Raw genomic sequence first — 56,602 nt, 5'->3', positions numbered from 1 at the left:
CCACGCGATTCGCGCCGATGCCCAGCTCGTACACCCTCAGCTTCTTGGCGCCGATTGAGAGCGGCTCGCCCGCGACCGTCCACCACGGCCCGGCGTCGGAGAGGTCGAAGACGGGCGCTTCGTAGTAACCCCAGTCGACGACTCCATCGATCTGATGCTCGCGCGTGAGCTCGCGCAGGGTGTGCTCGCGCGCGAGCTTCCACTTCGCAGGGTCCGGCTTGCCGGTGATCGGGTCGTAGATCCCCCCTAACAGCGCCGCCGCCTCGATCCAGGCGCGCGCGCAAATGCCGAGGCCCACGACGCGCACGTTCGCGCGTTCGAACTCGCTCGCGAGCTTGGTCGCGTGCCGGCCGGTGACCGGCGTCGGTAGCTCGTGCGGCGAGCTGTTGCGGGGCGGGCAGATTGCAACGCTGCGGATGCGCGACGTCACCTGCGCAGCGGGCACCGTGAACGGATCGTGGGGAGCCGCAGCCGCGGCGACGGGCAGCACGAGGGTGAGCGCAGCAGCAAGCGCCGTTCGCATGCCCAATCTTGTATTCGGCGAGGCAAGCTGGTCAAGCTCCGCTTACGCTCGCTTCATGCGGCTCAGCCCCATGACAGTGTTCCTCGGCCTCGCGCTCGCTGTCGTGACGGCTGGCAGCGCGGAGGCGGAGCCCGATCTCTCGCGCGAAGGGTTCCGCGTTGGACCGAGCGATCTCATCGACACCGTGAGTCGCATCTGCCTCACGCCGCTGGAGAGCGACCTCGAGATCCTCGAGTGGGAGAGCCGCGCGGCCTGGATCGAGCAGTTCCTGGCTCACAAGCTCGCTCACGCCGGCTTCGAGACCGTGCCGAGCGCGCGTGTCGCAGAGGCACGCGCAGCGGCGGAGCGGGAGGCCGGCGGCATCTACGACACGCTCACGGGGCGCGCGATGCCGGCCAAACGAGCGGGAGTCGAGAGCGCGCAGCGCGCTGCGCTCGCGCGCCTCGGCTGCAAGGCCGTGCTGCACGCCGAGATTCATCTCGTGCGGCTGCGCTGGGAAACCGGCGTCGCGTCGTGGGACTACGTGCGCCACTCCATGGGCGGCGGTGAGCTGTATCTCGGTACCGCCGACGGTCTCTCGCTGTGGCTCGCTCTGCGCACCCTCGACGGCACGGAGCTACTCGTGCGCGCCGGCGGGATCGAGCCGCTCTGGAAGCTCGAAGGCGGCGGCTTCTGGTCCGATCCTGAGTGGCAAGACGCGCACCCGCAGGCGCTGCTGCAGACCCCGCACCTGAACGCTCGCGCCGTGATCGCGGCGCTGGGCGCGCTCGCGGAGCCGGCCGCGCCCGAGATCGTCGCGTGCGTCGACGCCGCCGCCAAGACGACGCGCAAGCTCGACCGCGTGGCCCAGCGCGCGGCGTGTGAGGTCGAGCGCTTCACGTTCGTGGCGCCGCCGAAGAAATCCCCAGAGGAAGCGGTCGCGGAGTAGTGGTGCAGGAGACGGCATGCGCGTCGTAAGGTTTTTGCTCGCCCTAATCACTCTGCTCGCCGTCGGCGTCTACGTGTATTGGGCGAAGCGCGCGCCCGCTCAGCCGTCCTCGGTCAGCGCCAGCGCGGCGCGCCTCGCGCCCGGGCCGTACGAAGTGGCGACATCGGATCGCACGCTCGTCGACGACACGCGCCCGACGCCCGCGCACGGCGACTTCCCGGGCGCTGCGACCCGCACGCTCGAAACGACGCTCTACTACCCGCTGAACGCGCCCGGCGCTCGCCCGCTCGTCGTCTACAGCCACGGCTTCATGTCGATGCGCGCCGAAGCGGAGCGATACGCGCGCGATCTCGCGAGCGACGGCACCCTCGTGATCGCGGCGGACTATCCCGCCACGAACTTCCGGGCGCCCGGCGGACCGAACATCTCCGACGCCGCGAACCAACCGGGCGACGTCGCGTTCTTGATCGACGCGGCGAGCGAGTGGGCCGCGAGCGAGCCGGGCTTCGGCGGCTCGGTCGACGTGCGCCGCATCGGCGCCGCGGGCCTCTCGCTCGGCGGATTCACCTCGACCGCCGCTGCGTTCCATCCCACGCTGCGCGATCCGCGCATCGTCGCCGCGGTCTCGATCGCGGGGCCGAGCGCGCAGTTCACGCCGCGCTCCTTCGAGAGTGCGCGCATTCCCTTCCTGATGATCGCGGGCGACGCCGACGTGATCGTCGACTACTCCGCGAACGCCGCGCCGCTCCCCGAAAAGCTCGTGCACGGCGGCGCGCTGCTCACGCTCGCGGGCGGCTCGCACGCCGGCTTCGCGTCGATGGCAGACGGCGCGATGCGCCTGCTCGACAACCCCGATCGCCTCGGCTGCTGGGCGCTTTCGCGCAACCTGAAGCTGCGGCGCGGCGAGAATCCGTTCGCGGGGCTTGGCGGCGCAGAGCAAGGCATCGCCGCTGCGAGCGATGTCGCGCTCCCGTGCGCGCGTGACGCCCCGGCGAAGGCGCTCGCTCCCGGGCGCCAGATCATGATCACGACGCTCGCGCTGCGCGCGTTCTTTGCGAGCGCGTGGGGCGACGCGCCGGAGCAGCGCTCCGAGAGTGCGCGCTTTCTCAGCGAGATCCTGCCGCGCGACTTCGAAGAGGCGCGCTACCAGGCGATCGCGCCGAAGCCGCCGAGCCTCGAGCCCGAGCTCGAAGCCGCGCCCCTTCACCCGGGCGTGCCTCAGGCCGACGCGGTCCCAGCGCCGAGCTTCGCGCCGTAGAACCCATCTCGGAATTACGGACCGAGCCCGGCGCGCGAGATGGGTTCTAGTCACTCCGCAGCGGGCTTGCGCGGCTCCATTCCTGCGGCGCGATACACGGCGTCGATCACCGCCATGTTCCTGACCGCGTCATCCGCTGTCGTCGGGAACGGCGCGCCCTCGCGCACCGCGCTCACGAAGGCGGCGAGCTGGTGGCCGTAGCTCGTGCCGTCCTTCACCTGCTCACGCCGCTTCTTGCCGTCGCTCGTCACCGTCACGCGATGAAAGAGCTGCGGCGCGATCGGGTTCGTGACGTGCAGCGTTCCGCGCGTGCCAGTCACCCGCGCCGAGACGCCTAACAAGCGCCACGACAGCATCGAGCACACGACGTGGCCCGTCGCTCCGCTCGGAAACGCGAGCTCCGCCTCCATCGCGCGGTCGACTCGCTGCGACGAGCGCTTCGCGCGCGCGGAGACGACGCGCGGCTCCTCGCCCGCGAGCGCGCGCACGACCGACACCGTGTAACAGCCCATGTCCATCATCGCGCCGCCGGCGAGGTCCGCGCGGTAGCGGATGTCGCCCGGCCTGATGAGCGGCGCGCACAGCGAAGCCCGGGCGCGCGTCACCTCACCCAGCTCGCCGCTGCGCACGATCTCGAGGAGCCGCGCCGCGAGCGGGTGGTAGCGCCAGTGAAACGCCTCCATCACGACGCGGCCCGAAGTGCGCGCGGCGTCGGCCACGCGCTGCGCCTCCTCCGCATTTGCCGCGAACGGCTTCTCGCACAGCACGTGCTTCCCGGCCGCGAGCGCGCGCAGCGTCCAGAGGCCGTGATGCGAGTTCGGCAACGGGTTGTAGACCGCGTCGACGTCGGGATCCGCGAGCAGCGCGGCGTAGCTCTTGTGCACGCGCGAGATGCCGTGGCGCGCGGCGAAGCGGCGCGCCCGCTCGGCGTCGCGCGCGGCGACCGCGAGCACCTCGGCGCCGGCGACCTCGCGCGCCGGCGCGATGAGTGCGAGCGGCGCGATGTTCGCCGCGCCGAGGATGCCGATGCGAAGCGGGGCTACCGAGGCGGCCACGCCGCGAATGCTACGACGGCGAGAAACCGCGCTGGGAGGAAATCTCGCGCGCTCAGCTGTTAGGTCGCGCGCGACGTCGCCAAGTCGCGGGCGAGACCACGCCAAGGCACGAGCAGGAGGCCGGCACAGAGCGCTCCCGCGAGCCAGAACGGAAGCGCGGTGTTCGCGGCGTAGAGCGCGCCCGCGGCGGTGGGCCCGACCACGCGCGCCAGCGACGCCATCGACTGGAACGTGCCCATCACCTGACCGCGCGACTCCGGCGTCGCCGCGACCGAGACGAGCCCGAGCATGCTCGGCTGCGCAAGGGCGCGGCCGATCGCCGAGAGTGCGAGCGGCAGCAAGAGCACGCCGACGGTCGGCATCATCGGAATCGCCGCGAACACGAGCGCCAACGCGGCGCACCCGAGCAGCGCGAGTCGCGCTTCGCCAACGCGGGGCACGATGCGGCGCATGCCGCCCTGCACGACGCCCATCACGAGGGCCATCGCGAGCAGGAGCGGAACGAACTCGCGCTCGGTGTACGCGAACTCGTCCTTCATGAAGAGCGGGAACATCGACTCGAGCTGCGTCACCGCGAGCGAGAACGCGAGGTTCGCGAGCGCGAGCGTGCGCACGCGCGGGTCCGCGAGCGCACCGAAGCGAAGCGACTCGCCGCTCGCCGCGGCGGCCTCGGCGCGCGGCGGCTCGCGCAGGAACGCGAACGCCGCGATCCAGTTGAGCGCCGCGAGCCCTGCCGCGAACCAGAGCGGCGCGTGCGGGCCGAGCGACGCGAGCGGCCAGGCGAGCGCAGGCCCGATCGAGAAACCTACTGCGAAGCACAGCCCGATCAGCGCGAGCTTCCCCGTGCGCTGCTCGGGAGGTGTCAGGTCCGTGATGTAGGCGGACGCGACGCCGATGTTGCCGGCGAAGGCGCCCGCGAGGATGCGCGCCGCGAACACGAGCCAGATCGCTTCGGCGAAGGCCAGCAGCGCGAGCGCTCCCGCAGTGCCCGCGACGGTCATCAGCAGCACGCGGCGGCGCCCGATGCGATCCGAGAGCGCGCCCCAGAGCGGCGAGCAGACGAACTGCGCTGCGGCGTACGACGAGAGGATGAGCCCGTAGGTCGTCGAGCTCGCGCCGAGCTCGCTCGCCCAGAACGGTAGGATCGGCATCACGATGCCGAAGCCGATCAGATCGACGATCACGACCGCGAAGAGGCTCGCGAGCGAAGCCTGGCTCTGCGTCTGCGAAATGGCGCGCTCCTCATCGCGGGGCGCGCGAGGCTATCGCGTTTGCTTCGCTCGGCTTCGCGTCGCTGCTCTCGCATTCACTTCGCTCGGAAAAGCCCGCAAGCGAAGCGCGCAGCGAGGCAAGGCCGAGCGAAGTGAACGCGGAAGCGGGATACGCTGCGCTCGATGTCGCTCCAGCAGATCTCGCCTGCGCTGATTGCTGCGCTCGAAGAGCAGCTTGCGCGGGCGCTCGGCGAGCGCGTCTCGCTCGCGGCGTTCGCGGAGCACAAGGGCGTCGCGGATGAAACGCTGAAGCTTGCGGCGCGTGGGGCGCGAGGTGAGGCGATCGGCGTTGTGCTGTACGCGCCCGAGATCGCGCCGCGGCTGATCGCGCGCGGCTGCGAGCGCGGGCGTGCGGCGCGCGCGGCGCTCGGCGAGGAGCTCGGGCGCGTCGTCGTGACTGCGCGCGCCGAGGGCGAGCACGCGGGTCGAACCTGGGCGCTGATGCCGCAGGCGCGCGTGCTGGGCCACGGCCTTGCTGCGCGCGCCGAGCGGCGCTGGCTTGCGGGTGCGCTACTCGCGTGGCTGCGCGAGGTGGCGCGGCGCGCGGCGGGCGCGGCCGATGAATCAGCGCGGAGCTGCTACGGAGAGGCGCTTGCCTACGCGGAGAGCGAGCCTGCGCTAGGCGACGAGATTCGTGCGGGCGCGCGCGCCGCGCGAGCGCGCATCGCGGCCGCCGCCTGGCGCCCGCGCCACGTCGTCATGCACGGCGACCTGTGGGCCGGCAACGTGTTGGGCGCGCCTTCCGCTGCGCCCTTCTCGCGCCGCTTCGTGCTGATCGATTGGGATACGTCGCGTGTCTCGGGCTTCCCGATCCTCGACCTCGTGCGCGCCGCGCGCTCCTTCGGCGTCTCGCGCTCGCGGCTCGGGCGCGAGATCGCTGCGCACAGTTCGGCCCTCGGCTGGAACCGGGATGTCGCGCGCGGCGCTCTGATCGCCGCGCTCGGGCACACCGGCCTCGCGCGCGAGAACTTTCCGCTGGCGCGCTACGCGGAGATGGCGCGCGGTGCGCTCGCGAGCTTCGACGCAGCGGCGACCGGGAGCTAGGCGTCCCGCGCGCCAGGGCGGCGCCGGCCCGGGCGCGACGGATGTGCCTCCGGGGCCTCCGCGCGTGCTGACCGAGACGAGCCGCTCAAGATCGTCCGCCCGGCGACCGATTGGGCTGCGCATGGTGGGTGCCCTGCTCGCGGTAGCGTTTCAAACGCTCGTGGGATGGATCGTCGCGATCCGACTGCTCACGCTCGCTCGCCGCACCCGCGAGCTGCCGGAGCGGCTGCTCGGTTTCTCGTTGTTGCTGGCCGTCGCCATCGGATACCCGCTGCGGATCGTCGGCCCGCTCAGCGGCAGCCCCGCGCTCGACTGGCTCGGCAACGCGTGCGTGAGCGCCGGCTTCGCGCTGTTCGCGGTGTTCGTTCAGCGCGTGTTCCGCCCCGAGGCCGCGTGGGCAAAGACGCTCGCGCTCGTTCTCGTCGCCGCATTCGTGGCGCAGTCCGCGCTGTGCACGCCGGAGCGTGGCCAGGCGCCGACCTTCTGGCAGATGACGCTCGCCGCGATCGCTTACGGATGGGGCGCGCTCGAGGCCGGCCTCACCGCGCGCAGGCTTCACCGCCAACTCGCCCTCGGGCTCGGCGATCGCATCGTCCACAACCGCTTTCAGCTCTTCACGGGAATCGGCTGCGCGGTCGTCGCCGGCGCGCTCGCGAACGCCGCGGCGATCGCCTCGGACCTGACGCCGCTGCAAGAACCGCTCGTGCTCATCGCGACGACGGTCTCGGGAACGACCATGGCGTCGTGCACGCTGCTCGCGTTCGCACCGCCGCGCTTCTACCGCGAGCGCCTCACCCGCACCGCTGCCTAACAGAACGACCGCGCCCGACGCGCTCGCGTAGGCTCCGCGCATGCGCCTCGCGCCTGCGCTTCCGCCCGGCTGCCCGTGGAGCGGCTTCACGCCGCCGAACGTGGACTGGTGCGAGCGGGAGGCGTGCGCGTGGATCGTGAACCCGGCCGAAGCCTGGTCCAACGTCGCGTACTTGTTGGGCGCGCTCGCGATGTGGCGCCTCGCACGAACGAGCTCGAGCGGCGACCTCGCGCACTTCGCACCGGCGAGTCTCGCGGTGGGCGCGTTCTCGTTCGCCTACCACGCCTCCTACACGTGGCTGCTGCAGTTCTTCGACTTCGTCGGGATGTTCGTGTTCTGCTTCCTCGTGCTCGCGCGCAATGCCGTGCGGCTCGGCTGGATCGCGCCGCAGCGCGAACGCGCGGCGTGGCTCGCGGGCACGGTCGCCGCCAGCGCGTGCGTGCCGCCGCTCTTCTACGCGGGCGTGCCGATTCAGGCGACGGTGTTCGTGCTGATCCTCGGCTCGGTCGCGCAGGAGCTCGCGCTGTTCCGGAGGCGTGACGCGTCCGCTTCGTATGCAAGTTATTGGGCCGCTCTCGCGCTCCTCGCCGCTGCGAGCGCGTTCTCGCTCGCCGACGTGACGCGCGCTTGGTGCGATCCCGAGAGCTGGCTCCAGGGCCACGCGCTGTGGCACGTGCTCTCGGCCGCTGCGCTCGTCTCGCTGCAGCGCTTCTACGCAGCGCAGCCGCGACCGTGAGCGACTCGGCGCGGCTCATCTTCGCGCGCGGGCTGCGCGGCCTCGCCGACGGCGCTCTGGTGATCCTCGTCTCGCGCTGGCTCGTCGACGCCGGCCGCGCTGGCGAGCTCGGCACGCTCACCTTCGCCGCGCTGCTCGGCTCCGCGCTCGCGACGCTCGCGGCCGGGCTCGTCGCGCACCGCTTAGCCGCGCGCAGCTTGCTCGTCGCCTCGTGCGCCCTGCTCGCCCTGACAGGCGTGGGCATGGCGTTCGCACCGAGCCCGCTCTGGCTGCTCGCGATCGTCTTCGTCGGCACGTTCAATCCCGGCGATTCGGACCTCTCGCTGTTTCTGCCGATCGAGCAGGCGCTGCTCGCCGAGACCGGCGACGCCGAGGGCCGCGCCTCGCGTTTCGCCTACTACAACGTCGCGGGCGCTCTGGGCATGATGCTCGGCAGCCAGGCAGCCGGGCTCCTCGCGCAAGCTGGCGCCGGCGCGCATGGCGACGCGCAGCTCGCGCTCATTGCGTACGCCGCGTGCGGCGCGCTACTCGCTGCGCTCTACGCGCCACTGCGTGTGGGACGCGCGCGCGCCGGTGAGCGCACCCCCGCGCAGCCCCTGCGCGAGTCGCGCGGCGTCGTGCTCAAGCTCTCCGCGCTGTTCACGCTCGACTCGTTCGGCGGTGGCTTCAGCGTGCGCACGCTCGTGATCGCATGGCTGATCGCGCGCCACGACGCGAGCGTGGCGCAGGTGGCCCTCGCGATGAGCGTCGCCTCGGGCCTGAGCGCGGCTTCGCAGCTCGCCGCTCCCCTCGTCGCGCGCCGCATCGGGCTGATTCGCACGATGGTCTACACGCACATCCCGGCCAACTGCTTCATGATCGCGCTCGGCTTCATGCCGACGCTCCCGCTCGCGATCGCGTGTTTGTGGCTGCGCGCGAGCCTCTCGCAGATGGACGTGCCGGCGCGGCAGGCCTACGTGATGTCGGTCGTGCCCGAGGGCGAACGCGCTGCGGCTGCGAGCGTGACCAACGTGCCGCGCGCGTTCGGCGGCGCGCCGAGCGCGCTGATTGCCGGCCCCATGCTCGCGGCGGGCGCGTTCCAGTGGGCGCTCGCGACCGGCGGCGTGCTCAAGATTGCCTACGACTTGCTGCTACTCGCCGGCTTCGGCCACCGCCCAGCGCCCCACGAGACGCGCGACGCTTAGGGCCTCGCTCGCGCGCGCCGATGAGTGCGCAATGCCGAGTGTGCTTTCTGCCGCGGACCTCGAGCGCGATGCGCTGCGAGTCGCCGTGCGCGCGCTCGGCGAGCTCGCGGCTGGGCCCGCGCGCGCGAAGCACGAGGCGGTCGGGAGCGTGCTCGAGGAAGTGGTCGCGCTCGCGCAGTGCAGCGGCGGCGTCGTCGCGGAGCGCGTTCCGACAGCACGCGGCGGAGGCGCCCTGCGCGTGCTCGCGGCCTGCGGCGGCGCGAGCGAGCTCCAGGTTCGCGGTGAAGAGCTCGCGCGCGAGCCCGCGCTCGACGGCGGCATCGTGCTCGCGCTCGAAGCGCTTGGCGAGTCACTCGGCGAGATCGTGCTGCTCGCGCCTGCTGGCGCCGACGCGCCGAGCCTGCGCGCGGCGCTCGAGCCGTTCGCCGAAGCGTGCGCCGTGCTGCTGCTCGGCTATGAGCGGGCGGCGATCAGAGCGCGGGCAGAGGACGATCTGGTGCGCTCGCAGCGTCACCTGCGCCGCGGCGCGCAGCTCGACGGGCTCACGGGCCTCGCCACCCGCGCGGCCTCGCAGCGTGCGCTCGAGGACGCCGTGACCCGCTCCCACTCCGCGGGGCTGCCGCTCGCGCTGATCCTCGTCGATGTGGATCACGCGAAGCTCCTCGCCGGGCGCGTCGGCCCCGCCGCTTTCGATGAAGCGCTCGCGCGTGTGGCGCGCATGGTGCACGACACCGTGCGGCCGGCGGACTGGACCGGACGCTGGGGAGTCGACGCGTTCGTCGTGGCGCTGCTCGGCTGCCACGCCGAAGCGGCGAGCGTCGTCGCGGAGCGCATCCGCCTGCGCGTCGAAGGTGCGAGCTTCCCGGTCTGGGGCGGCTCGGAGGTCACGCTCAGCGTGAGCGCGGGCGTCGCGAGTACGGGGCCTCTGCTCGAGGCGAGCGAAGTGCTCGTAGCGCGCGCGCTGCGCGCCACGGAAGAGGCGAAGAGCGCGGGCCGCAACCGCGTGTGCGTGTCGCGGCCCGCGCGGGCCTAACAGCTGGCCGAATCGCCCGGTCTAGTAGCGGTCGCGGTCGCGGTCCCGGCCACCGCCGTAACCACCGCCGCCGCCGCCGTAACCGCCGCGGCCACCACCACCGCCGCCGCCGTAGCCGCCGCCACCGCCGCCGCCGTAGCCACCGCGGCCGCCGCCGCCGCCGTAGCCGCCGCGGCCTCCGCCACCGCCACCGCCGCCTTCGCGGCGATCCTGCGCTTCGTTCACGCGCAGGCTGCGGCCACCCATTTGGGAGCCGTCGAGCGCGCGAATCGCGTTCTGCGCCGCAGTCGCGTCGTCCATCTCGACGAACGCGAAGCCGCGCGAGCGGCCCGTCTCACGATCCGTAATGACTTTCACGGACGTGACGGCTCCGTGCGTCTCGAACATCGCGCGGAGATCTGCCTCGGTGGTGGTGAAGGGGATGTTTCCTACGTAGAGCTTCTTTGCCAAGAACTCGTTTCCTCTGCCGCGCCACCCTAATAGGTGGGAGCGACCTGCGTGGGCTCGGAGCCGGACAATCCGGGCAGGCGAAACCCCTCGCTTGGTTTGACCGCGTGCTGCGCGACTGCGCTCGCGCGGGAAAGGCGCGTTCGAGGGGAACTAGACGCGGGCTGACTGGGCCAGTTGCGAAGAACCAATCGGAAGGCCTTTCGGCCGGGCACCCTAGCAGCGGCCTTCTCGGAGCCGCCAGCAAGGGGGCAGCCCCTTGGCGTTTCCCGGAGTTTCGGCCGAGCCGCAGACCACTCGCTCAGCGCGATTGCGCGCGCTCAACCGGGAGTGCCAGCGTGGGCGAGCACGCCTGGAGGCCCACATGTCCGACCGCATCGAGCCCTTCCGCATCGCCGCGACCGACGAACAGCTGGATGACCTACGCCGCCGCCTGCGGGCGACGCGCTTTCCCGAGCGCGAGTGCGTCGACGATTGGTCGCAGGGCATCCCGCTCGCGTACGTGCAGGATCTCTGCGCCTATTGGGCCGAGAAGTACGACTGGCGGGCGCGCGAGGCGCGGCTGAACCGCTTCCCACAGTTCAAGACCCAGATCGACGGCGTCGACATCCACTTCCTGCACGTGCGCTCGCCCCACGCGAACGCCATGCCGCTCGTGATCACCCACGGCTGGCCAGGCTCGATCGTCGAGTTCCACAAAGTGATCGAGCCGCTCACGAACCCGACCGCATTCGGCGGCGACGCGCGCGACGCCTTCCACGTCGTGGCGCCGTCGCTGCCCGGCTACGGCTTCTCGGGCAAGCCCGCGAGGAACGGCTGGAACGTGCAGCGCATCGCGCGCGCCTGGTCCGTGCTGATGCCGCGGCTCGGCTACGCGCGCTACGCGGCGCAGGGCGGCGACTGGGGTGCGATGGTGACGACTTGCATCGGCATCCAGGACCCGCAGAACTGCCTCGGCATCCACCTCAACATGCCGATCGCGCCGCCGGACCCCGCGACGATGGCGGACCTCACGGACAAGGAGAAGTCCGCGCTCGCCGGCATGCAGCACTACAACGACTGGGACTCGGGCTACTCGAAGGAGCAGAGCACGCGCCCGCAAACCGTGGGCTACGGCCTAACAGATTCGCCCGCGGGTCAAGCCGCGTGGATCGTCGAGAAGTTCTGGTCGTGGACCGACTGCGACGGGCACCCGGAGAACGTGCTCACGCGCGACGAGTTGCTCGACAACGTGATGCTCTACTGGCTGCCCGCGAACGCTGCTTCTTCGGCGCGCCTGTACTGGGAGAGCTTCCGCACGCCGCCGATGGACCCCGTCACGATCCCGGTGGGCTGCTCGATCTTCCCGAAGGAGATCTTCCGCACCTCACGCCGCTGGGCGGAGAAGCGCTTCCCGAAGCTCGTGCACTTCAACGAGCTGGAGAAGGGCGGGCACTTCGCGGCGTTCGAGCAGCCGGAGGCGTTCGTGAGGGAGGTGCGGGGGTGTTTTGGGAAGCTGCGTTGAGCCCTAACAGCTCGCCAGCGCCACCCGCACGTCGCGCTGCCCGCCCTCGGCCTCGCTGCACTGCAGCTCGGCGCCGAGCCGCGTGAGCACGTCGCGCGCGAGCAGCACGTCGAGCGCGTTCTCGGGCAGCGCGCTCGCGCCGCTCGCGCGCAGCAGCACCTCGACGCTGCCCTCGCGCGCGCTCGCGGCGAGGTAGAGGCTCGCGCGATCTGGCGTGGCTTCGAGCAGCGCGTCGAACAGCGCGCCGAGCGCGAAGCGCAGCGCGGCTTCGCTCCCGCGTGCGGGCGGCAGCGCGTCTTCGAGGCCGCGCAGTGCGAGGATCCGCTTCGCGCGCAGCTCGCGCTGACGCTCTTCGAGCAGCGTGCCGAGCAGCGGCGCGACCGCGCTGCGGTCGCTGGGCACGGCCTCGAGCTGCGCGAACTCCTCGAGCCGCGCGAGCCGGCGGGCCAGGCGCGCCGCGCTCGGCTCGTCGCGCGCGCGCAACACCGGGAGCGCTGCCGCGAGCTCGAGCGCTGCAGCGCGCGCGAGCACACGCAGCGCCTCGCTGCGCGCGGCGCGCTCGATCTCGACGCGCTCCGCGGCGACGGGCTCGCGTGATGCGAGCGGGTCGGGCCCCGCTGGAGGTGAATCGGGCTCGAGAGAGATCGGGCTAGCGCTCTCCTCTGGGCTCGACTTCTCAGGGGTTGACCCCGCGCCTGCGCTCGCGTCCTCGATCCCATGCGCGTCGAACACCGCTCCGAGCCCACGGCGCGCAGCCGACTCCGCGCGCGCGTTCGCCTCGGAGCCGCGCGCGGCCTCGAGCTCGTCGCTCACGCTCGTGAACTCGCGCACGTGGGAGGCGATCTCGGCCGCCGCTGCGACGTCGTCGCCCGGCGCTGGGGCGCCTGCGCTCGGGAGCCCGAACGCGTCGGCCTCGAGCGGCTCGCTGCCTGGCGCGAGCACGGCGCGGCGCAGCGCGGCTTCGAGCTCGCGCACATTGCCGGGCCACGGGTCGCGTGCGATCGCGGCACGCGCGCTCTCGGCGAGCGCGCGCGGCGCGGCGCCCGACTCCCGCAACCACTCCTCCGCGATGCGCACAGCGGCTCCCGCGCGCTCGCGCAGCGGCGGAATGCGCAGCGCGGGCGCTTCGCACGCGTCCGCGAGCGCGCCGTCGAGGGGCGCCAGTGCGCCGAGCGCTTCCGTGCGCACGAAGATCCACAACAGGTCGAGTGGCGAGAGCGCGGCACTCGGCGGACCGAGCTCGACCCAGCTCGCGAGCTCGCGCTGCAGCGGCGACGCGAACGCGGCCGGCTCGGCGACGCAGATCGCGAGGCGCCCCGCGCGCGAGGCAGCTTCGGCGAGCTGCGCTTCGAGCTGAGCGGATGTCGCGGTCGCGTCGCCGGCGAGCAGCACGAAGCCGGCGCGGGTGTCGTCGGCCTCGTTCCACACCGCATGCAGCGTGCGCGCGAGCAGTAGCTTCCCCGTGCCGCGCTCACCGGTGATCGTGAGGTGCCCCGAGGCGGCGCGATCGAGCTCGGGCAGCGCGAGGTCGCCGAGCGTGCGCGTCATGCGCGCGACGAGCACGTCGCGCTGGCGCCGCGCGGCCGAGCTCGCCGCGGCGCCGGCGAGCGCGCGCCGCAGCGCAGCTTGCAGTGCGTGAGCATCGGGAGGCCACGCGAGACGAGTCGCGCGCAGGCCAGCGAATGCAGTGCTCAGCCAGATCGGATCGAGCTCGGGATCGGCGGCGAGCAGCAGCTGCGCGCGCGGATGCTGAGCGCCCGCAAGCTGCGCGAAGTGCACGGCGGCGCGCGCCTCCGCGGCCGGCACGTGCAGCACGACGGCCGCTGGCGCCGGCGACGACGGGAACGCCTCGAGCTGGGGCGGCCCCGCGTGCGCGGGCGCAGGGAGCATGCGCGCGAGGGTCGCCCGCGCCTGCTCGTCGCTCGCCGCCACCCAGATCTCGTGCACCACCGCCGCCACTCCCGAGCCGCTACCTGCTGGGCGCTCGCGCCCGGCACCCGCTTTGCGCAAGCGGCATGCCGGTCGCACGCGCGTGCGCAACTCGCAGCGCTAGCGCCTCGGTGCGGCGCGATTCTCGCGCGCTCACGTTGCCAGGTGCAGCCGAAACGCAACTGGGTGTCGCGATTCAGCGAGTGGCGAATGCGAGCGCCCATTTCGGGCCTGGCACGAAACGACGCTCTTCGACGATCCGCGCGCGGTCCCGAACGTCGATCTCCGCGCGCCTAGCTCTGCGCCGGCGGCTTCGGCTGCTGCCCGATCAGCGACATCGCGGTCGTGATCATCGAGGCCACGTCGGAGAGGTTTGCGGGCAGGATGATCGTGTTCGCCTGGTTGATCACCTTGCCGAACTCCCCGATGTACTGCTCTGCAACGCGCAGCTGGATCGCCTCGCGCCCGCCCGCAGCTTGGCTCGCTTCGGCGACACTGCGAATTCCCGCCGCCGTCGCGGTTGCCACCGCGAGAATCGCCGACGCCTCGCCTTCGGCCTCGTTGATCTGCTGCTGCTTGCGCGCTTCGGAGGCCTTGATCGTCTGCTGCTTCTCGCCCTCGGCGTTGTTGATCGCGGCGTCGCGCTGGCCTTCGGAGGTGAGAATCACCGCGCGCTTCTCGCGCTCGGCGCGCATCTGCTTCTCCATCGCGGCGAGCACGTCCGAGGGCGGCGTGATGTTCTTGATCTCGTAGCGCAGCACCTTCACGCCCCACGGCTCGCTCGCCTTGTCGAGCTCGGTCACCAGCGCGGTGTTGATGTTGGTGCGCTCCTCGAACGTGCGGTCGAGATCGATCTTGCCGACCTCCGAGCGCAGGGTCGTCTGCGCCAGCTGCGCGATCGCGAACAGGTAGTCCTGAATTCCGTACGACGCGCGCTCAGGGTTCAGCACCTTCAGATAGAGCACGCCGTCGACGCCGACCTGGACGTTGTCGCGCGTGATGCAGACCTGCGCGGGAATGTCGACGGCGTTTTCCTTCAGCGAGTGCCGATAGCGGATCACGTCGACGAAGGGCAGCAGGATGTGGAAGCCCGCGTCGAGGATTCCGCTGAAACGGCCGAGGCGCTCGACGACGTAAGCGCTCTGCTGCGGCACCACGACCGCAGACTTCGCGATCACGATCAGCGCGATGATCGCGAACAGCACGACGATCACGAATCCGCCTTCCATGCACTCTCCTTCTGCCACGCGGGCCGAAGGGCGCGCGCCGCGGGAACCGGAAATCAGAAGTCAGGACTCGGGGACGACGCCGAGCTGAAGACCCGACACGCGCACCACGCGGCAGCGTTGGTTCGCCGCGAGGGGCGCATCGCTCTCGTTGCGGGCTTCCCAGGACGTGCCGCGCAGCGAGACGCGACCGACGGCGCGCGGCGCGATGTCCTCGAGAGTTCGCCCGATCTCCCCCACCATCGTGTCGACCTGCGGCCCTGGGCCCGTCGGCGACATCCGCGCGAGTAGCTTGCCGCGGAACAGCAGCAGGCCCGCGATCGACGACACGGTGAAGAGCAGCCACTGGGCGGAGACGCCGGTCACGAGGCCGCTCGCCGCGGCGGCGCCCGTCACAATCGCGCCGAAGCCGAAGAACATGATGAAGAAGCCGCCCGGCGTGAGCGCCTCGGCCCCGAGTAGAAGGAGACCACCCGCGACCCAGATCCAGCCTGCCATGGCCCCAGCTTACTCGCCGCGCGTGAACGTGCGGAGCATTTCGCGATGGTGCGGCGGGCGAGCCGGTGCGAAGTTTCGCCCGCTCAGGGGGAAGCCGTGGCGGCAGGGGCGCACAGCACGCAGGACGCGGTGCTCGATGGCGGCGCACAGGTGCGCCTGCGCAACTGGTTCGACGCGCCCTACGACGACGCGATCGCCGCGGCGCGCACTTGTTACTCCCCCCGCGTGATCGGCGCCGACGAGATCACGCCCGAGCAGCGCGGGCGCATCGGCGCGCTCACTTATCAGGGCGGGCACCACACCGTCTTCCAGCACGCGACGTTCGAGTTCGGGCTCGAGGGCGTGTCGCGCCAGCTGGTGTGGTCGCTGCTGCACTCCTTCCCGTTCTACAACAGCGAGCAGCAGAGCCAGCGCTACGTGCGCCTCGACGAGATCCGCGCGCACGTTCCGCCGGCGCTCGCGGGCGAGGCGCGCGCGATCTACGAGCGCAGCGTCGCGGATGCTTGGCGCGCTTACCGCGAGCTGACGGAGCGCCTGAAGCCCGTCGTGATGGAGATCCTCACCGAGCTTTGGCGGCTGAAGCAGCGCCAGAACAAGGCGTTCGGGCGCAGCGTGCGGCGCGAGGCCGAGAAGAAGTCGATCGAGACGGCGCGCTACGTGATCCCGCTCGCCTGCCACACCGCGCTCGTCTACACGGTCTCGGGCATCACGCTGCATCGCCTGCAGCGCATGGCCCTCGCGAGCGACGTGCCCGAGGAAGCGCGGGACGTCGTCGGCAAGATGGTCGCCGCCGTGCGCGCGTTCGATCCGGGCTTCTTCGACGAGATCGGCGAGGGTGAGCTCGCGGAAGCCGAGCTGCCCGAGAGCCGCGTCGAGACGCGGCCGGTCGACCCCGTCTGGATCGAGGCGTTCGACAAATCGCTGAACGGCCGCAGCGCGCGGCTCGTCGACTACGGCGTGAACGGGCCGGCGTCCGTCGCGAGCGCGGTGCGCAACGTGCTCGGCCGGCCCGATCTCGCCGACGCGGAAGCGCTCGCGCTGGTGCTCGATCCCGCCCGTAACAAGTATCGCCTCGACACGCTGAACGTGGGCGTGCACAGCCCGCTGATGCGCGCGCTGAATCACGCGCACTACACGTTCCGCAAGAAGCTCTCGCACACGGCGGACTCGCAGGACCAGCGCCACCGCATGGTGCCCGGCTCGCGTCCACTGCTCTCGCGCGTCGTGTCCGCGCGAGTCGACGTGATCGAGCCGGGCCTGATCGCGAGCGATCCCGCCTCGCGTGCCGTCTTCCGCGAGACGGTCGAGGCGCAGTGGCACGCGCGCGCGCAGCTCGTCGCGCTCGGCGTCTCGCCGCAGCTCGCGCTCTACGTGCTGCCGAACGCGCTCGCGGTGCGCTTCGAAGAGAGCGGCTCGCTGCTGCACCTGCTGCACAAGTGGACGATGCGCACGTGCTTCAACGCGCAGCGCGAGATCTTCGACGCCTCGATGGACGAGATCGCGCAGGTGGCCGCGGTGCATCCCGAGCTGACGCGTCACGTCGGCCCGCCGTGCAGCGTGCGCAGCGGTCTCGTCTCGCCGCGCTGCACCGAGGGCGACCACTTCTGCGGCGTGCCCGTGTGGAAGACCTTCCCGGACGTGGTGCGGAAGATCTGAGACGCCCTACTTCGGCAGCGTGCACTCGCCTAACAGCTTCCCGCTCAGCTGGATCTTCATCGCGCCGTACTCCGAGTCCATCGTGATCGCGCCCGCGTAGCTGTTCGGCGTGCGTGTGATCTCGCCGCGCCCGCTCATCGCGTCGGGGCCGGTGCAGGCCATGTTCCACGAGGTGACCTCCCACGACTCGCCCGTGGCGGGCGCCTGACTCGATGCCGGCGCCCCCAGCGACGTGAACAGCAAGAAAGCGAGCACGGGAAACAGGCATCGCGGCGTCATTGGGTCTCCTCGAGCTCGGACGCATCGTCTCAAATGTACCCGCGCAGTGCGCGAGATAGGCAGTAGGGGTTTCTTGCGCGATCGCCAAAAATTATCGTGCCACCACGAGCCTCGCGCGACCACTACCGAGGGCGCTGGAGGATCGGCTCAATGCGGTGTCGAGCAAGCCTCGTGACCCTGGCGACCGCGGCGCTGCTCGCCTCGGCGGCGGGCGCCACGCCTTTGTTTCTGGCCGGCGTCGGATGCAACGGTCCGACCGTGCAGGACACGTCGAACTTCTCCGCCACGTCGAGCTGCAGCCCGCCCAGCTCCTCCGTCGGCGAGCTGGAGGTCCAGGAGGCCGCGTCGGCGAGTTCCGGGCCCGGCGTGATGCGGCTGGACGCCCAGAGCTCGACCTTCGGCTTTTTTGTTAAACAGCCGACAACGGTCGTTCGTAGTGCGCAGGCGTTTGCCGAGTGGACCTATGACGACTTCGTCGTGCTCGGGCCGGCGGGTTCCACGGCACCGGTGCTGGCGGCGCTCAACCTTCAAATCTCGGGCCTGTTATCGACGCTCACGTCGTTCTTCGACCTGAACGGTCCGCTCACTTCGAGTTCGAGCTCGAACGCCGATTTCTTCTTTCAGATCGAGATCAACGGGATCGATGTGGGGTACGGCGAGATCATCCGCCGCCAGCAGAACGGTGTCGTAACCGAGACCGTGGACGGCCTTTTCCTCAGTCTCTACCAGGGGGGCGCGCAGGTTCACGCGGCGGTGAAGAGCCAGTTCCTGATGCTCCCCGTCAACCAGGCGCTCAGCGTTCACGTCTTCGCGATCGCCGGGGCAAGGTCGGCGGCGTCGGTCGGCGGCACGCCAGCCGATGCGAACGACCGTACGGATGTGGCTTCGCTCGGCGACGCGGACTTCAGCGCGACCGTCCAGTTCCCCACGACGGGCCCCGTGTTCGACCTCCCCGCCGGCTACACGCTGCACTCCGTGAGCGCGAACATCGTCGACAACCAGTTCGTGCCTGAGCCGTCGACGTTCGCTCTGGGAGCCGCGGCTTCCCTCGCCGGACTCTGGGCGCGCCGCCGCGCACACTGATCCCTGAGAGACCGTGCGGGGCTGACACAGTTCTCGCGCGCAGACCTCGCGCAGCCGATCGGCAGCGAGCACTTCGGCGCGGCGTCGCAGCCGCGCTTGCCAGAATCGCTCGGCTAGCTTGCGCCGCCGTTTTCCTCTCGCCACGAAAGGCCCGTCATGTCCGCTCCTGCGAACGAAGTGCTGAACCCGCTGGCCAAGGAGCTGAACGAGAAGATCGGCGCCGCCGCGCCCGAGATCCTCGCGATGCTCTCGCCGCTCGGCCGCCGCCTCTACTTCCCGAAAGGCATCCTCACGCAGGGCGCCGAGGCGAAGGTGAAGGGCACGCGCTTCAACGCGACGATCGGCATCGCGACCGAGGGCAAGGCGCCCATGTACTTGCCGTCGATGCAGAAGCACCTGACCGGTGTGTCGCCCGACGAGGCCTACAACTACGCGCCGGCCTCGGGCAAGCAGGCGCTGCGCGAGCGCTGGCGCGAGAAGCAGCTCGCGGAGAATCCGTCGCAGCGCGGGAAGAACGTGGGCCTGCCGATCGTGACGAGCGCCCTAACACATGGCCTCGCGCTCGTGGGCGACCTGTTCGTCGCGCCGGGCGACCTGATCCTTCTGCCGGACCAGCTCTGGGGCAACTACCGCCTCACCTACGAAGTCCGGCTCGGCGCGAAGTGCGTGACGTTCCCGTTCTACGAGGGCGGCGGCTTCAACTCCGCCGGCTTCGCCGAGGCGCTCGCGAAGCACGCCGATGGCCGCGAGAAGCTGCTCGTGATCCTGAACTTCCCTAACAATCCGACCGGCTACATGCCCACGCCCGCGGAGGGTGACGCCATCGCGAGAGCGCTCGTCGCGCAGGCGCAGCGCGGCACGAAGCTCGTGGTCGTCACCGACGACGCGTACTTCGGCCTGTTCTTCCACCTCGGCGGCGAGTCGATGACCGAGTCGCTGTTCGGGAAGATCGCGAACGCGCACCCGAACCTGCTCGCGATCAAGCTCGACGGCGCGACCAAGGAGCTGTTCGTGTGGGGCCTGCGCTGCGGCTTCATCACCTACGGCCCGGGCAAGAGCGAAGGCGCGCAGGCCGTGCTCGACGCGCTCGAGGCGAAGACCAAAGGCGCCATTCGCGGCGCGATGTCGAACAGCCCGATGCTCTCGCAGTCGCTCGTCGAGAAGGCGCTCGCCTCGAGCTCGCTCGACGCCGAGCGCAAAGAGAAGTGCGAGCTGTTACGGGAGCGCGCGACCAAGGTGTACGAAGTCGCGAACGCGCCGCGCTTCCGCGAGAGCTGGAGCGTGTACCCGTTCAACAGCGGGTACTTCATGTGCATCAAGCTCAAAGGGGTCGACAGCGAGAAGCTGCGCATCCACCTGCTCGACAAGCACCAGACGGGCCTGATCAGCACCTCGCCGACGGACCTGCGCATCGCGTTCTCGTGCCTCGAAGCGAGCGACGTCGAGCCGCTGTTCGAGGTGGTGCACCGGGGGATCCAGGAGCTGCGGAGCGAGTAGCTCCTACTCCTCCTCCACCCGCTCCAGCTCCCGCAAGATCTCCACCGTCTTCCGCACGCTCAGCGCCAGGTTCTCCAGCGACACGCGCTCGTTCGGCCCGTGGATTCCGAGCGAGTCTTGGAGGCGGAGCCGGCGCGGGACGAAGCCGTAGGCGGTGATGCCTAGCGAGCGGAAGTAGTGCGCGTCGGTGAAGCCGGCGATCACGCGCGGCACCACGGTGCCGCCGGGCTTACTGCGCTCGGCGACTCGCTCGATCGCAGTCATGAGGGGAGTCTGCGTCGGCGAAGCGACTGAGGGGAACTCGAGCAGCACGGCGAGCTCGACCGTGGGGTCGTCGATGGCGCTCGCCATCTCGCTCACGAACTCCGCGCAGCTCTCGCCGGGGAGGAGGCGCGCGTCGACGGTGGCGCTGGCTTCGGCGGGCACGACGTTCGGCGCGTCGCTGCCCGCGAGCTGCGTGATCGACGTGGTGTTCTGCACGAGCGCGCGGCGGCCGGGATCGGAGAGGAAGCGCTCGCGGAACTGCGGGTGCAGCGCGAGCGCGCCGCGCAGCTCGCGCCACTGGCGCTGCTCGGCCTTCGGCGCGAGCGGCGCCATGCGCGCGAACATCTGCGCCACCTCGGGTGTGACGCGCAGCTCGTGCTTCATGTCGAGCACTCGCCCGAGCGCGCGCACGAGGTGCTGACCCGCGGCGGTGTCGCTCGCGGTCGAGCCGTGGCCCGGCACGCCGCGCGCCGTGAGCCGCACCCAACACGGCGTCTTCTCGGTGAACGCGACGCCCCACACGTCGCGGTCGCCGTTCTCGCCGGGCAGGATGCCCGCGCCCTCGGTGAGCAAGTACGCCGCGCCCCGTAACAACTCGGGATTGCCCCGCGCGACGAGGCCCGCGCCGCCGGCGCCGCCGGTCTCTTCGTCGGGCGTCGCGAGCAGGATCACGTCGCGCGCGAGCGGCCGCTTCGCGCGCGCGAGCTCCACGAGCGTGAGCAGGTGCGACACGGTGACGCCCTTTGCGTCGAGCGCGCCGCGGCCGACGACGTAGCCGCCGCCTTCGACGCCTGCGAACGGATCCACCGCCCAGCTCGCTTCGGTCGCGGCGACGACGTCGAGGTGCGAGAGCAGCAACAGCGGCGCGCGCTCGCCGCGGCCGGGCACGCGCGCCCAAAGCGCGGCGCGCTGGCTGTTCGGCGCGGGCAGCGGGATCACGCGCGCCTCGATGCCCTCGCGCTGGAGCACGCGCGCGAGGTACTCCGCGAGTGCGCGTTCGTTGCCGGGCGGGTTGGTCGTGTCGAAGGAAATCGCGCGCGTCAACAGAGCGGCAGCGACGCTGCCCAAGTCGCCATCGAGCGAAGGAAAGTCCGGCGTGGCGCCGCGCTTCGTCGGTGGCTCGGGCGTCGTTGCGCAAGCCACCAGGCACGCGGCCAGGGCACACACTCCAAGTCTCCGCAGGGAGCGCCGGCGGGCGGCCTCGAATTCGCGGCTCCAACGGCGTTTGGTGACGGAGCGCACGAACAACCTCACGAGCGGCGTGTATTTAGCACCTTCCGCTGCACGCGAATCACTAAGGGGATCACCCAAGCTGCCGATGAGAGCGGTGGCAAACGGAACGGAAGACGTGCGAACTGTGTCTCGGGGGGGACGGGGTTCGCGACTTGCCGGAGGCCCGATGAAGCTGCGAACGCTGCAAGCCGACGCCCGCGCGCGCGCCCACGAGCTCGCGACCGGCGGCGCGCTCGCACTCGCGATCTTCTTCGCCGTCGCCGCGCTCGCGCGCCTCGAAGCGCGAGAGCCGGCCAGCACCCCGATTGCCCCCACCGAGCTCTCGGTCGTCGCGAAGGCGGAGCCCGAAGCTCCCAAGGTCGCGGCGCCGCCCGCGAAGCCGGTCGAGCCTGCGCTCACGGTCGTCGAGGGAGCGCTCGCACGGCGCCAAACGCTCGGTCACGCGCTGCGCAAGGCCGGCATCGACGGCGGCGTGATCGATCAGATCGTCGACGCGATGTCGCCCGTGTTCAACTTCCGTTACGCGAAGGTCGGCGACGCTTTCCGCGCATCGCTCTCGCCGGCGGGCGAGCTGATCGAGTTCGCCTACACGCGCTCGCCGATCGAGGCGTACACGCTGAAGCGCCAGGGCGAGGATCTCGTCGCGCAGAAGCACGAGCCGAAGGTGGTGGTCCAGCGCGCGCAGCTCGCGGGCGTGATCACGAACAACCTCTACCAGTCGGTGGTCGCGCTCGGCGAGAGCGGCGAGCTCGCGCACGACTTCGCCGAGATCTTCGCCTGGGACGTGGACTTCTCGAAGGCGCAGCCCGGCGACGAGTTCAACGCCGTCTACGAGCGCCGCTTCTACGAGACGAAGTCTGGCCCCGTCTACCTCGGGCCCGGCCGCATCCTCGCAGCGCGCTTCTCGAACCGCGACGACGACTTCACCGCGATCTACTTCGAGACGAACCCGGCGAAGGGCGGCTACTACCGACCCGACGGAAGCGCGGCGCAGCGCCAGTTCCTGCAGGCGCCGCTGAACTATCGGCGCATCAGCTCGCAGTACGCCGCGAGCCGCCTGCACCCCGTGCTCGGCATTCGCCGCCCGCACCTCGGCGTCGATTACGCCGCGGCGCACGGCACGCCGGTGTGGAGCGTGTCGGACGGCACGGTGGTGTTCGTGGGCCGGAACGGCGGCCTGGGCAACACCGTCACGGTTCGCCACCGCGCCGGTTACGAGACGCGCTACGGGCACCTCTCGGGCTTCGCGAAACGCCTGCGCGTCGGCGACCGCGTGCGGCAGAAGCAGGTGATCGGCTTCGTCGGCTCGACCGGCCTCTCGACCGGCCCGCACCTTCACTTCGAGTTCACGCTCAACAAGAAGCAAGTGAACCCGGCGACCGTGCGAATCCCGCAAGGCGACCCGATCGGTCCCGGCCGCATGGGCGAGTTCACGAAGGCGCGCAACGAGCTGCTCGCGCTGATCGGCCCGACGCCGTTCCGCATCCCGACGAACGAGGCGCTGTAACGCGGAATCGCGGGCTGGGGTCAGACCCCGCCCTGACGATCTCGCACCGCCCGGGCTCCCTAATCACCCCCTAGCCCGGGCCCGCTCGGCTGTGCCACGTTCCGGCTCCCCCTATGAGCACGTCTCCCCTCGCACAGCGCATGGCGCAGCTCGGCTCGGCGCTCGGTGCGCGCGAGGCTGAGCATGCGGATGCGATCACGCAGGCGTGGCGACGGGCAGGCGCGCTGCGCGTCGAGGTCGCCGAGGCGCTCGATGCGTTCACGGCGGCCGCCACGCAGGCGGGTGCGCCGCAGCTCGCGGTGCGGCTCGGCGAGACTCGCACGGACGACAAGCACCTGCGCTCGGTCGAGTTCGACCTCACGCGCGGCCGGCACCGCGCGATCGTGGTCGTGAAGTCGCGCGGCGAAGTCACGTTGGTGGGCCCCTTCCATCAGGGGAAGGCCGAGGGGCCGTGCAAGTCCTTCCCGTTCGGCGCGGACCACGAGATTCGGGCCGCGCTCGGCGATTTCCTCGAAAAGTTCCTGGCAGAAGCCGCGACGCCGTAGCGCGCGTCACTGGCACTCACCCGGCAACGCAGAAACCTCCCCCCGGCTCGCGGCATCGCGGCCCCTTCAGCGCGCCCCGGAGAACCTCGTGAGTGGACAGCTCGACACAGCCCCCACTCCGGTCGAGTCCCTCGCGGACCTGATCGCCTTCCTCGCCAGCGGCGAGAAGCCCCGCGAGCGCTTCCGCGTGGGCACCGAGCACGAGAAGATCGGCTTCACCGCGGGCGGGAAGCCCGTCCCGTACGAGGGCGCGAACGGCATCGCGGCGCTGCTCGAGGCGATCGCGCAGGCCGACGGCTGGGAGCGCGGCTTCGACAACGGGAAGCTGATCGCGCTCAAGAAGAACGGCGCCTCGATCACGCTCGAGCCGGGCGGCCAGTTCGAGCTCTCGGGCGCTCCGCTGCGCACGATCTTCGAGACCGACCGTGAGATTCGCGCGCACTTAGAGCTCGTGAAGCGCCTCTCCGCGCCGCTCGGCATCACCTGGACCTCGCTCGCGCACCACCCGGTACACGATCTCTCCGAGATCCCGCGCATGCCGAAGACGCGCTACGGCCTGATGCGCACGTATCTGCCGACGCGCGGCGAGCTCGCGCTGCACATGATGCACCTCACCGCGACGGTGCAGGCGAACATGGACTTCGCGAGCGAGGCCGACATGGTGCGCAAGCTGCGCGCCGCGATGGCGGTCACGCCCATCGTCTCCGCGATGTTCGCGAACTCATCTCTCTATCTCGGCAAGCCTTCGGGCTTCATCACGCGCCGCGAGCACATCTGGCGCCACACCGACCCCGATCGCTGCGGCCTGCTCCCGTTCGTGTTCGAGGACGGCTTCGGCTACGAGCGCTACGCCCGTTGGGCGCTCGACGTCCCGATGTTCTTCATCGTGCGCGACGGCGTGTCGCTCCCGGCGCACACGAGCACGTTCCGCCAGTTCCTCGCGCGCGGCTTCGAGGGCCACCGCCCTACCGCCGCGGACTGGGATCTGCACCTCACCACGCTGTTCCACGAAGTGCGCCTCAAGCGCATCATCGAAGTGCGCGGCGCGGACTGCGTGCCGTTCCTCAGCGCGCTGCCCGCGCTGTGGAAGGGCCTGCTCTACGACGACACCGCACTCGATGCCGCCTTCGATCTCGCAAAGGACTGGTCGTTCGCGGAACGCGAAGCCGCGCTCGAAGATGTCGCGCGCCGCGGCCTCGCCGCGAGCGCCGCGGGCCAGCCCGTGCTCCCCCTCGCGCGCGAGCTCGCCGCGATCGCGAGCGAGGGCCTGCGCCGCATCGGCCACGGCGACGGCCCGCATCCCGACGAGCGCGTCCTGCTCGACCCGCTCCACGCCCAGCTCGCGAAGGGCCGCTCGCTCGGCGAGGAGCTCGTCGACGCCTGGGAAGGCGACCTCCACCGCGACCTCAACAAGCTGATCGCCGCAACGCGCTTCTGAGCCTCGATCTCCCGAACTCATCAGAATCGCGGTACTGCAAACACGCCTTGACGCGCCGCCCCTAACGAAGAGCGACCTCGATGACGAACGCTAGTCCCACGCAGGTCGGCCGAGGCCGCAAGCGAAGCGCGCAGCGAGCGGCAAGCGAGCGAAGTCAACCGGGAGGATTCGCCGACGCGCCCCCGAGCCTGAGGGAACCTGTATGCATCGGTGCGCGTCGGCGAAGCGCGCAGCAGCGGGCGAGTCTTCGAGCCCGATGCGAAGTAAACATGGAGAAGCGCCAACCTCGGTGCGCCTAACGACTCCAGCGCCCCCTCACGCCAACCAACCCCCGGGCTAGGTTGAACTCGCCATGGCCAAGACTCGTCCGCGCCTTCTCATCGTCGACGATGAGGAGGCCATCCTCGAAACCATGACCTTCACGTTCGAGGACGACTACGAGGTGTTCACCTCGACGTCCGCGAACGAAGCGCTCGCGCTGCTCGACAAGCACGCGCCAGTCGCCGTCGTGATCTCGGACCAGCGCATGCCCGAGATGACTGGCGTCGAGTTCCTGGCGCGCGTGTTCAAGCGCTCGCCCGCGACGCAGCGGATCATCCTCACCGGCTTCGCGGACATGAACGCGATCATCCGCGCGATCAACGACGGCCACGTCTACGCCTACATCACGAAGCCGTGGGAGCCCGATCACCTGAAGCAGATCGTGCGGCGCGCGGCGGATCACCACGCGCTCACCTGCGAGAACGAGCGCCTGTTAGGGGATCTGCGCGGCGCGAACGTGTTCCTCGAAGGCGTGATGGACCAGCTCGATACGGGCGCCGTGGCGCTCGACGCGAAAGGTTTCGTACGCGCGGTGAACAAGCCCGCGCGCGCGTTCTTCGGGATGACGGGGGACCCGCGCGGAAAGACGATGCGCGACCTCACTGACCCGGAGGTTTATGAGCGCTTCTCCGACGCGGTCACGTGCATGCGCGGCGACACGGAGGTCGGGCACTGCGACATCGACCTCCCCGTCGGCGACGGCGTGCGCCTGCGTGTGAAGCTGCACGCGCTGAAGGGGCCGGGCGGCGAGGCGATCGGCGAGGTGATTCTCGCGCGCGAGATTTCGCACGAGCCGCTGCGGCTGCGCTTCGACGAGATCGTCGAGGGGCTCGCGAACCACGCGGACGGCGCGCTGCGTCCGAAGCTCGCGAGTGCGCAAGGCGAGCTCGGCAAGCTCTCGCAGCAGCTGCGCGAGAAGCAGATCGTGGCCCCCGGCATGGGCGAGCTGCGCGAGCGCACGAATCGCACGCTCACCGCGATCGACCACTGGCTCACGGTCGACGACTCGCTCGCGCGCGAGGACTACCCCGACGCGCAGCTGCTGCGCGAGCGCATGCGCGTCGCGGGCGCGCGCTGGCCCCTCTCGGGCCGCCTGCCCGCGCGCGTGAAGGAGCTCGCGCAGCGCGTCGAGACTTATTACGACTCGGGCGAGAACCCGAAGCGCGCAGTGCTGTAGGGCGCGATGTCCGCGGCGACTCCCGCACCCGTCGCAGCGAGCGCGCCGCCGCCGATTCCGCGGCTCGAGCTGCGCATCGAGCGCCTGAAGGCGAGCTACCGCTTCACCTACGCCTTCCACGCGCGCGAGGTCCGCTTCGAGCGCGATGTGGGCGACGGCTTCCAGAGCGTGTTCCCCGAGACGTTCTCGTTCCACGCCGCGCGGCACGATCCCGCCGAGCTGTATCTGCGCCTCGACGATCTCTGGTCGAACCCGCGCCGCCTGTCTGCGCAGGCGAGCCGCCGCGACGCCGAGGAGCTGATGACGCGCCTCCTCGCCGCGTTGCCCGCCACGCTCGAGAACGTGCTCGCGCGCCTCGCGGCGGGCACGAACGCGGCGGCGCATCTGCGCGCGTGCGAGGACATCGCGGTGTTTTCGGCGATCGCGCTGCGCTTTCTCGCGGACAAGGAGCTCGCCGAGACGCCGCGCCTGCGCGTCGCGGCGCTGCATCTGCGCCGGCTGCATCTGCACGCGCTGCTCGCGCTGGTGGATTCGCGCGTGCGCCCCGAGTTCGTCCCGAAGTACGTGCGCGGCGAGGTGCGCGCGGAGGCGAGCGCGGATCCCACGGACGTGGGCTTCTTCGCCGCGCTCGCGAGCGGCGACGCAGAGCGCATCGACGGCCAGCTGCTCGGCGCCGCTGAGCGCGCCTATCACCGCTGGCTCGAGGACGTGTGTCTCGACACCGAAAACCGCGTCTTCGAGGAGGAGCGCTCGCCGTTCGCCGAGCGCGATGCGGAGGTGCTGCGCGCCGCGCTCGCCACCGAGAAGCATCGCGCGACGCGCGGGCGCGATCTCTCGCCGTTCCTGCGGCGCCCGTTCGACCGCGACTGCGCGCGCCTGCTCGGCAAGCTCGAGACGTACTTCCTGCGCCGCTACGACGTGCACCACGCCGCCGTCGTGCGCCGCCACGCGGAGTACCTGAAGCGCGGCGAGGAGACCGCGGACAGGCGCCTGTCGATCCACAGCACGACTTATTACTCGATCGCGCTCTTGATCCCCTCACTCCCGTTCATCGGCGCGGCGCTCGAGTACGAGCGGGCGCCGGCGCTCTTCGACGCGCTCGCCTCCGGCGTCGTCGCGCTCGTGCTGGGAGCGGCGGCGTGGTTCTTGTTCGTTCAGTTCATGTGGAAGAAGGACCTGACGCTCTTCTACACGTCGGTGCCGCGCGTCGGCGCCGGCATCATCGTCGGCTACGCGCCGGTCTTCATCATCGACGAGGTGTGGGACCTCGCGAACCAGCCGATCGTGTTCCTCGCGGCCACCGTGTTGTTATTGGGATCGACCACGCTGCTCTACCTCTTCGTCGAAGTGCAGCGCCGGCTCGGCGAGCCGCACCTCGCCTTCCGCCGCGCGCGCGACATCTTCCTGCTCGGCCTGATCGAAGCCGCGGGCTTCGGCGTGCTCGCCACGAGCCTGCTCGGCCCGCTCATGGCCGCCCGCAACTGGGGCCTCTACGAAGCCCCGCTGCACGCGATCCGCCCCACGCTCGAGCCACTCGTGGGCGAGCTCCCGCGCATCATCGGCTTCGAGCCGCTGAGTGCGTTTCCGTGGGCCATTCTCCTGATGAGCTTCCTGAGCTTCTTCATCGGGACGTTCTTGCAGCTGCTTTGGGAGGATCTGCCCATCACCGAGCCGCTTTGAAGCAACGAGGTTCGCGCTCTTCCTTGTTTACTTCGCAAGCGCCTCCGAAGACTCCGGCGCTTGCTGCGCGCTTCGCTTGCGGCCTCGGCCGACCTGCTCGGGAGGAGCGTTCGTCATCGGAGTCATTCTGACGCAGTGAAGCTGCGTCATCGGTCAGCCGGCGCGAGCAGTCCCACTTTTTGCGGGCTTATTGCCGATGGGAAAGAGGGTGACCGAAACGGCGCGCGGCGGCGGCGCATCCGAGCCCCTACCTTGCGCAGCCCGTTTCGTTGGAGACCGCGATGGCGAACATCACCATGTACACGAAGAGCTGGTGCCCGTACTGCGATCGCGCGAAGGCGCTGCTGACGCAGAAGGGGCAGACCTGGGCGGAGATCGACATCGAGGCGGAGCCGGAGAAGGGCGAGGAGATGGTGCGGCGTGCGCAGCGCACGACGGTTCCGCAGATCTTCATCGGCGACACGCACGTGGGCGGCTTCGACGATCTCGCCGCGCTCGAGCGCGCGGGCAAGCTCGACGCACTGCTCGGCCAGGAGAAGAAGGCGGAGCGCGCTGCGGAGCACGTGAAGCTGCTCATCATCGGCAGCGGGCCCGCGGGCTACACGGCGGCGATCTACGCGGGGCGCGCGGATCTCAAGCCCGTGATGTTCGCGGGGCTCCAGTTCGGCGGGCAGCTGATGCTCACGACCGAGGTCGAGAACTACCCAGGCTTCCAGGAAGGCATTACGGGCCCGGAGATGATGGAGCGCTTCCAAAAGCAGGCGGAGCGCTTCGGCACGCGCATTTATCAGGAAGACGCGACGCGCATCGACTTCTCGACGCGCCCGTTCCGCGTCGAGAGCGAGAGCGCTGCGTTCCTCGCCGATGCGGTGATCGTCGCGACCGGTGCGAGCGCGAAGTGGATCGGCATCCCGAGCGAGCAGACCTTCATGAACCGCGGCGTGTCCGCGTGCGCGACGTGCGACGGCGCACTGTTCCGCGGCAAGCCGATCGCCGTCGTGGGCGGCGGCGACACCGCGATGGAGGAGGCGCTCTTCCTCACGCGCTACGCCGCGCCGAAGGTCACGGTGATTCACCGCCGCAATGAGCTGCGTGCGTCGAAGATCATGGCCGAGCGCGCGCTGAAGAACGAGAAGATCGAGTTCATCTGGGACTCGGCGGTCGACGAAGTGCTCGGCGGCGACTACGTCACGGGCGTGCGCGTGAAGAACCTGAAAACGGGCGCGACCCGCGAGGTCGCGACCGAGGCGCTGTTCGTGGCGATCGGGCACAAGCCGAACACGGACCTCTTCAAGGGCGTGCTCGAGATGGACGACGTCGGCTACCTGAAGGTCGAACGCGGCTCCTCGCGCACGAACGTCGAGGGCGTGTTCGCGTGCGGCGACGCGATGGATCCGACCTATCGTCAGGCCGTCACCGCCGCGGGCACGGGCTGCATGGCCGCGATCGACGCGGAGCGCTGGCTCGCGGAGCGCGGCGGCGAGTAGTGCAAGCGAAGCGCGCAGCGAGGCGGAGTCCTCGGAGCCGAGCGGAGGTCGAACAGTGGCCTCAAAGTCCTGGGACGAGCTGAACGCGTCATTCCGCGCCCTGGGCGGCGAGTAATTAGGCGAGGAGCCGCGTGGCCCTCACACAAGAACGCCTGTTGCAGCTGATCGCGCGGTCGCCCGACCTCGTGGTCGCGACCGATCGCAAGGGCACCGTCATCTACTACAACGACGGTGCGGCGAAGAGCCTCGGCTACTCGGGCGACGAGATTCGCGGCCACCGCGTTGCCGAGCTGTACCCGAGCCTCGACGAAGCCAAGCGCGTGATGAAGGCGATGCGCGACGGCGGCGGCAGCGTCGCGAACTTCCAGACGCGGCTGCTCGCGAAGAGCGGCGAGATCATCCCCGTCGCGATCACAGGCACCGTGCTGCGCGACGACTCCGGTGAGCACGACGGCACGATCGGGTTCCTCAAGGACCTGCGCGAGATCCTGCGCAAGGACCAGCTCGCAACGCTCGGTGAGGTGGCGATCGGCGTCTCGCACGAGATCAACAATCCGCTCGCGGTGATCCTCAACCAAGCCGAGTTGTTGGAGCGCGACGTCGAGCGCCTCGCGGGCGAAGCCGAGTGCCCCGTCGAGCTGGAGCGCCTCGACGCGATCCGCCGCGAGCTCGCGCGCATCGCCGAGATCGTCGAGCGCTTGGGGCAGATGGCGCGCGAGGAGACCTACGAGACCGTCACGTACATCGGCCCCGCGCGCATGATCGACCTGCGCGGTCGCCGCGGCGACGCGCGCGCACCGCGCGACACGCGCCTCGCGGGCCTGCGCGTGCTCGTCGCCGACGACGACCTCGGCATCGCGCGCAGCATGAAAGAGATCCTCGAGCGCGACGGCTGCGAGGTGGTGACGGCGAGCGACGGCCTCGAAGCGCTCGACAAGCTCGCGACCGCGAAGTTCGACGCCGTGCTCACCGACGTCGTGATGCCGAACATGGACGGCCACGAGCTGTTCCTGACCATCCAGCAGCGCTGGCCCGGCCTGCCCGTGCTGATGATGACCGCGTTCCACTACGACAAGGACCACATCATCAAGCGCAGCAAAGTCGCCGGCCTCGCGACGGTGCTGTTCAAGAAGCCGGTGGATCCGGGGAAGCTGAGGGAGAAGCTGCTGGAGGCGGTGGGGGCGAAGTAGCAGTAGCCGCGGAGATCGCGCGGCCTGTCTCTGTCGCCGCTACTTCGCCACCGCATCCTTCGGCACGTTGAACAGCTTCCCGTCGTCGTTCTTCACGAGGAAGCGCGCGTCCCACTCCTTCAGCACGGTCACGGAGTCGCCCGCGGCGAAGGAGACCTCTTCGACGTCCTCGCTCAGGTTGGACTGATGCTTGAGCGTGAGCGCCTTGGTGATCGTGGCCATGTCGCGGCTCCTCCGTGCGGGGCGCGCGTTTGTAGCCGCGCGGGCGTGAGCGTTCAACGCGCGAGGGGGCGATAGGCGGCGGCGAGCGCGCAGATCTCGCGTGAGCCGGCGCGGCGCAGTGCGCGTGCGGCGGCGGCGAGCGTGGCGCCGGTCGTGACGACGTCGTCGACGAGCCACACGCGCGGCGGCGCGGGACTGCGCGCGCGGAAGGCGTCCGCGACGTTGCGTCTGCGGTCGCGGCGATTCAGCCCGGTCTGGCTCGGCGTGTCGCGCATGCGCTCGAGCAGCGCCGGCTGGAAGCGCGCGCCGACTTCGCGAGCGACTGCGCGTGCGAGAACGCCAGGCGGGCTGAAGCCGCGCTCGCGCAGGCGTCGTGGGTGCAGCGCGATGGGCACGATCGCGTCGGGCGCCGCGCCGCTCGCGTGTGCAGCGCGCAAGACCCACGCGATCGCGACGGCGTCGGCGCCGGGGTCGAGGCCGCGAAAGCCGGGCTGCGGGTACTTGAAGCGCTGCACCCAGTCGGCAGCGCGGCCCTCGTACGAGACGCCCGCCCGCCACGCGGCGAGTGGGCGCGGCGGCGCGGGCAGCGGGTCACAGGCGGGCTCTTCGCAGTGTGCACAGAGCGGCTCGCCGCTTGTTAGGGCGCCGCAATCGGCGCAGAGCGGCGGCAGGAGAAAATCGAGGGCTTCGCGGAGGAGGTCGCGCATGGGGGCCTGCGCGGGACCGAGCGGGGTGCGCGGGAGGTAGCGCGAAGAAGCGCTGCGAGCCGTGTGAACGCGCGTTCACGCAATGCGCGAGCGGGCATTCGATCCGGCGACTCTGCGCGGGGACGTTCCGCAAGTAAGTAAAGGAAGGCTTGCTTTACTTTCTTGCGGAACGTCCTCGCTCCTCACGGCTCGCGGCTGCGCTCGCGGGCGGGCGCCGGCCTCCTGCTGACTGTGCGGGTGCTGGAATGGAAGCGCTGAGCGCCAATCGGAGACGCGCCAGTCGGGGACGTTCCGCAAGTAAGTAAAGAAAGTCCTGCTTTACTTTCTTGCGGAACGTCCCCGGTCTGCCGTCCCCGCCTTGCCGCCCCCTGCTCGCCATCGGCAGCGCCCGGGATCGGCTCTACACCCCGACGATCAGGCTGCGCCCCGTCATCTCTGCCGGCTGCGGGATGCCGAGCAGCGCGCAGAGCGTGGGCGCGACGTCGGCGAGGCCGCCGTCGCGCAGCTTGCGACCGGCGGCGCTGCGCGTTGCCCACCAGAGCGGCACGGGGTTGGTGGTGTGCGCGGTGTGCGGCTCGCCGGTGACGGGGTCGACCATCAGCTCGCAGTTGCCGTGGTCCGCGGTGATGAGGGCCTCGCCGCCGCGCGCGAGCACGGCGTCGACGACGCGTTCGAGGCACGCGTCGATCGTTTCGACCGCCTTCACCGCGGCCGGCAGCACACCCGTGTGCCCGACCATGTCGGGGTTCGCGAAGTTGACGAGGATGAACGCGTAGTCCTCGTCGGCGATGCCGGCGAGCAGCTTCTCCGTAACAACCTGCGCGCTCATCTCGGGCTTGTGGTCGTAGGTGGGCACGTCGCGCGGCGACGGCACGAGCACGCGGTCCTCGCCGGGGAACGGCTCTTCGAGGCCGCAGTTGAAGAAGAACGTCACGTGCGCGTACTTCTCGGTCTCGGCGATGCGCAGCTGCGACATGCCGCGCGCCGCGAGCAGCTCCGCCAGAATCTGGCGCGGCTGCTCGCTCGTGAACGCGACCGGCAGTCCGAACTGCGCGTCGTACTCGCTGAGGCACACGAAGCGCGCGAGCCTCGGCACGCGCGCGCGCGTGAGCTTCCCCGCGAAGCGCTCCTCGCAAACGCTCGCGAGCGCGCAGGTGAGCTGGCGCGCGCGGTCGGCGCGGAAGTTGAAGAAGAGCGCGACGTCGCCGTCGTCGAGCGGCACGCCCCCCGCGATCACGGTGGCGTCCACGAACTCGTCGCCGACGTCCTTCGCGTACGCCTGCGTCACCGCCGCGAGCGCATCCGGCGCCGCTTTGCCGCGCGCGAGCACGATCGCGTCGTAGGCGCGCTGCACGCGCTCCCAGCGGTTGTCGCGATCCATCGCCCAGTAGCGGCCGATGACGGTCGCGATCTTGCCGCCGGCGCGCGCGACGTGAGGCGCGAGCCGCGCGATGTAGCCGTCCGCCGAGCGCGGCGGCGTGTCGCGGCCATCGAGGAACGCATGCACGATCGGCGCGACTGCCTGCGACGCGCAGTAGGCGATCAGCGCTTCGAGGTGATCCTGGTGGCTGTGCACGCCGCCGTCGCTCACGAGCCCTAACAAGTGAATGCGCCCGCGGCCCGCTCGCGCGGCGGCGACGGCGCTCGCGATCTCCGGCACGCGCGCTGCGCCGCCGTTCGCGAGCGCCTTCGAGATGCGCGTCATGTCCATGTCGATGATGCGCCCCGCGCCGAGCGTCATGTGGCCGACTTCGGAGTTGCCCATCTGACCCGGCGGCAGGCCGACCGCTTCGCCCGACGTCTCGAGCTTCGACATCGGGAACTCGCGGCGCGCGCGCGCTAAGAACGTGGCGTGCGCGAGCGCAGTCGAGTCCGCAGGGCCGCCGTCGCCGAGACCGAAACCGTCCAGCACCACCAGCATCACGGGCCCGCGCGCCACCGAGCTCACCTCGCTCTGCGCTGCTTCAGCTCGGCGGGCTCGACGTCCATGCGCGGCGCGTCGGCCCACAAACGCTCGAGGTCGTAGTGCCTGCGCGTGTCTTCGAGGAACACGTGGAAGATCACGCTCCCGAAGTCGAGCAGCGCCCAAACGCCCTCGGTCTCGCCCTCGGCGCCGAGCGAGCGAATGCCATCGCGCCGCGCTGCTTCCTGCACGCCATCGGCGATCGCGCGCACCTGTTGGCGCGAGCGACCCGACGCGATCAGGAACGTGTCGGCGAGCGAAGTCAGCCCGTTCACGTCGAGCGCGACGACGTCCTCCGCTTGCTTCTCGTAGGCGGCGCTCGCGAGCGCGCGCGCCCGCGCGAGCTGCGCAGGATCAGGAAGCTTGGCTTCGGTCTTGTTAGGGGCTTCTTGCGTCATCACTTCACTTCGTAGGCGCCGCTCGCGAGCACGGCGTCGTGAATCGTGTCGGGCAGGAGGTAGCGCACGCTCTCGCCGGCCCCGATGCGGCGCCGAATGTCGGTGGCCGAGATGTCGAGCGCGTCGATCAGGACGCGCGCGAGGCTCGTCCTCGCCGTGCGATGCGTGCCGCTCTCGCCGTCCGCGGCCCACTCGATCGGCGCGGCGAGCGCCTCGGAAATCAGGTTGCGGAGCGGCTTTCCGAGGCCCGGCGGGCGCGTCATCACCGCGAAGTCGGCGAGGCTTAGCAGCGTGCTCGGCTCTCGCCAGAGATCGAGCTCGGCGAAGGCGTCCTCGCCGACGATGAACACGAGCCGCGCGGGCGCGAAACGCGCGCCGAGCACGCGCAACGTGTCGACCGTGTACGAAGGCCCCGCGCGCCGCAGCTCGAGGTCGTCCGCGACGAAGTGCGCGTGACCGCGCAGCGCGGCCTCGACCCACGCCAGCCGCAGCGCAGCGGGTGCGATCGTGTGCGCGCCATCTCGCTTCAGCGGCGGATCCGCAGCCGGCACGAACACGATGCGCGCGAGGCCGAGTCGCTTCAGCACGAGCTCTGCGGCGTGGAGATGCCCTCGATGGATCGGATTGAAGGTGCCGCCGAGAATCCCGATGCGATCAGCGCCCGCAGTCATTCGCGCAGCTGACCGTCTCCGAAGAGCACGAACTTGCGCGTGGTCAGCTCTTCGAGGCCCATCGGGCCGAAGGCGTGGAGCTTCGAGGTGCTGATGCCGATCTCGGCGCCGAGGCCGAGGCGGTAGCCGTCGCTGAACGCGGTGGAACAGTTCACGCCCACCGTCGACGAGTTCACGCGGCGCGTGAACGACTGCGCGTTCGCGTAGTCGTTCGTGACGATCACGTCCGTGTGCTCGGTGCCGTTGCGCTGGATCAGCGCGATCGCTTCGTCGAGATCGCGCACGACGCGCACGGCGAGAATCTTGTCGAGGTACTCCGTCGTCCAGTCTGCTTCGCCCGCGCGCACGGCTTCGGCGAACAGCTCGCGGGTTCGCGCGCAGCCTCGAATCTCGACGCCTTCTTCGTGCAGCGCCTTGAGCACGACGGGCAGCACTCGCGGCGCCGCCGCTTCGTGACACAAGAGTGTGTCGAGTGCGTTGCACACGGCGACCTGGCGAATCTTCGAGTCGATCGCGATCGCGCGCGCCATCTCGGCATCCGCGCTCGCGTCGAGGAACACGTGCACCACGCCGGCGTCGTGCTTGATCACGGGCACGCGCGCGCCGTCGAGAACGCGCTGGATCAGCGCGTTGCCGCCGCGCGGAATGATCAGGTCGATGTGCTTGTCGAGCTTCACGAGGTGATCGATCGCCGCGCGATCCGTCGTCGCGACGACCGTCACGGCAGCCTCGGGCAAGCCCGTATCCTGCGCCGCGCAGCGCAGCTCCTCGGCCAGCGCGAGGTTGCTGCGAATCGCCTCGCTGCCGCCGCGCAGGATCACCGCGTTGCCCGCCTTCACGCACAGTGCTGCCGCGTCGACGGTCACGTTCGGTCGCGACTCGTAGATGATCCCGATCACGCCGAGGGGAATGCGCATGCGGCCCACGCGCAGGCCGTTCGGGCGCACGCGCATCTCGCTGATCTCGCCGACGGGATCCGGCAGCTGCGCCACCTGCCGCAGGCCGTCGAGCATGTCCGCCCACTTCGACCCCGCGAGATCGAGGCGCTTCACCATCGGCGCGGCGACGCCCTTCAGCTCGGCCTCGCGCATGTCCTCGCGATTCACCGCGAGGATGCGCTCCTTCGCGGCTTCGAGGCGCTGCGCGGCCCGTAACAACCACGCGTTCTTCTCGCGCGTCGACAAGTTCGCGACCGCGGGCGCCGCGGCCTTCGCGCGCGCGGCCAGCTCTTGGATTTCTCGTGCAACGTCCATGCGAAGTCTCAGCTGTTGGGCGAGCGCGACGGCAGCAGCACGAGGTCGTCGCGGTGGATCACTTCGTCGCCGTTGGTGAACCCTAGCACCGTGAGAATTCGCGAAGTCGGCGCGCCCTTGATGCGCTCGACCTCATCGGCCGAGTACGTGGCGAGCCCGCGTGCGAACTCGCGCCCGCGAGTGTCGACGCACGCGACCGGGTCGCCGCGCTGGAACTTGCCCTCCACGCGCACGACTCCAGCGGGCAGGAGGCTGCGCCCGCGCTCGGTCAGCGCGCGCACGGCGCCCTCGTCGAGCACGAGCACGCCGCGCGGCTTCGCGGTGAACGCGATGCGGTGCTTCTTGCTTGCGAGCTTGTTGCCGGCGCGGAACAGCGTGCCCACAGGCTCGCCTGCCGCGACGCGCAGCAGCACGTCCTTCGCGCGCCCGTGACACAGCACGGTCGCGGCGCCCGAGCCTGCCGCGCTCCGCGCCGCCTCGAGCTTCGTGACCATGCCGCCGCGCCCGAACGCAGTGCCCGCGCCGCCCGCGGCCTGCGCCACGTCCCCGACGTGCTCCACCACGCCATACAGCGGAGGAAGCGGCTTCCCTTTCTCAGGCGGCGCCTGATGGAGCCCGTCGACGTCGGTGAGGATCACGAGCAGCTCGGCGCCGATCAGGTTCACCATCGTCGCCGACAAGTTGTCGTTGTCGCCGAAGCGAATCTCCTCGGTCGCGACCGTGTCGTTCTCGTTCACGACCGGGATCACGCCGAGCTCGAGCAGCTTCGCGAGCGTGTTGCGTGCGTTGAGGAAGCCCTCGCGGTCCTCGAGCCCCGAGCGCGTCACGAGAATCTGCGCGACTTCGCGGCCGCGCTTGCGCAGCGCCTTGCGCCACAGCTCCGAGAGCCCGATCTGGCCGACCGCTGCCGCGGCCTGCTTTTCCGGAATCGTCTTGCCGGGCTGCTTCCACCGAAGCCGGTGGCTGCCGATCGCGATCGCTCCCGACGAGACGACGACGACTTCCTTGCCCGCGTCCGCGAGCGCCGCGATCTGCCTCGTCAGCTCCGCGACGACGCGCGTGCGCACGCGGCCCGCCTCGGTGAGCGTGCCGCTGCCGATTTTCACGACGATGCGCTTCGCGCGCGCCGCATCTCTGCGCAGCTCCTCCGTCACCTGGTGCTCTCCTGCAGTGCGCGCTCCTCCTGGATCGCGCGCCAGAGTGCGCGCACCAGCGCGGGGATGCCTTCGCCGCTCACGCCCGAGCCGCGCAGCACGCTGCAGCCGCGCGCCTCGAGCGCGCGCTGCACTTCATCGAGCACGCCGCGATCGCCGAGCGCGTCGATCTTGTTCAGCAGCACGAGCTCGCGGCGCTCGCTCAGCGCCGTGTCGTATGCGGCCAGCTCCTTGCGGATCGTCTCGTACTCGCCGAGCACGTCGCGCGAGTCGTCGAGCAGCGCGGTGCAGTCGAGCAGGTGCAGCAGCACGCGCGTTCGCTCGATGTGGCGCAGGAAGCGGTCGCCGAGGCCGGCGCCTTCGCTCGCGCCCTCGATCAGGCCCGGAATGTCGGCGACCACGAAGCGCTGATCGTCGAGGGTGACGACGCCGAGGTTCGGCGTGAGCGTCGTGAACGGGTAGTCGGCGATGCGCGGCTTCGCGGCCGAGATGCGCGCGAGCAGCGTCGACTTGCCGGCGTTCGGGAGACCTAACAAGCCCACGTCCGCGAGCAGCTTGAGCGAGAGACGCAGCTTGCACGCCTCGCCCGTCGTGCCGGGCTTCGCGAAGTCGGGCGTCTGGCGCGTCGGCGTCGCGAAGCGCGCGTTGCCGAAGCCGCCGATGCCGCCGCGCGCGGCGACGAAGCGCTGCCCCGCCTCCGCGAGATCGGCGAGCGGCGCATCGCCGGGCTCGGCGTCGGCGTCGTAGATCTGCGTGCCGACGGGCACGCGCACGGTCGCGTCCTCGCCGTTGCGCCCCGCCATGTTGCGCCCCGCGCCGTCGCCGCCGCGCGGCGCTTCGATGCGGCGCTGATACTTCTGGTCGAGCAGCGTCGAGAGATTCGCGTCCGCGAGGAACACGACGCTGCCGCCGTTGCCGCCGTCGCCACCCGCTGGCCCACCGCGCGGCACGAACTTCTCGCGGCGAAACGAGACGCAGCCGTTGCCGCCGTCGCCCGCGCGAACGGTGACGACGGCTTCGTCGATGAAGGGATCGCCCTCGTGGTTCATTGCACGTCCTGCTGGAGAGGACCCAGCCAGACGCGCGGGCGCTCCCCTAACTCCTCAGGCTGCCGGCTCGACCTTGGCGACGAGCTTGCCCTTCGAAGGGCCGTAGCTGACGACGCCGTCGACCAGCGCGAACAGCGTCCAGTCGCGGCCGACACCGACGTTGCGGCCGGGGTGAATGCGCGTGCCGACCTGGCGAACGAGGATGTTGCCGGCCTTCACCATTTCGCCCGCGTAGCGCTTCACGCCGCGGCGCTGGCCGTGGCTGTCGCGACCGTTGCGGGAGGAACCCTGACCCTTTTTGTGTGCCATCTCTTCGACTCTCCGCTCGGCTTCGCCTCGCTGCGCGCGGCCTACGCCGCTTTGCGGCGTTCGGTCGCTTGCCGGGCTCGGTTGCTCGCAGTTAAGCGCGGATCTCGGTCACCTGGACTTCGGTGTAGTCCTGGCGGTGGCCTTGCCTGCGCCGGTAGTTCTTGCGCCGCTTGCTCTTGAAGATCGTGATCTTCTCGCCGCGACCGTGCGCGCGGATCGTGCCGAGCACCTTGGCCCCGCTCACGAGCGGCTTGCCGATCTTCGCCTCGCCCTCGCCGCCGACCATCAGCACTTGGTCGAACTCGATGGCGGCGCCCACTTCACCCGCGAGCTTGCCCACGCGCACCGCCGTCCCCGGCGTCACGCGAACCTGCAGCCCGCCCGTCTTCACGACCGCGTACATCACACGCCCTCTTCTTGCTCACGGAAGCGCGGCAGTATCGAAGATTCGCTTTGCCCGTCAACCGGCGCGGCGGCGACTTCTGCAGGACCCGCGGCGGTTTCCGGCTCGTTGCTGGCCGAAGGGGCCGCAGCCGGGGCCTCGAGGTCGTCCTCGTCGTCGAGCAGCGACATCGAGAGGTACTCGGGACGGGGCGCCTGGGGCGCCGCGGGCTCCGGGGGGGCCGCCGTCTCCTGGGCTCGCTCGGCGGCGCGTTCCGCCCGGGCGCGCGCCGCGGCTTCACGGGCCTCCGCCTGCTGCTGGCGCTCGCTCTTGCGGTCTGCGAGCCACGGCAGCGGCACCGTGATCGGCTCCCCCTCGCCCGCGGATACGATCTCGAACTGCTCCTGGTGCAGCTCCACCCGCGCCCGAATCTCGATCTCGCGGCCGAGCTCGCGCTCGACGGCCTGCAGGCTCGACCGCTCGTGGGTCATCAGCTGCTCGGCCACCGAGCGGTGCACCGTCACCACCACGCGCCGGCCGCCGAAGCGCGGCAGGTCCTTGCGGATCTCGCGCAGCACCTTGTGCGCCACCGACTCCGGGGTCAGCACGTAGCCCTTGCCCTCGCAGTACGCGCAGGGTTCGCACAACATCTGCACGAGGTTCTCGCGCGTGCGCTTGCGGGTCATCTCGACCAGCCCAAGCTCGCTGATCTTCAGGATGTTCGTCTTCGCCTTGTCCTGGCGAAGCTCCTGCTGGAGCGCGCGGTAAACCTTCTCGCGGTTCTCGCTCGACTCCATGTCGATCAGGTCGAGGATGATCAGCCCGCCGATGTTGCGGAAGCGGAGCTGGTTCACGATCTCGCGCACCGCTTCGAGGTTGGTGCGCAGCACCGTCTCCTCGAGGTCGCGCTTGCCCACGAAGCGGCCCGTGTTCACGTCGATCGCGGTGAGCGCCTCGCTCTGGTCGACGATCAGGTAGCCACCGCTCTTGAGCCACACCTTGCGGCCGAGGTTGGTGTCGATCTGCTCCTCGATCCCGAACTCGTCGAAGACCGGCAGCGCGCCCTGGTAGTGCTCGATGCGCGGTTTCGGGTCGGCCATGAAGCGGTCGGCGAAGCCCTGGATCTCCGCGTGAACGCTCGGCGAGTCGATCACGATTCGCTTTGTGTCGCTGTTCGCAAAGTCGCGCAGTACCCGCAGTGCCAGGCTCGGCTCGCTGTAGAGGAACGCCGGCGCGCGTACCTGATCCTTGCGGATCTGGATGTCGTCCCAGACCGTCGTCAGGTACCGCACGTCGGCCTCGAGGTCGGCGTCGCGCGTGCCTTCGCCCGCGGTGCGGATGATGAAACCGAGGTCCGCGGGCTTCACGCGCTGCACGATGTCGCGCAGGCGCCGGCGCTCGCTGTCGGAGTCGATCTTGCGCGACACGCCCACGCGCTGCGCCCACGGCGTCAGCACGAGGTGCCGCCCGGCGATCGAGATGTGCGAGGTGATGCGCGCGCCCTTGGTGCCGATCGGCTCCTTGGCGATCTGCACCACGATCTCTTGGCCCTCGCGCACGAGCGTCTCGATCGAGGGGGCGCGGCGGTTGCGCCGCCCGCGCTGGCGCGGGTCACCGCCGTCGTCCAGCTCCTCGATGTCCTCGACGTAGTCGCCGGCGTAGAGGAACGCCGCCTTCTCGAGGCCGATGTCCACGAACGCCGCCTGCATACCAGGCAGCACCCGCATCACCTTCCCTTTGACCACGCTCCCGACCACGCTCTTGCTGCGCGCGCGTTCGAGGTGGAACTCGATGAACTGCTTCTTTTCGAGAATCGCGACGCGGGTCTCGCCGGGCGTCGCATTGATCAGGATTTCGTTCTGCATCCTCGTTCCGTAGGCCTGGGGCCGAGAGGTGCAGCGCCTTGGATCTCGCTCACCACGCGCCTCCAGCGCTTGTGTGCCGAGCTCAGGCTTTGTCTGCGAGAACCGCTCCCGCGGGAGCGGGGCGGGATCAGGCGGAGGGGGCGACGCCCGACTCGGGGTCGCGCAGCTGGACGGGATCTCGCTGGAGCGTCCCGAGCTGGCCGATGCCTGTTCGATTCAATCGAGGCATTTCAGGGTTTCGTTTCGTTCGCGGCCCAGGGTTCCTTGGCGCTCCGCGGGTTCCCGCCTCACGTCCAGCGCCTGTCGTCACCCCTAGACCTCGCCACGATTTCTCAGGCACCCTCCGGCACTCTGCCGTTTCCGAGGGAAATGCCTTCGAAGCGAAGTCCGTTCTGGCCGAAAAAATGACTTGGGGAGCATCATGGATCGCGTCCCGCCGGTCAAGAATGGAATGGGTTTCGGCAAGGGATCGGCAGATCCTGAGCAGGATTTGCGGCGCTCGCTGCCCTCGGTCGATCGCTTGCTGCGCGAGCTGGAGGCCGCCGAGGGCTGCGACCTCCCGCGATGGGCGCTCGCGGAGGCTGTCCGATGGGCCATCGCGGAGGCGCGAGGGCGGGTCGAAGCAGGCGAGTTGCCGGGCGACGTCCGAGCCAACGCCCTGCGTGCCGCGCGCACGCTCAGCGGCGCGCGCCCCGCGCGCGTGATCAACGCGACCGGTGTCGTGCTCCACACGAACCTCGGCCGCTCGGTGCTCGGCGACGGCGCCGCCGAGGCCGTTCGCCACGCGGCGGCGCACTACTCCGACCTCGAGCTCGACCTCGCGAGCGGCGAGCGCGGCGACCGGCTCGCCGGCCTCGAGACGAAGCTGCGCCTCCTCTCGGGCGCCGGCGCGGCGGCGGTCGCAAACAACTGCGCCGCGGCCGTGCTGCTCGCGCTCGACACCTTCGCCCGCGGCAAGGAGGTCGTGGTCTCGCGCGGGGAGCTGGTCGAGATCGGGGGCTCGTTCCGCGTGCCCGAGATCCTCGCCCGGGCGGGCGTGAAGCTGGTCGAGGTCGGCACCACCAATCGCACGCACGCGCGGGACTACGAGGACGCGATCTCGCCGGACACGGGGCTGCTGCTGAAGGTGCACCGCTCGAACTTCGAGCAGCGCGGCTTCGTGGCCGAGGTCGAGCTAGGCGAGCTCGCCGCAATCGGGAAGCGGCGCGGCGTGCCCGTCGTGGAGGACCTCGGCAGCGGCACCCTCTTCGACCTGCGCGAGCGCGGCTTTCCCGCCGAGTCCTTCGTGCCCGCGCGGCTCGCGAGCGGCGTCGACGTGGTGTGCTTCTCCGGCGACAAGCTGCTCGGCGGCCCGCAGGCCGGCATCGCGCTCGGTGCGCCGGAGCGCATCCGCGCGATGCGCAAGAACCCCCTCGCGCGCGCACTGCGGGTCGACAAGCTCACGCTCGCCGCGCTCGACTGGCTCGCCACCGCGCTGCTCGACGGGCGCCACAGCGAGATCCCGACGCTGCGCATGCTGCTCGCGCCCGAGCGCGAGCTGGAGGCGCGCGCACGCGAGCTCGCGGCGCAGCTCACGGCCGCGGGCGTGAAGGCGAGCGTGGTGCGCACCGAGTCGCCTGTCGGGGGCGGCTCGCTGCCGGGCTTCGTGCTGCCGTCGCACGCGGTCGCCCTCGAGTCGAGGCAGAGCGCGGCGCAGCTCGCCGCCGCGCTGCGCGCCGCCCCGCCCGCCGTGCTCGCGCGCGTGCAGGACGCGCGCGTGCTGCTCGACGTGCGCACCCTGCTCGCGGGCGACGACGCCGAGGTCGTGAGAGCGCTCACTTCCCTCGCGCGTTGATTGATGGCCCTAGGCGCGTCGCGTACTCTGGCGCGCCGATGCTGTCGTCGAGCGTTCTCGTCCTCAATCGCTCGTATCTGCCGATTCACGTCACGTCGGTGCGTCGGGCGTTCACGCTCGTTTATCAGGGCATCGCGCGCGTCATCGACGAGGAGTACAAGACCTTCGACTTCGACAGCTGGACGCAGCTCGCGGTCGCCCGCAACGAGGAGTCGATCGGCACGCCCCACGGCCGCGTCCGCATCCCGCGCGTGATCGTGCTCGTCGCGTTCGATCGCCTGCCGCGCCGCCACGTGCGCTTCAGCCGCATCAACCTGATGGCCCGCGACGACTTCCAGTGCCAGTACTGCGGCGTGAAGCCGCGCCGCGCGGAGCTGAACCTCGACCACGTGATCCCGCGCGCGCTCGGCGGCAAGAGCACGTGGGAGAACGTGGTGACGAGCTGCATCGACTGCAATCGGCTGAAGGGCGGGCGCACGCCGAAGCAGGCGAGCATGAAGCTGATGAAGCGGCCGGAGCGCCCGCGCTGGACGCCGCTCATGAACCTGATGTTCTCGAGCGTGCGGTACAAGGAATGGCGTCCGTTCCTGAGCGTGGTCGACGTCTCGTACTGGAACACCGAGCTCGTCGAATAGTCGACGCGGAGCGCTCCTACGGAAACCGGTCCCTACATCTCGGACGTTCCGCGCCCGCGCCTCATCGCGGTGGGCGGCGGCAAGGGCGGCGTCGGCAAGACGTTCCTCTCGGCGAACCTCGCGATCACGCTCGCGCGCGCGGGCTACCGCGTGATCGCGGTCGACACCGACGTCGAGGGCCCGAATCTCCACACGCTCACCGGCGTGAAGGCGCCCGCGCGCACGCTCGCGGACTTCATCGCGGGCCGCGAGCCGAACTTGTTGCGGCTGATCGTCGCCACGCCCAGCGAGAACCTCGGCCTCATCGCCGCGACGCAGGGCAACCTCGCCGGCGCGCAGCCCGACGCCGCGCGGCGCGCGGACCTGCTCGCGCAGCTGCGCCGCATGCCGTGCGACTTCGTGATCGTCGACTGCGGCGCCGGCGCACACGCCGCCACGCTCGACTACTTCCTCGTCAGCGACGACGGCCTGATCGTCGTGCACCCCGAGCCCACCTCGATCGAGAACGCCTACACGTTCGTGCGCGCCGCCTTCTACCGGCGCATGCAAGCCGCGCTCAACAAGCACGACGTGCGCGCGCTCGTGCGCGAAGCGATGGACCAGAAGAACGCGCGCGGCATCTCGACGCCGCTCGACTTGTTGCGGGAAGTCGAGCAGATGGATCCCGAGGAGGGGCAGCGCTTCGTCGACACGATGCGCCGCTTCCGCCCGCGCATCGTGGTGAACGAAGTCGCGAGCGCCGAGGACGTGAAGCTCGGCTTCTCGATCAGCAGCGTGTGCAGGCGCTTCTTCGGCATCGACGCCGACTACATCGGCTACCTGAACCGCGACGCGGCGGTGCGCGAAGCCGTGAAGCAGCGCCGCCCGCTGCTCGACATCCAGCCCGATGGCGACGCCGCGGTGTACCTGAAGCGCATCGCACGCAAGCTCGCAGAAGGTGTGCCGCTGCCGAGGGAAGACGCGCGATGAGGCCGTTCTCGGATCAAACCCACTACGAGATCCTCGAAGTCGCGCGCGACGCGAACGCCGAGCAGATCGAGCGCGCGTATCGCATCGCACGCGCGACGTACTCGGCCGACTCGCTCGCCACCTACTCGGTCTACGACGACAAGGAGGTGTCCGCGCTGCAGGAGCGCATCGAGCTCGCGTACAGCGTGCTGCGCGACGTCGACCAGCGCGCGGCGTACGACGCGACGCTCGGCGGCGAGCCGCGCGTCGAGCTCGCGCTCAGCTTCGCCGACGAGAGCGAGGACGAGCTGGAAGCGGCGCCCGAGATTCGCGGCTTCGAAGAGAGCGTGTACGAAGGCGGCGTCGACGGCGCGCGGCTCCGGCGTTGGCGCATGGCGCGCGGCATCGAGCTCGAGCGCATCGCGAGCGCGACCAAGATCGGTGCGAGCTATCTGAAGTCGCTCGAAGAAGAGGACTTCGCCGCGCTGCCCGCGACCGTGTACGTGCGCGGCTTCGTCACGGCGTACGTGCGTGCGGTGGGCCTCGACGCCGACCGCGTCGTCCCGATCTACATGCAGCGCGTGCTGGCCGCGCGGCCCGAGAAGCCCGCGCGGCCCGTCGTGCGGCGCGCGCGATGACGCGCATCGCGGATCCGGCTCGCGCGCTGCGGCTCGCGCGAGCCGTGGTGTCGGACATCGTGCTCTACCACCCCGAGCTCGTGCGCGAGGGCCTCGCGAACGACGACCTGTTCGAGCGCATGGCGAGCGAGCTGAAAGAAGGGCGCGACTACTTCGACGAGCGCGTCGAAGCGGACACTGCGCGCACGACGAACGCGTGGAACCGCGCGCTCGTGGACGTACTCGTCGCCCGTAACAAGCACGTTCGCTCGCGACTCTGGTAGCGGCGTGGCGCCGGAGTACGTGGTTCACGCCGAGCACGCCGGCGAGCGGCTCGATCGCGCGCTGTCGGCGCTCGCGGGCGTGGCGCGGGCGCAGGCGCAGCGCTGGATCAAGGAGGAGCGCGTGCGCGTGAATGGCGCGCCGGCGCGGGCGAGCCAACGCGTGGAGGCTGGCGACCGCGTGCTCGCGGATCCGCCGGAGGCGGCTCCGAGCGAGCTGGTGCCGCAGCCGATCGCCATCACGATTCTTCACGAAGACGACGCGCTGGTCGTGCTCGACAAGCCCGCGGGCCTGGTCGTGCACCCGGCGCCCGGTCACGCGCAGGGCACGCTGGTGAACGCCCTGCTGCACCACGTGCGCGATCTCGCGGGCATCGGCGGCGTCGCGCGGCCCGGCATCGTGCACCGCCTCGATCGCGGCACCTCGGGCGTGATGGTCGCGGCGAAGACCGACGCCGCGCACGCCGCGCTCTCGAAGCAGTTTCACGACCACACGATCGAGCGCGTCTACCTCGCGTTCGCGCGCGGCGCGCCGGCGCAGGACGAGGGGCGCATCGAGCGCGCGATCGGCCGGCACCCGAGCGACCGCAAGCGCATGAGCATCGCCACGAAGCGCGGGCGCGCGGCGGCGACGCGCTGGCGAGTGCTGCGCCGCTTCGCGAAGAGCGGCGTGGTGAAGCTCGAGGTACGGCCCGAGACCGGCCGCACGCACCAGATTCGCGTACACCTCTCCTCCCACGGCCTCCCGTTGTTAGGGGACGAGACCTACGGCAAGGCCGCGGGCGGCGCGTTCGCAAAGCAGCTCGCGCGCCCGGCGCTGCACGCCGCGGTGCTCGGCTTCACGCACCCGACGAGCGGCGCCGCGCTGCGCTTCGAAGCGCCGCTTCCCGCCGATCTCGTCGCGCTCGAGGACGCGCTCGCTGCTGCGGAGCCGCGCCGTGGCTGACGCCGCTGCGAGCTTCCTGCTCGATCCGGTGCTCACCGCGCGCGGAGTCGCGCACGGCTTCGGCCTGCGCACGAGCAGCGAGCCGCCGTGGCGCCGCCCGCGCCAAGTACACGGCGCGCGCGTCGTGTGGGCGGAGCGCGCGAACGAGCTCGGCGACGCGGACGCCGTGCTGACGCGCGAACGCGGCCTGCGCGTCGGCATCGCGACCGCCGATTGCGTGCCGATTCTGCTCACGGCGGGCGGCTGCGTCGGCGCGGTGCACGCGGGCTGGCGCGGCTTCGCGGCGGGCGTGATCGAGAACGCGCTCGCCGAGCTTTCGAGCGCGGCGCGCGGCGCAGAGATCGCGGCGGCGATCGGGCCGTGCATCGGCGGCTGTTGTTACGAAGTCGATGCACCCGTGATCGATCCGCTGCGCGCGCGCTACGGGAAGCTCGTCGACGTGACGCTCACGCCGACGCGCCCCGGGCACGCGCGCATCGACCTCGGCTTGCTCGCGCAGCTTGCTCTCGCGCGCGCGGGCATCGCACCGCGCGCCGTCGGCGTCGCCGCGCGCGAGTGCACGCGCTGCGACGCCGCGCGCTTCCACTCGTTCCGCCGCGACGGCGCGAGCGCCGGCCGCCTCGCGCACTGGATCGAGGCGAGCGCGTGAGCGTGCGGCACGTCGCCCTCGCGTTCGGGTTGTCGGTGGCTGCGACGCTAGCGAGCGCCGAGACGTGGGATCCCGCCGATGTCGCCGAGGCGCAGCGGCTTCAAGCCGAGGAAGCGGCGCGCGCCGCCGAGTACCGCCGGCGTGTCGCGCGCGGCGACATCCGCGCCGAGTCCGCCCCGATGCCCCGCGAAGCGCCGCAGCGACCCGAGGACGGCGGTGAGGTCGAGACTCTCGGCGACTTCTTCGATCGCCTCTTCCGCCGCGCGGAAGAGCGCGCCGAGGAACGCGCCGCCGAGCCGCGGCGCGAGCGCTCGCGCGAGGAGCTGCGCCGCGAACAGCGCGAACGGCGGCGCATGGAGCGCGCGCGACGCGACGCCGAGCGCGCGCGAGAAGCAGACGACTGGTGGGACGAGGAAGAGCGGCGCATGGAGCGCGCGCGATGACGGCGCGCCGCGCGCTCGCCGCCGCGCTGTGTGCGTGCGCACTCGCCTTCGCGTGCTCGCTCGGGCCGCGCCCGCCGCTCTCGGAGCAGGTGCTGCCGCTGCCCACGCGCGTGTACGGTCGCTCGCTCACGCTCGAAGTGGGGAAGCCTGCGGGCCTCGCGCGCATCGAGAAGCACCTGCGCGCGGCCGGTTATCAGGCCGCGAAGGCAGAGCCGAAGCCCGGCGAGTTTCGCGCGGCAAAGAGCGCGTTCTCGCTGCGCGCGCGGCGCCTCGCGTATCCGGGCGCGCCCGCGCCCGAAGCGCTGATCACCGGCACGCTGCATCCGAGCGGAGCGGTCGCCTCGCTCTCGGTGAATGGCGGCGAAGCGAGCAAGGTCGTGCTCGAGCCGCCGCTGCTGGCATCGCTCGCCGAGAGCGGCGAAGACCGCGAGGTCGTGCGGCTCGCCGACATTCCGCTGCACGTCGTCGACGCGGTCCTGATGACCGAGGACCGCCGCTTCTACTCGCACATCGGCGTCGACCCGATCCGCATGTTCGGCGCGGCCGTCGAGAACGCGAAAGAACAGCGCATCGCGGAAGGCGGCAGCACGATCACGCAGCAGCTCGTTAAGAACGTCTACCTGTCGCCCGAGCGCACCTTCACGCGCAAGCTCAAAGAGATCTTTCGCGCGCTGTGGCTCGAGCTGCGGTACTCGAAGGACGAGATTCTCGAGGCGTACCTCAACGAGATCTACCTCGGGCAGGACGGCGCGCTGGCGGTGCACGGCGTCTCGCGCGCGGCGCGCTTCTACTTCGGAAAGGACGTGAAGGAGCTGACGCTCGCGGACGGCGCGCTGCTCGCGGCGCTGATCCAAGGCCCGAACGGGCTCTCACCGTTCCGGCAAGCGGAGAAGGCGAAGATCCGCCGCAATCTCGTGCTCGACGTGATGCACGACGAGCGCCGCATCGACGCCGCCGCGCGCGACGCCGCGAAGTCGCAGCCGCTCGGCGTGAAGCGCGAGAAGGCGCGGCCGACCTTCGCCGCGAGCTTCGTGACGAAGATTCGCAGCGATCTTGCAGCGCGCGTCGACGAGGACTCCCTCAGCCGCGCGGGCTTCGGCGTCTTCACCACGCTCGACGCGAGTCATCAGGCCGCAGCCGAGGCCGCGGTGACCGACCAGCTCGCGGCGCTCGAGCGCGCCTACCCGAAGCTGCGGCGCGCGAAAAAGCCGCTGCAAGCCGCACTCGTTGCCCTGGATGCGAAGAACGGCGACGTGCTCGCGTACGTGGGCGGTCGCAAGGCGGCGCGCGGCACGCTCGATCGCGTCGTGCAGGCGCACCGCCAGCCGGGCAGCGTGTTCAAGCCGATCGTCGCGCTGGCTGCCCTAACAAGCACGGAGCGCGACGCCGAGCGCTTCACGCTCGCGACGATCCTCGAAGACGAGCCGCTCAGCATCACGATCGACGACAAGGCCTGGGCGCCCGAAAACAACGACAAGCGCTACCGCGGACCCGTGACGCTGCGCCGTGCGCTCGAGGACTCGCTCAACGTGCCCTTCGCGCGGCTCGGGCTCGAGACCGGCCTCGTGCGCGTGGCCGAGACCGCGCGCGAGCTCGGCATCGAGAGCGCGCTGCGCCCCGTGCCCTCGATCGCGCTCGGCGCCTTCGAGATGACCCCCCTCGAAGTGGCGCGCACCTACGCCGTGTTCGCGAGCGGCGGCGTGCTCTCGCGCCCGCGCATGACGCTCGCAGTGCGCGAGGCGGACGGCGGCGACCTCGGCGGCGATGTCGCGGACAGCGCGCGCGTGTTCGACGCAGAGCCCGTGTACCTAATCACCTCGGCGCTGCAGGGCGCCGTCGACCGCGGCACCGGGCGCGGCCTGCGCGGCCTGGGCGTGCGCGGCGCCTTCGCGGGCAAGACCGGCACCACGAATGATCGCCGCGACGCTTGGTTCGCGGGCTACACGCCGGAAGTCGTCGTCGTCGCGTGGGTGGGCTTCGACGACGGCGCGCGCGTGGGGCTTTCCGGCGCCGAGGCCGCGCTGCCCGTCGTCGCGCGCTTCGTGAAGGGGGCGCTCGGCGCGAGCGGCTGGGCAGACTTCGCCGTGCCCGCGGGAGTCGTTACGGCCGAGATCCACACCGGCACGGGCCTCCTCGCCGCTTCGTGGTGCGACGGCGTCGAGGAGGTCTTCCTGCGCGGCACGCGCCCGACCGAGCGCTGCCCGCGCCCGCAGCGGTGGTGGCGCTGGTGGTGACGGGGGCGCGCGCGTGATCCCGTACGTCGAGCATCCCACCTGGGAGATCGGGGGCTACACGCTGCAGGCGTTTCGCCTGCTCGCGCTCGCCGCGATCGTGGTGCAGGTGGAGCTGACCGTGCGCCGCGCGCCGGGCGTGGGCATCGCGCGCGAGACGGCGAGCGCGCTGATCCTGTGGGCCGTCGTGCTCGGCCTCGCCTCGGCGCACGTCTTCGACGTGCTCGCCTACCGCCCTCACGTGCTGCGCGAGGATCCACTCGAGTTGTTTCGGGTGTGGGGCGAGCTTTCGTCGACTGGGGGAATGCTCGGCGGGCTCGCGGGGCTCTTCCTCGTCGCGCGGCGCAGGGGACTCGCAGCCGGCGAGATCGCGCGCTTCTTCGACGTGGTGATGTTCGCGCTGCCCTTCACGCTCGCGGTCGGCCGCTTCGGCTGCGCGCTGCAGCACGATCACCTCGGCATCGCCTCCACGAGCGTGTTCGCCGTGAGCTTCCCCGAAGGCGCGCCGTGGGGCGGCCCGCGCTTCGACCTGGGCCTGCTCGAGGCGCTGCTGTGCCTCGCGATCGGCGCCGCGTTCCTGCTGCTCGATCGTGCGCGGCCGCAACAACTTCGCGCGCCAGGTTTCTTCGCCGCGCTGTTCTTCGCGCTCTACGGGCCGGGGCGCTTCGCACTCGACTTCTTGCGCGTGGGCGAAGCGCGCTACGCAGGGCTCACGCCCGCGCAGTGGCTGATGCTGGGCGCGAGCCTCGCGGCGCTGGGGTGGCTGGTCAGGAAGCGGGCGGCGACTCCCTGAGCGCGCGTGCCGTCCGCGCGAAAGCCAACGAATGAGCCGTCGCGCCTAACAACCCGCCCGCCACCAGATCCACCGCCCAGTGCTGCTTGCTCGCGAGCGCCGCGAACGCGATCACGCCCGCCCATGCGAGCGAGCCCGCGTCCCAGAGCGCGCGCTGCAAGGGGCGTGCGAGCTGCATGCCGCACACGCGCCGCGCGTGGAGCAGACACATTACGGTGAGCCCCGCGTGAAGTGACGGGAACGCGTTGCCGGGTGTGTCGACCGCGACGAGCCAGCCGAGCTCGGCCGCGTGCATCGCCTCCGGCGGACGCGGGCCCGCGCTCGGGAACAGCGCGAAGAACGCGAAGCTCGGCGTACACAGCCACACGAGCGCGCGGCCGAAGGCGCGCACCTCGTCGCGCGAGGCGGAGAGCAGGGCGGAGAGCGGCACGAGCGCGAACAGCGACGCGTACGCCCACACCCAGCCGGGCGCGAAGGGGATCAGCGCGTCGAGGGCGAGCGCCGGCGGCGCGAACGGCGCGCCGAACGCGACGCGCTGCAGCGCGAAGTAGGGCACACAAATCCCCACCGTGAGCCCCGCGAAGAGCCGCAGCTTCGCGCCGAGATGGGACGCAAGCCGCGCGCGAACGCCGATCTGCCGCGCTGCGCGCCGCGCATCCCCACTGATCGCCACTCACCCCTCCGCCGCGCCGATCTTGGCCCTGAGACATTCCGGCCGGGCCGAAATGTGTCGCCGGTGAGTCACTTTGGCCCGGCCGAAATGTGTCGCGGGCCGACGGTCCGAGGGCATCGAACGATCTGGCCGGGCCGAATCGTCGCAGGGGCGGTCGTTTTGGCCCGGCCGAAACGTTCGCTTCCGCGGTCCGACGCTGCGCAGCCGAATTCCCCAGCGCCCGCGCTCGCTTGCGGCAGCGGGGCCACTCCGCGACCTTGCGCCGCGCTGCGCCGCTTTCCCCCGGACGGCGCCTCCGCGCGGCTCGCGCGCGGGCTCGCCTCGCCCCTCGCATTCGGATTCACCCATGGCTTCCCCGCAAACCGACTGGCTCGAACGCATCCGCGACGTGGAGACGCGCGTTGCGGCGCTCGAGTCGCGGCTTGCCGACCCCGCCACGGCGCAGAAGCAGGGCGAGCTGGCGAAGGTGGGGAAGGAGCTGTCGGACCTGCGGCCCGTCGTGGACGCGGGTTCCGTCTACAAGAAGACGCTGCAGGCGATCGCGGACAACCAGGAGATGGCGCGCGACTCCGACGCCGAGATCGCGGCGCTCGCGCAGGCCGAGCTGCCAGACCTCGAAGCCAAGCGCGACCAGCTCGTGCAGGAGATCCGCCGGCTGCTCATCCCCAAGGATCCGACCGACGAGCGCGACGCGATCCTCGAGATTCGCGCGGGCACCGGCGGCGAAGAGGCGGCGCTGTTCGCGTCGGACCTGTTCCGCATGTACTCGCGCTACGCGGAAGGGCTGCGCTGGAAGATCGAGCCGCTCTCGATCTCCGAGACCGGGTCTGGCGGCTTCAAGGAGATCATCGTCGGCATCTCGGGCAAGGACGTGTTCGGGCGCCTCAAGCACGAGCGCGGCGTGCACCGCGTGCAGCGCGTGCCCGCGACCGAGGGCGCCGGCCGCATTCACACCTCGACCGTCACGGTGGCGGTGTTGCCCGAGGCGGAAGAGGTCGACATCACGATCAACCCCGCCGATCTGCGCATCGACGTGTTTCGCTCGGGTGGGCCGGGCGGGCAGTCCGTGAACACGACCGACTCGGCGGTGCGCGTGACGCACATCCCGAGCGGCGTGGTGGTGCAGTGCCAGGACGAGAAGAGCCAGCACAAGAACAAGGCGAAGGCGCTGAAGGTCTTGCGCTCGCGGCTCCTCGAGGCGGAGCTCGAGCGCCAGGCGAACGAGCGCGCGAGCGAGCGCCGCTCGCAAGTCGGGACGGGCGACCGCAGCGAGAAGATCCGCACCTACAACTACCCGCAGAACCGCGTCACCGATCACCGCGCGGGCTTGACGCTCCACCAGCTCGATCGCGTGATGGAAGGCGAGGTGGGCGACCTGCTCGAAGGCGTCGCGAGCTACATGCTGAGCGAGCGCGAGAAGGCGCTCGCGAGCGAGGGCCGCGCCGCGTGAGCGACACCTGGACCGTGCTCGCGCTGCTGAAGTGGACCACGGACTACTTCAAGCAGAAAGGCATCGAGAGCGCGCGCCTCGACGCCGAGGCCCTGCTCGCCTTCGCGCTCGGCACGGATCGCCTGCGGCTCTACCTCGACTTCGAGAAGCCCGTGCTCGCGGACGAGCGCGCGCGCTTCCGCGAGCTCGTGAAGCAGCGCACCGAGGCGCGCACGCCGGTCGCGTACCTCACCGGCACGCGCGAGTTCTGGTCGATGCCGCTCGCGGTCACCCCCGACGTGCTCGTGCCCCGGCCCGAGACCGAGACGCTCGTCGAGGCGGTGCTCGCCGAGCTGCCCGACGTCGAGGCCGAGCTCACCGCGTTCGACCTCGGCACGGGCTCGGGCGCGATCGCGCTCGCGCTCGCGAAGGAGCGCCCGAAGCTGCGCGTCGTGGCGGGCGACCTCTCCGCCGCAGCGCTCGCGGTTGCCGAACGAAACGCGAGCGCGCACAGCCTCGGCGATCGCGTGCGCTTCGTGCACGGCGAGGGCTTCACACCCGTTCTGGGCCAGCGCTTCGACGTGATCGTGTCGAACCCGCCCTATCTCGCGGAGTCCGAAGCAGACTCGCTTGCACCCGAGCTCGCGCACGAGCCGCGCGGCGCGCTGTTCGCGGGCTCCGATGGCGCGGCGCTGCTGCGCAAGATCGCGCACGAAGCGCCACTCTTCTTGAATCAGGGTGGCCTGATTGCGCTAGAGCTTGCGCCTGCGCAGGCGGACGAGTTGACACAAACCCTCGCGCGGTGCGGCTTCGAGGGGCCGCGAACGCACCGCGATTTGGGGGGACGAGCGCGAGTTGTTACGGCGCGTGCTCGACGAACGGGGAGAAGCTGATGGCCAAGACGAGCGCGCCCAAGGGCGGCATCGCGTTTCTGCAAGCCGGCGAGGCCGGCTTCGAGCGCGCCTTCAACAAGCTGTGCGCGCGGCGCGCGGCACAAGAAGAGTCGGTCGATAAGACCGTCGCGAAGATCGTGGCCGACGTGCGCGAGAACGGCGACGCGGAGCTGTTCGCGCTCACCAAGAAACTGGACGGATGCGACCTCGAAAAATTTGAAGTCCACAAGAAGGACTGGGACGCGGCGTGCGACCGCGTGCCGCCGGCGGACCGCGCGGCGCTCGGCAAGAGCGCGATGCGCGTGCGCGAGTTCCACCGCAAGCGCATCCCGTCGAGCTGGGAGATGCGCGAAGAGGGCGGCGCGCTGATGGGACACAAGGTGCGCGCGCTCGAGCGCGTGGGCATCTACGTGCCCGGCGGCAAGGCGAGCTACCCGAGCACCGTGATCATGAACGCGGTGCCGGCCTCGGTCGTCGAGGTGCCCGACATCATCATGGTCACGCCGCCGGGAAAGAACGGCGAGATTCGCGACGAGGTGCTGATGGCGGCGCGCGTCGCGGGCGTGCACCGCGTGTTCCGCCTCGGCGGCGCGCAGGCCGTCGCGGCGCTCGCGTTCGGGACGCAGAGCGTGCCGCGCGTCGACAAGATCGTGGGCCCGGGCAACGCCTACGTGCAGCACGCAAAGAAGCTCGTGTTCGGCGAAGTCGCGATCGACAGCGAAGCCGGCGCGACCGAAGTCGTCGTGATCGCGGACAAGAGCGCGACGCCGGCGTGGGTCGCAGCGGACATGCTTTCGCAGGCAGAGCACGAGGAAGGCGCGAGCGCGATCCTGATCACCACGACGAAGGCGATCGCGCAGAAGGTGAAAGAGCAGCTCGAGAAGCAACTCGGCGATCTCTCGCGCGAGAAGATCGCGCGCGCGGCGCTCGCGAATGGCGCGATCGTGGTGGCGAAGGACATCGAGCACGCCTTCGAGCTCGCGAATCGCTACGCGCCCGAGCACCTCGTGATCGCGACCGACGACGCGGAGGCGCAGCTCAAGAAGGTGAAGAACGCGGGCACCGTGTTCCTCGGGCACTACACGCCCGTCGCGGTCGGCGACTACCTCGCCGGCCCGAACCACGTGCTGCCCACCGGCGGCACCGCGCGCTTCTTCTCGCCGCTCGGCGTCGACGACTTCCTGAAGCGCACCGCGTTCGTGCGCTTCGAGGCGCCGAAGCTGCGCGAGCTCGGGAGCGACGTGATCCGCCTCGCGAACCTCGAAGGTTTCACCGGCCACGGCAACAGCGTCGAGCTGCGCCTCGCTAAGATCCGCAAAGCCCGCCGCGAGCGCGAAGCCGCGCGCGACGCGGAGACCGAGGCGGAGATGGACTGGTAGCCGCGCTCACGAGCGCGCGGCTGCGTGACGAAACGAGATGGCATGACGAGCGAAGCACCGAGCAGACGAGCCCGCATTGAGCGCAAGACGCGCGAGACCGAGATTCGCGCCGACTTCACGCTCGACGGCACCGGCGCCTACGACGTCGCGACCGGCATCCCGTTCTTCGACCACATGCTCGAGTCGTTCGCGAAGCACGGCCTGTTCGACCTGACGCTGCGCGCGCAGGGCGATCTCGCGGTCGACCTGCACCACACCGTCGAGGACGTCGGCATCGTGCTCGGTCAAGCGCTGCGCCAAGCGCTCGGCGACGCGCGGGGCATCCGCCGCTACGGGCAGCAAGCGCTGCCGATGGCCGAGTCGCGCGCCGACGTCGCCGTCGACGTCTCGAACCGCCCGTTCCTCGTCTACCGCGTCGCGCTCGCCAACGACCGCGTCGGCAACTTCGACGTCTCGCTGGTCGAGGACTTCCTCTACGCCTTCGCGCAGAACGCCGGCCTCGATCTGCACGTCGAGCTTCGATACGGCATGAGCCCGCACCACGCGATCGAGGCGATCTTCAAGGGCCTCGCGCGCGCGCTGCGCGTCGCGTGCGAGATCGACCCGCGCGCCGCGGGGGCGGTGATGAGCGTGAAGGGGGCGCTGTAGGCGGGGGGACGTTACGCCCCTCTGCTACCTCGCTTCTTGGACACTTCCAGCCATCCAAGGTGCATTCTTCGGGTCTCGTCGATGACGAGGTCCCAGGTTTTGAACTCCGCGTAGTCGGTCTTCTCAACGGATCTCCGCATGCGGTTCGCTTTCTCGGTGTACCCCTGGGCAATCATCAACCCTCGAACACGCGGCGGGTTCGTGCTCTTCGAATAGTGGTCAATCGCCGTCAAGACATAGGAATGGAATTTGTTCACTTCTCCCTCGGAAACGTTGTGGATCGCTCCACTCGCTTTCCGGGCTCTCTTGATCTCGACGACGATCACTTCGTCGATGGGAGCCGGTGCCTTGGGCTTGAGAACGAAGAGGAAATCGATTCGCTCGCCGGTCTCGTCCAACTCCGGCGCGTAGTCTGGATTCCAATCGGATACATCGACTTCATCGTCATACAGGTGCCACCTGGGGTCCAGTAGCCACGCGTTCTCGCGGACGGTGTTGTGGAGGTCAGGCACCTCTCGAGTTCCGTCCGCGACCTGGGTCGCCAGACGATCGGTCGCGCCAATTCGCCCCTCGATAATGGTCTGAGTTCGTCGGGCATCAATCAGGCCAAACTCGCGGACTAGCTCCCACATTCGCTCCTGAACGTGGTCATCCTCCTCGCTGATTTTCTCGATCATCTCGCGCACGACGACATCCGCTTGTGCGTTAATCACCTCTCGCATCACATCAGCAACCCCGCTGGTCGGCAACTCGGGGAGCCGCGCAACGGTCTTCGCAACCTTCATGAGGCGCTCGCGCTCATGCTTGGTGTTCCCACTAAACAACTCAGCTAGATCGTTCTCCTCTTCGAACTCCTCGATCCGTTTGAGCGATCGAAGTCGATTCCTCTCCTTCAACGCCCATCTCAGGCGGTCCCGGCCCCAAGAGAGAAATCCCGCCAGTCGGTCCTCCTCAATCTGAAGCTGATCTCGGTTCGACTGAATCAAGTCATCCTCAATGTCGGCCCCAGCATCGATCCAGTTCGCCTCGACCTCGCCGACTAGATACTCCTGACCCAGCTGGCCCTCGGTCCCCTGGGATCGCCCGAACTGGAATGGGCGTTGGGCCATTTTTCCGTTGGCGAGCACGGAGATGCCCTGCTGCGCGCTCTCATCGAGAGGTTTCTCGGTGAAGCCGATCCACCAACGAATCACTTTTCCGTCGACAACTTCCCGCGCCCAGCCGTCGGCATCGATTTCGACCTCTCCACTCGGAACCCCATCTCGCGGGAATCGATACTCGACAGGAGTCGCGAACCTAAGAGCCTATCCGAAAACCCCAGCCAGTTTCATCGTGATCCAGGCACAGGCGAGATGGAGCATTGCCTCGTAGTTCTGCTCGCGCTTCTCCCAGCGGACGAGGAGCCGGCGGAATCGGTTCATCCACG

General features: G+C 70.4%; 55 protein-coding genes (1 of these 55 cut by a window edge). 32 read left to right on the top strand and 23 right to left on the bottom strand.

Annotation, left to right across the window (positions count from 1 at the left end):
• Positions 1-523, bottom strand: partial view of a hypothetical protein gene (locus tag FJ091_09985; protein MBM4383684.1) — the 5' portion only. The gene continues 251 nt to the left of window position 1, outside the view; only the first 523 of its 774 coding nucleotides appear in the window; its start codon is at positions 521-523; the stop codon falls past the left edge of the window.
• 55 nt (positions 524-578) lie between these two features.
• Between FJ091_09985 and FJ091_09980 the strand changes: the two genes are divergently transcribed.
• Both FJ091_09980 and FJ091_09975 read left to right on the top strand, forming a co-directional pair.
• Positions 579-1,451 carry a hypothetical protein gene (locus FJ091_09980; protein MBM4383683.1) on the top strand — a complete coding sequence of 291 codons (873 nt, stop codon included), beginning with the start codon at positions 579-581 and terminating at the stop codon, positions 1,449-1,451.
• A gap of 16 nt (positions 1,452-1,467) precedes the next feature.
• Entirely contained in the window at positions 1,468-2,709 is a 1,242-nt protein-coding gene (locus FJ091_09975; GenBank protein MBM4383682.1) for a hypothetical protein, read from the top strand.
• A gap of 50 nt (positions 2,710-2,759) precedes the next feature.
• Here FJ091_09975 and FJ091_09970 read toward each other — a convergent pair whose 3' ends face one another.
• On the bottom strand, positions 2,760-3,764 hold the full coding sequence (locus tag FJ091_09970; GenBank protein MBM4383681.1) for a Gfo/Idh/MocA family oxidoreductase: 1,005 nt from the start codon (positions 3,762-3,764) through the stop codon (positions 2,760-2,762).
• Between the two features lie 59 nt (positions 3,765-3,823).
• Complete coding sequence (locus FJ091_09965) at positions 3,824-4,948, bottom strand: MFS transporter (GenBank protein MBM4383680.1); 1,125 nt, start codon at positions 4,946-4,948, stop codon at positions 3,824-3,826.
• Positions 4,949-5,158: 210 nt separating this feature from the next.
• On the opposite strand from FJ091_09965, the gene FJ091_09960 reads away from it, so the two are divergent.
• From FJ091_09960 to FJ091_09940, 5 genes are all read left to right on the top strand, one after another.
• Positions 5,159-6,079: a phosphotransferase gene (locus FJ091_09960; GenBank protein ID MBM4383679.1), complete on the top strand. Its 921-nt coding sequence runs from the start codon at positions 5,159-5,161 to the stop codon at positions 6,077-6,079.
• 160 nt (positions 6,080-6,239) lie between these two features.
• On the top strand, positions 6,240-6,890 hold the full coding sequence (locus FJ091_09955; GenBank protein ID MBM4383678.1) for a hypothetical protein: 651 nt from the start codon (positions 6,240-6,242) through the stop codon (positions 6,888-6,890).
• 40 nt (positions 6,891-6,930) lie between these two features.
• Positions 6,931-7,626: a ceramidase domain-containing protein gene (locus tag FJ091_09950; protein ID MBM4383677.1), complete on the top strand. Its 696-nt coding sequence runs from the start codon at positions 6,931-6,933 to the stop codon at positions 7,624-7,626.
• On the top strand, positions 7,623-8,810 hold the full coding sequence (locus FJ091_09945) for an MFS transporter (protein ID MBM4383676.1): 1,188 nt from the start codon (positions 7,623-7,625) through the stop codon (positions 8,808-8,810). Before FJ091_09950 ends, FJ091_09945 begins: the two co-directional genes overlap by 4 nt.
• A gap of 31 nt (positions 8,811-8,841) precedes the next feature.
• Entirely contained in the window at positions 8,842-9,843 is a 1,002-nt protein-coding gene (locus tag FJ091_09940; protein ID MBM4383675.1) for a GGDEF domain-containing protein, read from the top strand.
• A 21-nt stretch (positions 9,844-9,864) separates the two neighbouring features.
• Here FJ091_09940 and FJ091_09935 read toward each other — a convergent pair whose 3' ends face one another.
• Complete coding sequence (locus FJ091_09935; GenBank protein ID MBM4383674.1) at positions 9,865-10,293, bottom strand: RNA-binding protein; 429 nt, start codon at positions 10,291-10,293, stop codon at positions 9,865-9,867.
• Between the two features lie 361 nt (positions 10,294-10,654).
• Here FJ091_09935 and FJ091_09930 point away from each other — a divergent pair, with 361 nt between their 5' ends.
• Positions 10,655-11,794 (top strand): epoxide hydrolase, encoded by a 1,140-nt coding sequence (locus FJ091_09930; GenBank protein MBM4383673.1) that lies wholly within the window; start codon positions 10,655-10,657, stop codon positions 11,792-11,794.
• 3 nt (positions 11,795-11,797) lie between these two features.
• Here FJ091_09930 and FJ091_09925 read toward each other — a convergent pair whose 3' ends face one another.
• The 3 genes from FJ091_09925 to FJ091_09915 form a co-directional block, all read right to left on the bottom strand.
• Positions 11,798-13,753 (bottom strand): hypothetical protein, encoded by a 1,956-nt coding sequence (locus tag FJ091_09925; protein MBM4383672.1) that lies wholly within the window; start codon positions 13,751-13,753, stop codon positions 11,798-11,800.
• 263 nt (positions 13,754-14,016) lie between these two features.
• Positions 14,017-14,952, bottom strand: coding sequence for a paraslipin (locus FJ091_09920; protein MBM4383671.1), 936 nt, complete (start codon positions 14,950-14,952; stop codon positions 14,017-14,019).
• A gap of 60 nt (positions 14,953-15,012) precedes the next feature.
• A complete protein-coding gene (locus tag FJ091_09915) occupies positions 15,013-15,447 on the bottom strand; it encodes an NfeD family protein (protein ID MBM4383670.1) in 435 nt (144 codons plus the stop codon).
• 96 nt (positions 15,448-15,543) lie between these two features.
• Here FJ091_09915 and FJ091_09910 point away from each other — a divergent pair, with 96 nt between their 5' ends.
• Entirely contained in the window at positions 15,544-17,103 is a 1,560-nt protein-coding gene (locus FJ091_09910) for an FAD-dependent thymidylate synthase (GenBank protein ID MBM4383669.1), read from the top strand.
• A gap of 6 nt (positions 17,104-17,109) precedes the next feature.
• Here FJ091_09910 and FJ091_09905 read toward each other — a convergent pair whose 3' ends face one another.
• The gene (locus FJ091_09905; protein ID MBM4383668.1) at positions 17,110-17,382 is read right to left on the bottom strand and encodes a hypothetical protein; all 273 of its coding nucleotides are present in this window, start codon (positions 17,380-17,382) and stop codon (positions 17,110-17,112) included.
• Between the two features lie 171 nt (positions 17,383-17,553).
• Here FJ091_09905 and FJ091_09900 point away from each other — a divergent pair, with 171 nt between their 5' ends.
• Both FJ091_09900 and FJ091_09895 read left to right on the top strand, forming a co-directional pair.
• Positions 17,554-18,465, top strand: a complete 912-nt coding sequence (locus FJ091_09900; GenBank protein MBM4383667.1) for a hypothetical protein — start codon at positions 17,554-17,556, stop codon at positions 18,463-18,465.
• A gap of 180 nt (positions 18,466-18,645) precedes the next feature.
• Positions 18,646-19,962: an aminotransferase class I/II-fold pyridoxal phosphate-dependent enzyme gene (locus tag FJ091_09895; protein MBM4383666.1), complete on the top strand. Its 1,317-nt coding sequence runs from the start codon at positions 18,646-18,648 to the stop codon at positions 19,960-19,962.
• 3 nt (positions 19,963-19,965) lie between these two features.
• Here FJ091_09895 and FJ091_09890 read toward each other — a convergent pair whose 3' ends face one another.
• Positions 19,966-21,270 (bottom strand): M20/M25/M40 family metallo-hydrolase, encoded by a 1,305-nt coding sequence (locus FJ091_09890; GenBank protein ID MBM4383665.1) that lies wholly within the window; start codon positions 21,268-21,270, stop codon positions 19,966-19,968.
• 355 nt (positions 21,271-21,625) lie between these two features.
• On the opposite strand from FJ091_09890, the gene FJ091_09885 reads away from it, so the two are divergent.
• From FJ091_09885 to FJ091_09855, 7 genes are all read left to right on the top strand, one after another.
• A complete protein-coding gene (locus tag FJ091_09885; GenBank protein MBM4383664.1) occupies positions 21,626-22,966 on the top strand; it encodes a peptidoglycan DD-metalloendopeptidase family protein in 1,341 nt (446 codons plus the stop codon).
• 113 nt (positions 22,967-23,079) lie between these two features.
• On the top strand, positions 23,080-23,511 hold the full coding sequence (locus tag FJ091_09880) for a hypothetical protein (GenBank protein MBM4383663.1): 432 nt from the start codon (positions 23,080-23,082) through the stop codon (positions 23,509-23,511).
• Positions 23,512-23,599: 88 nt separating this feature from the next.
• Entirely contained in the window at positions 23,600-24,949 is a 1,350-nt protein-coding gene (locus FJ091_09875; protein ID MBM4383662.1) for a glutamate--cysteine ligase, read from the top strand.
• Between the two features lie 352 nt (positions 24,950-25,301).
• Positions 25,302-26,447: a response regulator gene (locus tag FJ091_09870; GenBank protein ID MBM4383661.1), complete on the top strand. Its 1,146-nt coding sequence runs from the start codon at positions 25,302-25,304 to the stop codon at positions 26,445-26,447.
• Between the two features lie 6 nt (positions 26,448-26,453).
• Positions 26,454-28,127 (top strand): hypothetical protein, encoded by a 1,674-nt coding sequence (locus FJ091_09865; protein ID MBM4383660.1) that lies wholly within the window; start codon positions 26,454-26,456, stop codon positions 28,125-28,127.
• A gap of 296 nt (positions 28,128-28,423) precedes the next feature.
• Positions 28,424-29,614: a thioredoxin-disulfide reductase gene (gene trxB / locus FJ091_09860; protein ID MBM4383659.1), complete on the top strand. Its 1,191-nt coding sequence runs from the start codon at positions 28,424-28,426 to the stop codon at positions 29,612-29,614.
• 131 nt (positions 29,615-29,745) lie between these two features.
• The gene (locus FJ091_09855) at positions 29,746-30,804 is read left to right on the top strand and encodes a response regulator (protein ID MBM4383658.1); all 1,059 of its coding nucleotides are present in this window, start codon (positions 29,746-29,748) and stop codon (positions 30,802-30,804) included.
• A gap of 39 nt (positions 30,805-30,843) precedes the next feature.
• On the opposite strand, the gene FJ091_09850 is transcribed toward FJ091_09855, so the two are convergent.
• The 11 genes from FJ091_09850 to FJ091_09800 form a co-directional block, all read right to left on the bottom strand.
• Entirely contained in the window at positions 30,844-31,026 is a 183-nt protein-coding gene (locus FJ091_09850; GenBank protein MBM4383657.1) for a hypothetical protein, read from the bottom strand.
• Positions 31,027-31,079: 53 nt separating this feature from the next.
• Positions 31,080-31,733, bottom strand: coding sequence for a ComF family protein (locus FJ091_09845; protein ID MBM4383656.1), 654 nt, complete (start codon positions 31,731-31,733; stop codon positions 31,080-31,082).
• A gap of 400 nt (positions 31,734-32,133) precedes the next feature.
• The gene (locus FJ091_09840; protein ID MBM4383655.1) at positions 32,134-33,672 is read right to left on the bottom strand and encodes a 2,3-bisphosphoglycerate-independent phosphoglycerate mutase; all 1,539 of its coding nucleotides are present in this window, start codon (positions 33,670-33,672) and stop codon (positions 32,134-32,136) included.
• Between the two features lie 5 nt (positions 33,673-33,677).
• Complete coding sequence (gene rsfS / locus FJ091_09835) at positions 33,678-34,094, bottom strand: ribosome silencing factor (protein ID MBM4383654.1); 417 nt, start codon at positions 34,092-34,094, stop codon at positions 33,678-33,680.
• Positions 34,094-34,765, bottom strand: coding sequence for a nicotinate (nicotinamide) nucleotide adenylyltransferase (gene nadD, locus FJ091_09830; GenBank protein ID MBM4383653.1), 672 nt, complete (start codon positions 34,763-34,765; stop codon positions 34,094-34,096). The genes rsfS and nadD overlap by 1 nt, the downstream gene beginning before the upstream one ends.
• Entirely contained in the window at positions 34,762-36,018 is a 1,257-nt protein-coding gene (locus tag FJ091_09825; GenBank protein ID MBM4383652.1) for a glutamate-5-semialdehyde dehydrogenase, read from the bottom strand. Before FJ091_09825 ends, nadD begins: the two co-directional genes overlap by 4 nt.
• An 8-nt stretch (positions 36,019-36,026) precedes the next feature.
• The gene (gene proB, locus FJ091_09820; protein ID MBM4383651.1) at positions 36,027-37,160 is read right to left on the bottom strand and encodes a glutamate 5-kinase; all 1,134 of its coding nucleotides are present in this window, start codon (positions 37,158-37,160) and stop codon (positions 36,027-36,029) included.
• A gap of 8 nt (positions 37,161-37,168) precedes the next feature.
• A complete protein-coding gene (obgE, locus tag FJ091_09815) occupies positions 37,169-38,221 on the bottom strand; it encodes a GTPase ObgE (GenBank protein MBM4383650.1) in 1,053 nt (350 codons plus the stop codon).
• A 54-nt stretch (positions 38,222-38,275) separates the two neighbouring features.
• Positions 38,276-38,530, bottom strand: coding sequence for a 50S ribosomal protein L27 (gene rpmA / locus FJ091_09810; protein MBM4383649.1), 255 nt, complete (start codon positions 38,528-38,530; stop codon positions 38,276-38,278).
• 91 nt (positions 38,531-38,621) lie between these two features.
• Positions 38,622-38,933, bottom strand: coding sequence for a 50S ribosomal protein L21 (gene rplU, locus FJ091_09805; protein MBM4383648.1), 312 nt, complete (start codon positions 38,931-38,933; stop codon positions 38,622-38,624).
• Positions 38,933-40,777 (bottom strand): Rne/Rng family ribonuclease, encoded by a 1,845-nt coding sequence (locus FJ091_09800; GenBank protein ID MBM4383647.1) that lies wholly within the window; start codon positions 40,775-40,777, stop codon positions 38,933-38,935. The genes rplU and FJ091_09800 overlap by 1 nt, the downstream gene beginning before the upstream one ends.
• A 451-nt stretch (positions 40,778-41,228) precedes the next feature.
• Between FJ091_09800 and FJ091_09795 the strand changes: the two genes are divergently transcribed.
• The 10 genes from FJ091_09795 to FJ091_09750 all read left to right on the top strand — a co-directional run bounded on the left by FJ091_09795 (position 41,229) and on the right by FJ091_09750 (position 50,154).
• A complete protein-coding gene (locus FJ091_09795) occupies positions 41,229-42,611 on the top strand; it encodes an L-seryl-tRNA(Sec) selenium transferase (protein MBM4383646.1) in 1,383 nt (460 codons plus the stop codon).
• A 38-nt stretch (positions 42,612-42,649) separates the two neighbouring features.
• A complete protein-coding gene (locus tag FJ091_09790) occupies positions 42,650-43,246 on the top strand; it encodes an HNH endonuclease (GenBank protein MBM4383645.1) in 597 nt (198 codons plus the stop codon).
• Positions 43,247-43,315: 69 nt separating this feature from the next.
• Positions 43,316-44,215, top strand: a complete 900-nt coding sequence (locus tag FJ091_09785; GenBank protein MBM4383644.1) for an AAA family ATPase — start codon at positions 43,316-43,318, stop codon at positions 44,213-44,215.
• Positions 44,212-44,832 (top strand): helix-turn-helix domain-containing protein, encoded by a 621-nt coding sequence (locus tag FJ091_09780; GenBank protein ID MBM4383643.1) that lies wholly within the window; start codon positions 44,212-44,214, stop codon positions 44,830-44,832. Before FJ091_09785 ends, FJ091_09780 begins: the two co-directional genes overlap by 4 nt.
• Entirely contained in the window at positions 44,829-45,095 is a 267-nt protein-coding gene (locus tag FJ091_09775; protein ID MBM4383642.1) for a hypothetical protein, read from the top strand. Before FJ091_09780 ends, FJ091_09775 begins: the two co-directional genes overlap by 4 nt.
• Positions 45,096-45,099: 4 nt before the next feature.
• Positions 45,100-46,038, top strand: a complete 939-nt coding sequence (locus FJ091_09770; protein ID MBM4383641.1) for an RluA family pseudouridine synthase — start codon at positions 45,100-45,102, stop codon at positions 46,036-46,038.
• A complete protein-coding gene (locus FJ091_09765; GenBank protein MBM4383640.1) occupies positions 46,031-46,687 on the top strand; it encodes a polyphenol oxidase family protein in 657 nt (218 codons plus the stop codon). The genes FJ091_09770 and FJ091_09765 overlap by 8 nt, the downstream gene beginning before the upstream one ends.
• The gene (locus FJ091_09760) at positions 46,684-47,130 is read left to right on the top strand and encodes a hypothetical protein (GenBank protein MBM4383639.1); all 447 of its coding nucleotides are present in this window, start codon (positions 46,684-46,686) and stop codon (positions 47,128-47,130) included. Before FJ091_09765 ends, FJ091_09760 begins: the two co-directional genes overlap by 4 nt.
• Positions 47,127-49,364, top strand: a complete 2,238-nt coding sequence (locus FJ091_09755) for a PBP1A family penicillin-binding protein (GenBank protein ID MBM4383638.1) — start codon at positions 47,127-47,129, stop codon at positions 49,362-49,364. The genes FJ091_09760 and FJ091_09755 overlap by 4 nt, the downstream gene beginning before the upstream one ends.
• Positions 49,365-49,377: 13 nt before the next feature.
• On the top strand, positions 49,378-50,154 hold the full coding sequence (locus tag FJ091_09750) for a prolipoprotein diacylglyceryl transferase (GenBank protein MBM4383637.1): 777 nt from the start codon (positions 49,378-49,380) through the stop codon (positions 50,152-50,154).
• On the opposite strand, the gene FJ091_09745 is transcribed toward FJ091_09750, so the two are convergent.
• Positions 50,129-50,827 (bottom strand): phosphatase PAP2 family protein, encoded by a 699-nt coding sequence (locus FJ091_09745; GenBank protein MBM4383636.1) that lies wholly within the window; start codon positions 50,825-50,827, stop codon positions 50,129-50,131. The genes FJ091_09750 and FJ091_09745 overlap by 26 nt on opposite strands.
• A 346-nt stretch (positions 50,828-51,173) precedes the next feature.
• Between FJ091_09745 and prfA the strand changes: the two genes are divergently transcribed.
• From prfA to hisB, 4 genes are read left to right on the top strand one after another with little or no spacing between them, the layout of a single operon-like run.
• Positions 51,174-52,277, top strand: a complete 1,104-nt coding sequence (gene prfA, locus FJ091_09740) for a peptide chain release factor 1 (GenBank protein ID MBM4383635.1) — start codon at positions 51,174-51,176, stop codon at positions 52,275-52,277.
• Positions 52,274-53,149 (top strand): peptide chain release factor N(5)-glutamine methyltransferase, encoded by an 876-nt coding sequence (gene prmC, locus FJ091_09735; GenBank protein ID MBM4383634.1) that lies wholly within the window; start codon positions 52,274-52,276, stop codon positions 53,147-53,149. Before prfA ends, prmC begins: the two co-directional genes overlap by 4 nt.
• The gene (gene hisD / locus FJ091_09730) at positions 53,149-54,528 is read left to right on the top strand and encodes a histidinol dehydrogenase (GenBank protein MBM4383633.1); all 1,380 of its coding nucleotides are present in this window, start codon (positions 53,149-53,151) and stop codon (positions 54,526-54,528) included. Before prmC ends, hisD begins: the two co-directional genes overlap by 1 nt.
• 42 nt (positions 54,529-54,570) lie before the next feature.
• Positions 54,571-55,176: an imidazoleglycerol-phosphate dehydratase HisB gene (gene hisB / locus FJ091_09725; GenBank protein ID MBM4383632.1), complete on the top strand. Its 606-nt coding sequence runs from the start codon at positions 54,571-54,573 to the stop codon at positions 55,174-55,176.
• A gap of 11 nt (positions 55,177-55,187) precedes the next feature.
• On the opposite strand, the gene FJ091_09720 is transcribed toward hisB, so the two are convergent.
• Together FJ091_09720 and FJ091_09715 are read right to left on the bottom strand one after the other, a co-directional pair.
• Entirely contained in the window at positions 55,188-56,369 is a 1,182-nt protein-coding gene (locus FJ091_09720; GenBank protein MBM4383631.1) for a hypothetical protein, read from the bottom strand.
• Positions 56,370-56,480: 111 nt separating this feature from the next.
• Positions 56,481-56,602 (bottom strand): IS5/IS1182 family transposase (locus tag FJ091_09715; protein MBM4383630.1); only part of this gene is annotated, 122 nt, incomplete at its 5' end.

It is taken from the genome of Deltaproteobacteria bacterium, assembly GCA_016875395.1.
GTDB lineage: Bacteria > Myxococcota_A > UBA9160 > UBA9160 > UBA6930 > VGRF01.
Note: the sequence above shows the minus strand (reverse complement) of the source record. Positions and strands in the feature narration are given on the sequence as shown.

Coding starts and splice junctions, on each gene's coding strand:
- FJ091_09870 (MBM4383661.1), top strand. CDS start 25,302: ATGGCCAAGACTCGTCCGCGCCTTCTCATCGTCGACGATGAGGAGGCC.
- hisB (MBM4383632.1), top strand. CDS start 54,571: ATGACGAGCGAAGCACCGAGCAGACGAGCCCGCATTGAGCGCAAGACG.
- FJ091_09790 (MBM4383645.1), top strand. CDS start 42,650: ATGCTGTCGTCGAGCGTTCTCGTCCTCAATCGCTCGTATCTGCCGATT.
- FJ091_09795 (MBM4383646.1), top strand. CDS start 41,229: ATGGGTTTCGGCAAGGGATCGGCAGATCCTGAGCAGGATTTGCGGCGC.
- obgE (MBM4383650.1), bottom strand. CDS start 38,221: ATGAACCACGAGGGCGATCCCTTCATCGACGAAGCCGTCGTCACCGTT.
- FJ091_09975 (MBM4383682.1), top strand. CDS start 1,468: ATGCGCGTCGTAAGGTTTTTGCTCGCCCTAATCACTCTGCTCGCCGTC.
- rsfS (MBM4383654.1), bottom strand. CDS start 34,094: ATGACGCAAGAAGCCCCTAACAAGACCGAAGCCAAGCTTCCTGATCCT.
- FJ091_09865 (MBM4383660.1), top strand. CDS start 26,454: ATGTCCGCGGCGACTCCCGCACCCGTCGCAGCGAGCGCGCCGCCGCCG.
- nadD (MBM4383653.1), bottom strand. CDS start 34,765: ATGACTGCGGGCGCTGATCGCATCGGGATTCTCGGCGGCACCTTCAAT.
- FJ091_09920 (MBM4383671.1), bottom strand. CDS start 14,952: ATGGAAGGCGGATTCGTGATCGTCGTGCTGTTCGCGATCATCGCGCTG.
- rplU (MBM4383648.1), bottom strand. CDS start 38,933: ATGTACGCGGTCGTGAAGACGGGCGGGCTGCAGGTTCGCGTGACGCCG.
- FJ091_09755 (MBM4383638.1), top strand. CDS start 47,127: ATGACGGCGCGCCGCGCGCTCGCCGCCGCGCTGTGTGCGTGCGCACTC.
- prfA (MBM4383635.1), top strand. CDS start 51,174: ATGGCTTCCCCGCAAACCGACTGGCTCGAACGCATCCGCGACGTGGAG.
- hisD (MBM4383633.1), top strand. CDS start 53,149: ATGGCCAAGACGAGCGCGCCCAAGGGCGGCATCGCGTTTCTGCAAGCC.
- FJ091_09980 (MBM4383683.1), top strand. CDS start 579: ATGCGGCTCAGCCCCATGACAGTGTTCCTCGGCCTCGCGCTCGCTGTC.
- FJ091_09850 (MBM4383657.1), bottom strand. CDS start 31,026: ATGGCCACGATCACCAAGGCGCTCACGCTCAAGCATCAGTCCAACCTG.
- FJ091_09960 (MBM4383679.1), top strand. CDS start 5,159: ATGTCGCTCCAGCAGATCTCGCCTGCGCTGATTGCTGCGCTCGAAGAG.
- FJ091_09930 (MBM4383673.1), top strand. CDS start 10,655: ATGTCCGACCGCATCGAGCCCTTCCGCATCGCCGCGACCGACGAACAG.
- FJ091_09775 (MBM4383642.1), top strand. CDS start 44,829: ATGACGCGCATCGCGGATCCGGCTCGCGCGCTGCGGCTCGCGCGAGCC.
- FJ091_09940 (MBM4383675.1), top strand. CDS start 8,842: ATGCCGAGTGTGCTTTCTGCCGCGGACCTCGAGCGCGATGCGCTGCGA.
- FJ091_09915 (MBM4383670.1), bottom strand. CDS start 15,447: ATGGCAGGCTGGATCTGGGTCGCGGGTGGTCTCCTTCTACTCGGGGCC.
- FJ091_09880 (MBM4383663.1), top strand. CDS start 23,080: ATGAGCACGTCTCCCCTCGCACAGCGCATGGCGCAGCTCGGCTCGGCG.
- FJ091_09825 (MBM4383652.1), bottom strand. CDS start 36,018: ATGGACGTTGCACGAGAAATCCAAGAGCTGGCCGCGCGCGCGAAGGCC.
- FJ091_09780 (MBM4383643.1), top strand. CDS start 44,212: ATGAGGCCGTTCTCGGATCAAACCCACTACGAGATCCTCGAAGTCGCG.
- FJ091_09885 (MBM4383664.1), top strand. CDS start 21,626: ATGAAGCTGCGAACGCTGCAAGCCGACGCCCGCGCGCGCGCCCACGAG.
- FJ091_09950 (MBM4383677.1), top strand. CDS start 6,931: ATGCGCCTCGCGCCTGCGCTTCCGCCCGGCTGCCCGTGGAGCGGCTTC.
- rpmA (MBM4383649.1), bottom strand. CDS start 38,530: ATGGCACACAAAAAGGGTCAGGGTTCCTCCCGCAACGGTCGCGACAGC.
- FJ091_09845 (MBM4383656.1), bottom strand. CDS start 31,733: ATGCGCGACCTCCTCCGCGAAGCCCTCGATTTTCTCCTGCCGCCGCTC.
- trxB (MBM4383659.1), top strand. CDS start 28,424: ATGTACACGAAGAGCTGGTGCCCGTACTGCGATCGCGCGAAGGCGCTG.
- FJ091_09905 (MBM4383668.1), bottom strand. CDS start 17,382: ATGACGCCGCGATGCCTGTTTCCCGTGCTCGCTTTCTTGCTGTTCACG.
- FJ091_09800 (MBM4383647.1), bottom strand. CDS start 40,777: ATGCAGAACGAAATCCTGATCAATGCGACGCCCGGCGAGACCCGCGTC.